This window comes from Rhodococcus oryzae (assembly GCF_005049235.1).
Taxonomy (GTDB): domain Bacteria; phylum Actinomycetota; class Actinomycetes; order Mycobacteriales; family Mycobacteriaceae; genus Rhodococcus_G; species Rhodococcus_G oryzae.
On record NZ_SUMD01000001.1, the window covers coordinates 397,032 to 454,158 of the forward strand.

A 57,127-nucleotide genomic window follows, 5' to 3' on the forward strand; every position below is an offset into this window, starting at 1 on the left:
CTCCCAGAGCTCGCCACCATCACCGACCCGGCCCACCTCGCACGCTGCGCACAACTGCGCGCCCACCACGCCGAACACCTCGCGATCCTGGGCGAACGTCTCCGATACCAACCCCCGCCGTTCTAGAACACGGCCGCGGTGATCAGCGCGAGCAGCGGGGTGATCCCCTGAACCACCGCAGGCCGCAGGTACTTTGCGCCCGTCGATGCGAGGACCACCGCGGCACCGATGATGCTCACGCAGCAGAAGACGACGATGGCATGCCCGGCGTCACCCCCGATGATCAGGCCGACCACGATGCCGATCGCGAGGAAGAGGTTGTAGAAACCCTGGTTGTACGCCAACGGACGGGCGACATCCGCGTCCCGCTGGCTGGTCAGGCCGAAGCGTTTCCAGACCTCCGGGCGCGTCCACCACACGCTCTCCATGGCAAAGATCACGACGTGTAGCGCAGCAGCGAGACCAGCGAATATCTGGGCGATGACCGGCATGACAGAACGATGCCACACCGGCACCGGCGTCGCGCGCTAACACAGCACGACTGCCCTGACAAGGCCCGCAGGGAGGAGCCGAATCGCCGGAACACCGGCCTACGGACGGGCGGCACGCGCTCCACCGCCCCGAAGACTCGAAGGCATGAACGTCGTCTCCAGGCGCGCCTTCCTGATGGGGCTCGCCGCCACCCCGATCGCCCTGTCCGCCGGATGCGCAGCCGGCCAGTCGAGCCCGGCGGGCACTTCCTCCCGGCCGCTGCCCATCCCGCCGCTCGCGACCGCCACCACCGACGCGGCGGGTACTCGGCATTTCACCCTCACCGCAGGGGCGGGCAGCTCGGAGATCCTGGCAGGCAAGTCGACCGCGACGTGGGGGTTCAACGGTTCGATGCTGGGTCCGACCATCCGCGCCCGCCGCGGCGAGTCGGTCGCGTTCACCATCGACAACGGCCTGCCCGAGGCCACCACGGTGCACTGGCACGGGATGCACGTGCCCGCCCGGTTCGACGGCGGACCGCACCAGACCATCGAGCCCGGCGCGCGCTGGGAGTCGGCCTGGACGGTGAACCAGCCGGGCGCGACCCTCTGGTATCACCCGCACCCGCACGGCTCCACCGAGAAGCACGTCTACCGCGGCCTGGCCGGGCTGTTCCTGGTCGACGACGAGGTCACCGACGCGGTCGATCTGCCCAAGACCTATGGGGTGGACGACATCCCGCTGATCATCCAGGACAAGCGCTTCACCGCCGACGGCACCCTCGACGAGTCCGACCCCACCGACATCGGGCTGCTGGGCGACACCATCGTCACCAACGGGATCGCCGGCGCCCACCTACCGGTCAGCACCGAGCGGGTTCGGCTGCGGATCCTCAACGGTTCCTCGGGCCGGATGTACAACCTCGGCTTCGCCGATGATCGCGAGTTCCATCTGGTCGCGAGCGACGGCGGGCTGCTGGCGGCGCCGGTACCGCTCACCCGGGTCCGGCTCAGCCCCGGTGAGCGGGCCGAGATCGTGGTGGCCGTGAGCGGTTCGAACGCGCTGCTGCGCGCGTTGCCCCACGAGGACCACGCCGGACTGGACCGCGGCGACGCGGCCGCGTTCGGGGTGCAGGACAGCTTCGACATCCTCGAGCTGCGACCCAGCGAGAACCCGACCGGCTCACCCGCACTGCCCGCATCGCTGGCGACCATCGCACCGCTCGACCCCACGGGCGCGGCCGTGGAGCGCAGCTTCGAGCTCCAGTGGTTCATGATCAATGGCGCCCAGATGGACATGAACCGCATCGACTTCTCCCCCACCGTCGACACCACCGAGGTGTGGACGGTGCGCAATGTCGACAACTGGCCGCACAACTTCCACGTGCACGACGTGCAGTTCCAGATCATCGACATCGACGGCAGCCCGCCGCCCCCGGCGCTGGCCGGCTGGAAGGACACCGTCTACACGCCGCCGGGCGTTCGGTTCCGGCTGGCGCTGCGCTTCACCGAGTACACCGACCCGACCTTTCCGTACATGTACCACTGCCATCTGCTGCTGCACGAGGATCAGGGCATGATGGGGCAGTTCCTCGTCCTCGAACCGGGTCAGAAGCCCGCTCCGATGGCGATGGACATGTCACACCAGGGGCACGGCGGCTAGCGGTTGGGAGGCCTGATGGAACCGGACGAGGTCGATTTCGCGCACACCGACGCGGCCGACCGGAAGCGGCGCGAGAAGGCCACCGAGCTGGCCCGGTTCGCATGGGACCGGGCCATCAGCGGGGCCGAGCTCCTCGAACTGCCCGACGACCGGCTGCGCAAGCTCGCGAGGGCGGCAGGCGCGAACCCGCCGAGCACCAGGGAGACCTGGACCGTAGTAGCCGATCTGCTCGACCAGAAGTCGGCCTGGGCCGCCGCGAACCCCGATCACCCGCAGGCCTCCCCGGCGCACGCCGACGAGAAGATCATGTGGGTCAAGCGGCCCATCCCGCCCTGGACCTAGCCCAGCGAGGAAAGGTCGGTGCACTCCCCTACCGGCCTCGCCCGCAGGATCTCGCGTGCACGTACCCGCGCGTGGTTGTACTCGAACAACCCTGTGTCGTCGCCGACGTCCATCCCGAGCAGCGCGCACGAGCGTGCGGGCTCGGGCAGCCGGTCGAGGGCGGGCACCGCATCGACGGACAGGCCGCGCAGGTACCCGACGTCGATGTTCCCGGTGTCGGCGTACCGCTGCACGTTCCGCTCCGCGATGTAGCCATCCGGGTTGAACACGGCGAACCCGAGCAGCCCCACTGCCACCGATGCCAGCACCGCCCGCGGCAGCCACCGCCCCGACATCCGCACCCCGGCCACCATCAGCAACACGAAGACCACACCGAGCCACAGCTCCGTCGCCATCACGCTCACGCGCAGCCGGGTGAAGCCGAACTCGTTCTCGTACAGCGACATCCGATGCACCGCCGACGCGACGATCACGAGGGTGAGGACGCAGAGCGCTCCGAGGAGCAGGCGGGCGCTCACCCGGTCCCCCTGGTCCTGCCTGTCCACCTTCCGGACGGCGACCGCTATGACGGCCAGGGTGAGGACGGTGACCGCGGTGAGCTGCCAGAAGCCCTGCCGCGCGTAATCGGCGTAGGTCAGATCGTCCGTGTCCTGTACGTGCTCGTCCCCGCCGAACAGCACCCGTACCTGCACCGCGACGAAGACCGCGAACAGCAGGTCCAGCAGCGCCAGCGGCACCGCCCACTCCCACCGCGCGACCGGGCGCCCGGGTCGGGGCGCCAGTGCATCTAAACGCGGGGTCCGCCGCCGCAGGTAGGCCCCTGCGAGTGCCGTGCCCATGACGAGGAAACCGAGAATCAGGCGACCTACCGGATTCGTCACCTGCACGTCGGGAACCACCGCGCCGAACAGCTCGGCGAACTCGGGGTCGGCGCTGACGAAGAGGGAACCGAACACCAGGATCAGCACGACGCTGATCGCCGTCACGGCGGCCACCCGGCCCGGTTTCACGCCCCGCCCGGTCCGGAACCTGGCACGGCCACGCCGCACCCAGCAGGTCACGCGCACGGGGGTGAGCCAGACCGCGGTCGACGCCAGCGCGAGGCCCGTCCACGTCCAGCCGCCGACAAGGGCGACCGATCCGACGACCCAGCTCGCCACCACGCACAGCGTGACCAGCCACTCGGCGCCGCGCACCGCCGCCACCGCGAGCAGGGCGAGGGCGCCGAGGGCCGCGCCGACCTGCAGCCTCGTCGGACGCGGACGAACGGTCGCGAACGCGGTGGCCGCCACGGCCGCTCCGGTCAGGAGGTAGGCGATGCTCACCACCGTCACCTGCAGTGTGAGGGTGGCGATGGCGCCGGCACCCAGCGCGGCGGCCAGGGTCGCGCGGGGGGCCATCGACGTGTGGTCGTGCCGCCACATCCCGCGTGGCCAGCGCCAAGGGCGGCCGCCCCGCACCATTTCGGGGCGCGCCGCCGTCATCGCTCGGTCCATCGTCTCTGCGCTCATCTGGTCCTCCTGATCCGCGCCCACCCGGCATGCGGGCAGGCGTCATCACGGGACCGGCCGGGAAGGCCGGACCCCAAGGGAATTCGCTTTTGTCTGTCGGGTCAGGTCTGCGGAATCGATACCCGGATGCAGCAGCCCGGACCGGTGTCGAGTACCTCGATCCGGCCGCTGTGCAGCTCGACCGCCCAGCGTGCGATCGCGAGCCCGAGGCCGGTCCCGCCGTCCGGCGCGCCGCCGCGGGTGAAGCGCTCGAACACCCGGGACCGGTCGGCCGCCGGGATGCCGGGGCCGTCGTCGTGCACGTCGAGGATCAGCTGGCCCGAGTCCTGGTCGACCCGGACGCGGACCCGCACGGGCGCATCAGGCGAACCGTGCCGCGCCGCGTTGTCGAGGAGGTTGGCGATCACCTGATGGAGTCGGGCCGTGTCCGCGACTGCGCGCAGCCCCGCCGGTGTCACCTCCACCCGGGCAGGCAACGGACCGCTTGGGCCTGCGGCCTGCCGGATCACCTCGTCCAGGAACGGCTCGATCTCGAAAGTGGTGCGCTGCAACGGCACCGCGCCGCCCTCCAGCCGGGACAGATCCAGCAGGTCCGCAACCAGGCTGCCCAGCCGTTCGGTCTGGGCGAGCGCCGACCGCATCGTCTGCTGATCGGGCGTCTCGACGCCGTCTACCACGTTCTCCAGCACCGCCTGCAGGGCCGCGATAGGGGTCCGCAGCTCGTGTGAGACGTTGCCGATCAGCTCACGGCGGTATCGGTCGTCGGCCTCGAGATCCTCCGCCATCTGGTTGAACGCCGTCGCCAGCTGACCGATCTCGTCCCGCGACGTCGAACGCACCCGGCGCGAATAGTCGCCGGTCGCCATCGCCCGCGCCGCGGCGGTCATCTCCCGCAGCGGCGACGTCATGCCGTGCGCGAGCACCTGGGTCACCGCGAGCGCGGCGAGGAGGGCGGCGAGCAACGCGAACCGGAACTGCCACTGCGCGGTGATCCAGAAGGTCAGCGACGCGAGGAACAGCGAGGCCACCACCAGCAGGCCGGTCTTGGCCTTGAACGAACGCAACGGGTCCAGCGGCCTCGGCCAGTTCACCTCGGCACCTCCAGTGCGTAACCGACCCCGTGCACGGTGCGGATCATGTCGCCGCCCAGCTTGCGGCGCAACGCCTTCACGTGGCTGTCGACGGTGCGGCTACTGGCCGACTCGCCCCAGCCCCAGACCTGCTCGAGCAGCGTTTCGCGGGCGATCGCCGCGCGCGGACGCAGGGCCAGGTGCGCCAGCAGGTCGAACTCGGTCCGGGTCAGGTGGACCTCCTCGGACCCGAGCCGGACCCGCCGAGCGGTGAGGTCGATCGTCACCTCGCCGACGGCGAGGGTCTCGGGCTGCTCCGGCACGGCACGCTCTGAACGGCGCAGCAGCGCGGCCACTCGAGCGACCAGGATCCGCATGCTGAACGGCTTGCTGAGGTAGTCGTCCGCGCCCACCCCGAGCCCGATCACCATGTCCGTCTCGTCGGCGCGGGCGGTCAGCATCAGCACCGGAACCGGCCGGGTGGCCTGGATGCGCCTGCACACCTCGAGCCCGTCGAAACCCGGCAGCATGACGTCAAGCACCACCGCGTCCGGGTCGAAGCTCGCGCACGCCGACACAGCGCCCGGCCCGTCCGCCGCCGTCTCGACCTCGTACCCCTCCGCGCGCAACCGCGCGGCAATCGACTCGGAGATCGTGCGTTCGTCGTCGACGACGAGCACTCTTCGCTGGGTCATGCATCGACTGTATGGGCCGTGTGTGGGGATGCCCGGCAGGAGTTGTGAAGGTTGTGTGCAGGTTTGCGGGCCGCGGCTCAGCCGCGTTTGTGCGAGTAGACCGCAAGCCGGACCCGGTTGTCGCATCCGGTCTTGTCCATCAGGTTGGCGATGTGCGTCTTCACGGTCGTCACCCCGAGGTGCAGCCGGTCGGCGATCTCCTGATTGCTCAGCCCCTCACCGACGAGTGCCAGCACCTCCTGCTCGCGCGCCGTCAGCGCGACGCCCACGTCCCCGGACGGTTGCGGGCCGGTGTCGAGCGCGCGGTCGACCAGCCGCCGCAGCAACGCGGGCGAGAACAGCATGTCGCCGTCGACGATGCCGTGGATCGCACTCAACAGATCAGTGGGCGCGGTGTCCTTGACCAGGAACCCCGCCGCCCCCGCCGCCAGCGCGGGATAGAGGTGGTCGTCATCGTCGAAGGTGGTGAGCACCAACACCTTCGCCTCCGGCCGCGACCCCAGGATCTGGCGGGTCGCCTCGATGCCGTCCAGCCCCGGCATCCGCAGGTCCATGAGTATCAGGTCCGGCGACAACTCTGCGGCCAGCCGGACCGCCTCGACCCCGTTCGCCGCCTCGCCGACCACCTCGAGGTCTTCGGTCGATTCGCACAGCATCCGCAGCCCGGCGCGGACCAGGCGCTGGTCGTCGACGATCAGCAATCGGATCACTTCTCCCCCTCCACGGCGGTGACGGCGACGCCGGGGAGCCAGGCATCGACCTCCCACCCTCGCTCCGTCGGGCCGACGTCGAGGGTGCCGCCGACGAGTTCGACGCGCTCGCCCATCCCGATGATCCCGTGCCCGGCCGGATTCGGGGCGCCCGCGTCGTGGCCGGAGTCGGTGACCCGGACAGCGATGCCCCCACTTCGGCGTGCCACCGTCACCGCGACCGCCCCGCCGGGGTCCACGTGCTTCATGACATTGGTCAGCGATTCCTGCACCACCCGCAGCAACGTGAGCCTGCCGATCGCATCCAGCCCGCCCAGGTCCGGGTCCACCTCCGAAGAGACCGTGTATCCCGCCGCCCGGGTGCGCTCGATCGCGGCATCGATCTCGGTGGGCACCGCGTCGGACTCGACCAGCGCGACCTCGCCCAGGGCCGGATCCCGCAACGCCACCAACAGCCTGCGGATGTCGGCGAGCGCATCGGAGGCCGTCGCGTGCACGTCGTCGAGCACCCCGTGGACCCGTGGATCCGCGTCCGCGAGTACGTGCCGCGCGACCCCGATCCGCAGCACGATCGATGCCATGTGGTGCGCGACGAGGTCGTGCAGTTCCCTCGCCAGTGCGCTGCGTTCGGCGGCCCTGGCGTGGAGTTCGGCTTCGGCCCTGCGTGATTCGGCGGCCACGGCCTGTGCCCGGTAGGTCACCGCGAGGTCCCGTTGCGCTCGCAGGTACAGCCCGAGCAGCAGGGGTAGGCCCACATACGCCACAGTCGAGACCGCGCTCGCGGGGCGCCAGAAGTCCGTATGGCTGTCGACCCAGATCCCGGCGAGCACCGCACCGGTCCAGCAAACGGTCGCGGTGACCACCTGCCAGGTCCGATGTGTGCGCATCGCGACCTCGGCCAGCGACACCGCCCCCAGATACGGGACCAGCTCGGACAGCCCCCACGCGTCCGCCGCGAACAGCGGAACCGCCAGCGCGGACAGCACGACAGAGACGGGTAGCGGCCACCGGTCGCCCACGACGAAGGCCGCGGCCGCGGCCACGGACAGCAGCCAGTAGGCGGCCGGCACCTGGTACTCGCCCGGGAAGTCGCTCGCGAGCAGCATCAGCGGCACCAGAACCAGGGGCGCACAGCGCACCAGCGGGCGCAGGTCGCGACGCGGTCGGATCTCGATCACGACTCAACGGTAGGTGAGCCGATGGTCGGAAACCTCCTACCTGGGGAGGAGTCCGTAGACGCGTCGCGCGTTCGTCTCGAACAGGGCGGACCGAGCGTCGGCATCGAATTGCGCCGCCGCCGCTCGGTATCCGTCGTACAGCCGGTCGAACTCGCCGTACATGCGGTCAACCGGGAAGTTGCTCGCGAACATCGCCCGCCGCGGACCGAAGACCTCCAGGCACCGAAGCACCCAGGGTCGCTGGACCGCCCCGTCCAGGGTGTGCAGCGCCATGCCGAGCCCCGAGATCTTGCACTGCACGTTCGCGCGCTCACCGAGCAGACCGAGCGCGGCCGACCAGTCATCGAAATCCGCTGCGGCAATGGGCCATCCGGCGTGCTCGAGCACCACGACCAGATCCTCGTGGCCGCGCAGCGCCTCGGACCAGCCCGGCATGGAGCGAGGATGGGCGACGAGGTCGAACACCAGCGAGTGCCGCCGCAGGTAGTCGAGCAGCGGCACGGTCACCTCGGAATCCGGGCGGAGCCCACGCAGCACCCGGATCCCACGGAAGAGCGGGTTGCGTCGTTGCGCGTCGAGCTCGGCCCGGATCGAGGGCCAGCCGGCGGCGGGGTCGACTGTGCCGATCGCCGCGGCGGGCCAACCGTCCGCGCGCGCGAGCTCCCCGATCCACTCCAGTTCGTCGAGATGTGTTCCGGTTCGGCTGACGGCCGAGACATGTACGATCGCGCGGATCTCATAGCCGGCGGAGTCGATGAGATAATCGGCCGCGGTGTAGTCGTGTGCCAATCGGCGCAGGTCACCGAGTGTCGAGGGCCTCGCGTCGCCCCGCTCCTGCATCAGCGGATACCACGGCCGTCTCGACGGCAGCCAGTGATGCACATGCGGGTCCACGATCGCGATGGCCTGGTTGTCCGCCATATCCCCAGCCTGGCCCGCGGGGGTGTCGACGATCAAGCGGGGTCACCGCGGACCGGGAGACCGGGCGGGTGACCGTGATCACTCTGATGAAATTCTCGACTTCCTATCTTACTCCGGAGTAAGATAACGGGTGTCCACGACCGAACACCGAGAAACTGGTGATCATGAGTAAGCAAGACAGCGTTGTGAGAGCAAACGGCGCCAAGCGTGAGCCCCGCGACACCTCCGCCGTAGGCCTGAACCCGGTGAAGCGGGACGCGATGGGAGCAGCCATGCGCGTGCTCACCAAGATCACCGGCTCGGAGCTCGCCGAGAAGTACAACCTCCGCCAGACCATCGACCGGGTCACCTACGAGGGCACCAAGACCGGCTTCAAGACGCTCGGAGCGGCGACCCGGACGTTCACGAAGGTCTCGGGCGGCGGCCAGCCGAAGCGCCTGCCCACGGCCGAGGCCAAGAACGCCGACTACTTCGACATCACCCCGAACGACGAGCAGAAGATGATCGTCGAGACGGTCCGCGATTTCGCGGGCGAGATCCTGCGCCCCGCCGCGCACGACGCGGACGCGGCCGCCGCCTCGCCCGCCGACCTGGTCGCGCGCGCCGCGGAGCTCGGCATCACCCTCATCAACGTGCCCGAGGAGCTCGACGGCGCGGCCAGCGAGCGCGGCGCGGTCACCAACTCCCTCGTCGCCGAGGCGCTCGCGCACGGCGACATGGGCCTGGCCTTGCCGATCCTCGCGCCCAGCGGCGTCGCGGTCGCCCTGACCCAGTGGGGCACCGACAGCCAGCAGCAGACCTACCTCCCGGCCTTCACCGGCGAGAAGGTGCCGAACGCGGCAGTTGTGGTCAACGAGCCCCGTGCGCTGTTCGACCCGTTCGCGTTGCAGACCAAGGCGGTTCGCTCGCCCAGCGGCTACAAGCTCAACGGCGTCAAGTCCTTCGTGCCCGCCGCCGCGGACTCCGAGCTGTTCCTCGTCGCGGCCGAGCTGGACGGAAAGCAGGCCTTCTTCATCGTCGAGTCCGACGCCAAGGGGCTAGTCGTGGAGGCGGACCCCAGCATGGGGCTGCGCGCCGCCGGCCTCGGCCGGCTGATCCTCACCGACGTCTCGGTGCCCGAGTCCGCGATCCTCGGCGACGGTGACGCCGCCCAGCGTGCCAACGACTACGCCAACGCCATCCGCCTGGCCCGCCTCGGCTGGGCCTCGATGGCGGTCGGCACCAGCCAGGCCGTTCTGGACTACGTGATCCCCTACGTCAACGAGCGCGAGGCGTTCGGCGAGCCGATCAGCCATCGCCAGGCGGTGGCCTTCATGGTCGCCAACATCGCCATCGAGCTCGACGGCCTGCGACTGGTCACCCTCCGCGGCGCCTCCCGCGCCGAGCAGGGTCTGTCCTTCGCGCGCGAGTCGGCGCTGGCCCGCAAGCTCGCCTCGGAGAAGGGCATGCAGATCGGCCTCGACGGTGTGCAGCTGCTCGGCGGCCACGGCTTCACCAAGGAGCACCCGGTCGAGCGCTGGTACCGCGACCTGCGAGCCATCGGCGTTGCCGAGGGCATCGTCCTCATCTGACGCCGCTGCTGCTGTCCACTAGGAGACTTTGATGATCAACCTCGAACTTCCCAAGAAGCTCAAAGCCTCTGCGAACCAGGCACACCAGGTCGCAGCGGAGATCTTCCGGCCCATTTCGCGCAAGTACGATCTGGCCGAGCACGAATACCCCGTTGAACTCGACACCATGGCGGCCATGATCGAGGGCCTCAACGACTCCGGCGGTGACGTCGGTGGCGCCGCCGGTGGCCGGTCGGAGGCCTCCACCGAGCTGCTCGGCAACTCCAACGGCGGCAACATGGCCGCGCTGCTGAACGCGCTCGAGACCTCGTGGGGCGATGTCGGCCTGATGCTCTCGATTCCCTACCAGGGACTCGGCAACGCGGCGATCGCCGCGGTGTCGACCGATGAGCAGCTCGAGCGCTTCGGCAAGGTCTGGGCCTCGATGGCCATCACCGAGCCCAGCTTCGGCTCCGACTCCGCAGCCGTCACCACCACCGCCATCCTCGACGGCGACGAATGGGTTCTCAACGGCGAGAAGATCTTCGTCACCGCGGGCGAGCGCTCCACCCACGTCGTGGTGTGGGCCTCGGTCGACAAGTCGAAGGGCCGCGCCGCGATCAAGTCGTTCGTGGTGCCGCGGGACGCCCCTGGCCTGTCCGTCGCGCGTCTCGAGCACAAGCTCGGCATCAAGGCGTCGGACACCGCCGTGCTGCTGCTGCAGGACTGCCGGATCCCCAAGGACAACATCCTCGGCAGCCCCGAGGTGAACGTGGAGCAGGGCTTCGCGGGCGTCATGCAGACCTTCGACAACACCCGCCCGCTGGTGGCCGCCATGGCCGTCGGCGTCGGCCGGGCCGCACTCGAGGAACTGCGCGGCATCCTGGCCGAGGCGGGTGTCGAGGTCTCGTACGACACCCCCGCCTACAACCAGCACGCAGCGGCCGCCGAGTTCCTCCGCCTCGAGGCGGACTGGGAGGCGTCCTACCTGCTGTCACTGCGGGCAGCGTGGATGGCCGACAACAAGAAGCCGAACTCGCTCGAGGCGTCGATGTCCAAGGCGAAGGCGGGACGCACCGGCACCGACGTGACGCTCAAGGCCGTCGAGCTGGCAGGCAGCCTGGGATACTCGCAGCACACGCTCCTGGAGAAGTGGGGCCGTGACTCGAAGATCCTCGACATCTTCGAGGGAACCCAGCAGATCCAGCAGCTGATCGTGGCGCGGCGCGTGCTCGGAAAGTCGTCCGCCGAGCTCAAGTAGTCTGCACTGCAAGCATTTTCACGCCCAATCCGCCCCCGTCGCATTCGTAGCGGCGGGGGCGGATTCGTCGTCCCGGGCCTCCGAGTCGCCACCGGTCGGGTTGATGTCATACCCCAGTCTGATGACAGGGCAAGTCCGCAACAGCAACCATGTCCGTCCAGACACGAATTACCCCACTCAGTGGGGCAGACGGGAGAGGGAAATCGCCATGTCGGACATCACCACGTTCGGATTTGTCGGGATCATCGCCTGCGCAGCCATTCTCGGTTACGCAGTGGCACAAGCCTTCGCGTCGAGATCGGGCCGCAGATACTGGGCCGTCAGCGGCGCAGTGATCGGACTTGGGATGCTCGCGTTGACGGCATTTGTCGCGAACCCCGGCGAGGTGAAGCCGGACGGCGTGCTTTACGAGCCATTCTTCGTGTTCGGGCCTCTCGGGTACCTGCTGATGCTCACTGGAGCCGGAGCGGTCGTGGTTCGGTTGGTTCGCCGGCTCACCCACCGCATGCCGGCCGCCGACTAGACCTCACATGCCGCGACCAAGGCCGGCGCTGGGGGGGCGGATTCGCTCCTGAACGAGTTCAATGTCGATCAAACAACGGACGCCCACTAGGCAATCTCGCACTGCCAAAGTGATTGATTAACAACCATTTCCGCGCGATTACCCCCGGGAATCCGGATAATCGAATAGGGCATGATTCGACTACGTGACGCGTTCATCGAATGGTGCCCGACTGGCGCTGGGGATCAACGTCCCCGGCGACTTCGACTCGCCACGCCCCGCAGAGCAATGCATCTGGGTGGAACGCGCGCTGTGCCGCACCGAGAACCCCGATCAGATGTTCGTTCGCGGCGCCGCCCAGCGTGAGGCGGCCGCGTTGTGCCGGCGGTGCCCCGTCATCGTTCAGTGCGGCATCGAGGCACTCGACAACGCCATCGAATACGGCGTGTGGGGCGGGATGACAGAGCGTCAGCGGCGGGCCTTGCTCAAGCGTCACCCCAACGTCGAGTCGTGGGCCGATCTGATGGAGATCGACTCCACCGGCCCTACGTGACGAGCGCGATGCCGACGCTCGGGCGGCCGGACCCAGAAGGTGTCCGGGGCGACCGCCCCCACCCCCACGAACTTCGTCGTGGAGCGAACTCGGCACGTTGATGTCGTGAGTCTGGGTCGTCAGCCCCTGCGGAGCGGCGATGTCACCGCAGCGGCACCGGCCGCGAAAGCCGTGACCGGTGCATCCCCTCAGTTGAAAACCAGAAACCTACCAATCTGTCGGTTTTGCACCCGGGTTCCGTCACAGCGCCGCCTTCACAGCTCCCTCGCGCCGTTCGAAACCAGTCACCGGGCGACCCGCCCCGCACTAGGCTGAGGACCATCCACTCACCGGATCGATTCTGGGCTCAGGGGGCAATTCCAATGCCGGGTGTTCTGACGAAGACGATCGATACGCTCGGGGCGGCGCGGGTGATGGTGCGCGCGGGTCTCGTCCCGTTCCCCCGGGTCGACCGGGGCATCGCGGCCATCCTCGCGGTCCGCAAGTACGGCCCCTTCGCCGGGCCGATCCACGCGCACGCCGAGGCTGGACTCGACGCGGTCGCGATCATCGACGAACGCGGGCAACTGACCTACGCCCAACTCGAGCAGCAGTCCAACGCCCTGGTGCGGGCATGGGAGGCGAACGGCATCGCTCCGGGGTCGGTCATGGGCGCCATGTGCCGCAACCATCGCGGCCTGGTCCTCACGATGCTCGCCGCCGCGAAGCTGGGCGCCAAGCTGGTCCTGATGAACACCGGCTTCGCTCCCCCGCAGCTGGTGGATGTCGCTGCCCGCGAACAGGTTCGGTCGTTCGTGTATGACGAGGAGTTCGCCGACGTCGCCGCGGCCCTACCCTCGGACGTGCGGCTCTTCCTGTCCTGGGGCGAGGACACCGGGCAAGGGGCCCGCACGCTCGACGATCTCATCTCCGGTCAGCCCACCAGCGCCGTCCCCCATCCGGCCACGCACGGCAGCTTCGTGCTGCTCACCAGCGGCACCACCGGAACCCCGAAGGGCGCACCGCGCGAGCGCACCTCGCCGCTGGCATCCGCCCAGTTCCTCGACCGGGTGCCGCTGCGTCCCGGCCAGACCATGGTGATGGCGGCGCCCGCCTTCCACGGCACCGGCATGTCCCAGTTCGCGATCGCGCTTGCGCTCGGCCAGACGGTCGTCATGCAGCGCAAGTTCGACCCCGAGGGCAGCGTCCGCCTCGTCGCCGAGCAACGGGCCGACGTCCTCGTCGTGGTCCCGACCATGCTGCAGCGGATCATCGACCTCGGCCCCGAGATCCTGTCGAAGTACGACACCACCAACCTCAAGATCATCTTCGCCGCGGGGTCCGCCATCTCCCCCGATCTGAGCAGGCGCACCACGGGAGCCTTCGGACACGTGCTGCACAACCTGTACGGCTCGACCGAAGTCGCGGTCGCGACGGTCGCCACGCCTGCCGACCTCGCCGTGGCACCCGGCACTGCGGGCAGAGCGCCGGTGACCTGTCACGTCGAGCTCTACGACGACGCGGGGGTGCGGATCACCGAACCCGAGTCGGTCGGCCGGATCTTCGTCTCCAGTGGACTGAGCTTCAGCGGATACACCGACGGCCGCGACAAGGAGCGGATCAACGGGCTGCTCGCCACCGGCGACGTCGGGCATTTCGACAAGGACGGGCTGCTCTTCGTCGACGGCCGCGACGACGACATGATCGTCTCGGGAGGCGAGAACGTCTACCCCCTCGAGGTCGAGAACCTGCTCTACGAGCGCCCCGATGTGCTGGAGGTGGCGGTGATCGGCGTCGACGATGCCGAGTTCGGCCACCGGCTCAAGGCATTCGTGGTGCCGACCCCGGACTCCACACCCGACGATCAGGTGCTCAAGGCCTACGTGAAGGAGCACCTCGCCCGCTACAAGGTGCCCCGCGAAGTGGTCTTCCTCGAGGAGCTGCCCCGCAATGCCACCGGAAAGTTGCTCCGGCGGGTCCTGATCGAGATGGAAACCCCGAAGGACTAGCCGAGGAAGGCGCCGATGACGGTGCGGCCGACGGCCTCGATCTCTGCCAGCTGATCCGCATCGGGCGCGGTGCCCGCAGGCATGTGTTCGCGCAGCACGGGCAGCTCGGCAGCCGTGAGCTCGACATGGAACTGCAGGCCGTAGGCGTTGTCCCCGACCCGGAAGGCCTGGTGCGGATAGGACGCGCTGCCCGCGAGCAGCACAGCTCCCTCCGGCAGGTCGAAGGTGTCGCCGTGCCAATGCACCACCGGCATCTCGCCGACGAGACCGCCAAAGACCTTGTCCGACTTGGCAGCACCTGTGAGGGTGACCGTCCCGGCACCGAATTCCCCTGTGGGGCCCTCGAATACGTTGGCACCAAGGGCTGCTGCGAGGAGCTGGGCACCGAGGCACACCCCGATCACCGGGACGCCGAGATCGAGGCAGTCACGGATCAGCGCACGTTCGGCCGCCAGGTGGGGGTGGCCGGCGTCGTCGAGCGCATTCATCGGACCACCCATGACCACCAGTCCGGCGCACTCGGACACCTCCGGGAGGCTGTCTCCGTCGAAGGGCTCGCAGACCGAGTAGCCGATCCCCCGTGCGCTGAGCACGGTCCCGATCAGGGCCGGCCCCTCGAAGGCGACATGCTTGATGATCCACCAGGTTTGAGTCACCGGCCAAGACTGGCACAACAGTGACATCACCGAGAAACGACGAAAGCCCGGTCCGAAGACCGGGCTTTCGTTCATTGGTAGCGGGGACAGGATTTGAACCTGCGACCTCTGGGTTATGAGCCCAGCGAGCTACCGAGCTGCTCCACCCCGCGCTGCACTGATAACTCTACACGAGAATTGGGGCACTCCCGACCACAGCCGAATCCAACGGATCGGCGGCCCGATCCAGCGACTCCCAGGTCGACTCGTAGCGCCTGCGCGTCACCTCGTCCGCGTCCTGCAAGAGGGCATCCAGGAGCAACTTGGGTTCGCGTCGCCACGCCTCCACGACTCCCGCCACCTCCTTGTCGGAGAACACACCCGAGCGGGCTACTGCGGTGATCCACTCCTCGAACACACCACATCGGATCCGCTCGACAGCACCCCGATCGAAGCCGCCCTCGACGAAATCGTGAGAGAACATCGCGGCGACGTAGTCACCATGAACCAACTGTTCGGTCTTCATGGGGTGAGCACCTTCCCTGGTGTGGCTGGCGAGACGTTTCACAGCCTGCCGCCTACCGGCCCCGATGACGACGGGAGTACTACCCAGGTACATACCTGTTTTCGCATCGGGAACCCCGGAAACGACGAAAGCCCGGTCCGAGGACCGGGCTTTCGTTCTTTGGTAGCGGGGACAGGATTTGAACCTGCGACCTCTGGGTTATGAGCCCAGCGAGCTACCGAGCTGCTCCACCCCGCGATGCATTTACGAAGTTACACGAGCGGCGGAACAGAACACAAATCGCGTGCGGCGGGGCCGGAAACCACCCCCCAGCGAGCACGGAAACAGGTGACCCAAGGCACAAATGGGCCGTGATCCCAGCCACATAACGGGCGCGTAACGAACGCGCATCCTGTTGACAACGGCGCGTACTCACCTGCGGAAATGCTCGATCCGGCACGGATTTTCGGGTGCAGGCGACGTCCGGACGGTGGGATGACCGTGTCGAAAATGTTGCGTACGGTCGCCACCGGCCCGAAACAACCGGGCTTAAGCCGACCCGCCGCTGCTCACTCTGCCCCGCGGGATCGGAACCCCGAAACCTTCGAGGGGCAGGGACGCGGCGCCAGTGTTTGTGTGCCGGGCGAGAGGAACTCACTCCGCCCCAGGCCGGCCCGTTCGCAAGCGCGGAGAGGATTCACCCCGCATGACGACTCGCAAGATGACCACGCGTGCCCTCGGATGGGTTGCCGCCACCGGCGCACTCGTCGCAGTTCCCTTCGGCCTCGCCACCGGCACCGCCAGCGCCGCCTCCCACAACTGGGACGGCGTCGCACAGTGCGAGAGCGGCGGCAACTGGGGCACCAACACCGGCAACGGCTACTACGGCGGCCTGCAGTTCTCTCAGAGCACCTGGACCGCCAACGGCGGCAGCGGCTCGCCGCACGGCGCCTCCAAGTCCGAGCAGATCCGCGTCGCGGAGAACACCCTCGCCAGCCAGGGCCCCGGCGCCTGGCCGGTGTGCGGTCAGTACCTGACCACCGGGACCGAGGACGTTGCCCCGGAGCCGGCCCCCGCGCCCGCCCCCGCGCCCGCTCCGGTCGAGATCCCGGCCGTCCCCGCGGTCATCGCCCCGGCCCTGCCTGCCCTGGAGACCATCCCGGCGCCCGCCGCCGACCAGGTCAAGAAGGCGTCCGACGCCGCCGTCGCCCTGGCGAACCAGCACGGCTTCGGAGATCAGATCCAGCAGCTGATCGCCAACAACGGTGTGGCCCTCGCGAGCCTGACCCGCTGATCCAGCTCCACAGCAAAGGGGCCCTGCCATCCGGTCGGATGGCAGGGCCCCTTTGCTGTCGTGCGCTGTTACTTGGGTAGCCCCTGGTAGGCGTCGACCGCCTTCTGCAGCCGGTCGAGCGCCGCACCGTACGCCGCGAAGTCGCCGCTCTGCTGCGCCGTCTTGACCGCCCCGAGCGCTGCGTCGACTTCGGTCAGCGCGGCGTCGACGTTACCGCTCGGTGCCGGCGGCGGGACCGCGGTCGGCCCGCCCGGCGGCTGCGCCTGCTGCTCCCCATCCGTCGCAGGCGGCGCCCCACCCGGCGCAGTCGCCACAGAGGCCGCCCCCGAACCGAACACCTGATCCAGTGCCTCCGCCAGTGTCGGCGCATAGCCGACGCGGATGCCCTTCGTGTCGGTGAAGCTCACCAGCACCGCGGTGAGCTGCGGGAAGGCATTCGTCGAATTCCGTTGGGTGTACAAGGGTTCGACGTACAGGATGCCGCCCTCGGCGATCGGCAGCGTCAACAGATTGCCGTACTGGATCTTGTTCGACTGCTTGATCAGCGACAGCGCGCTGGCCACCGTCTGATTCGACGTCATCGCGGTCTGTGCCTGCTGCGGGCCCTGCGTCTGTGTCTCCGTCGGCAACTGCAGCACGGTGAACTTGCCGTAGTCCTTTGGATCCGACGCGACCGAGATATACGCGGCCAGCAACTCCCGGTTGTAGCCCTCCATCGGGCTCGTCAGCTTGAACTCGGGCTTTGCCGTCTCCTCGTTGCCGAGCAACACGTAATACGGCGGCTGGTTCTTGTCCGTCTCCACCGTGGGGTCGCTGGGCACCGACCAGAAGTTGTTGTTCGTGAAGAACTCGCTCGGGTCGTCCACGTGGTACTTGGCGAGCATCTCCCGCTGCACCTTGAACAGGTCCTCGGGGTACCGGAAATGCGCCCGCAGGTCGTCGGTGACCGCGCTGTTGGGCTGGACGGTGCCAGGGAACACACCCATCCAGGCCTTGAGAACGGGGTCCTGCTCGTCCACCTGGTACAAGGTCACCGTTCCGTCGTAGGCGTCGACGGTGGCCTTGACCGAGTTCCGGATGTACGAGACCTCCTTCTTCGGCAGCAGCCGTCCGGTGGCCTGGTCCACGCTGTCCTCGACCAGTCCGTCGAGCGAGGAGCGCTGCGCGTACGGGTAGTTGTCGAGCGTGGTGTAGGCGTCGACGATCCACTGCATCCGACCCTCGACCACCGCGGGGTAGATGGTGCCGTCGGTGGTCAGCCAGGGCGCGACCTGGTTCACCCGGTCACGAGGGTCGCGGTTGTAGATGATCTTCGAATCGTCGCCGATCGCACCGGAGAAGAGGATGTTGCGCTCGGTGTACTTGGCCGCGAATGCCAGCCGGTTCACCCAGTTACCGATCCCGACACCACCGGCGCCGGTGTAGGTGTACTTCGAGTCGTCCGTGTCGTACTCGCGAGGCTCGCCGCCCGCGGCACCGACGATGGCGTAGTCGGCGTCCGACTTGGCGATCACCTCGCCGTAGTAGATCCGCGGATTGTCCACCCGCAGAGCCGGATCCGACGGCTGCGTCTTGAGGTCGCTGACGCTGTAGATCGGGTAGCCGCCGGTGTTGTTCTGGCTGTCCCCCGAAACCTTGGTCACCTGGTTGGCAGGCGCGGCGACGAAACCGTTGCCGTGCGTGTACACGGTGTGCTTGTTGATCCAGTCGGTCTGGTTGCCGCTCAGGCTGGCGGGTGAGAGCTCGCGGGCCGCCACCACGAAGTCGCGCAGCTGACCGTTCATCTCGTACCGGTCGATGTTGAGCGCCTTCGGGAAGGCATAGAAGTTCTTCAACTGTTGCTGCGCGGTGAAGGTCGGCGACAGGATGTTCGGGTCGAGCAGCCGGGTGTTCGCGATGGTCGTCACGTCCGCGGGCACGTCCTGCGGCTGCTTCGTCGCGACGCCGGTGTAGTCGACGTATTCGACGGTGTCGTCGGTGATCCCGTACGCCTGCCTGGTCGCCTGGATGTTGCGCTCGATATACGGACTCTCCTTCTGCGCGGCGTTCGGCTTCACCGAGAACTGCTCGACCACCAACGGGTAGACGGCGCCGATCAGGATCGACGAGAGCACCAGCAGCGCGGCGGCCATCGCGGGGATCCGGATGTCACGCAGGAAGATCGCGGCGAAAAAGGCGAGCGCACAGACGATCGCGATCGCCATCAGGATCAGCTTGGCGGGCATCACCGCGTTGGTGTCGGTGAAACCGGCGCCGGTGAAGGTGGGCTCCTTGCGGCTGCTCGAGAGCAGCGAGTACCGGTCCAGCCAGTAGGCGACTGCCTTGAGCAGCACGAAAGTGCCCGCCAGCAACGCGAGCTGGACGGTCGCCGCCTTGGTCAGCGCGCCATCCCGGCCGCTCAGCCGCAGCCCGCCGAAGATGTAGTGCGTCACCAGGTTCGCGAAGAAGGCGATGATGACCGCGACGAACAGCCAGTTCAGCACGAGCCGGTAGAACGGCAGATCGAAGGAGTAGAAGCCGATGTCGAGGCCGAACTGGGGGTCCTTGATACCGAACGACTCACCGTTGAGGAACAGCTGAACCGTCACCCAGTTCGACTGCGCGACCAGGCCGGCGAGCAGTCCCATCGCGACCGGGATGCCGATGCCGAAGGGCTTCAGCCGTCCCATCACCGTGGTCCGATACCGGGCGATCGGGTCGTTGGGCCCGGCGACCGGCACGAACACCGGACGCGAGCGGTAGGCCAGCAGCAACGCGAGGAACACCGCCCCACCGACCAGCAACGCGACCGCCAGGAACAGCAGGAGCCTGGTGACGAGCACCGTGGTGAAGACGGTCCGGAATCCGACCTCGCCGAACCACAACCAATTGGTATAGGTGTCGATCAGCCGGGGACCGATCAACAACAGTGCCGCGGCTACGAGCGCCAGTACCAGCAGCACTCGACTTCGACGGGACAACGACGGTAAGCCGGTGGGGGGCCGCATGCCCACGGTCCACTCTCCAGTGATTCGGGCGGCGCACAGGCGCCGCGGTGGTTGTGACCACTCTACGTGTGGGTGGGAGGATGGGACCGTGAGCGATAGCAATGGCGTGTACTACGGCCACCCGGCCGACTTCTCCGTCGACGCACTCCCCCGGTGCATCCGCGAGGTGTCGGACTTCGTCGACGCGGGCGGATGGGGTCAACCGCCGGTGATGTTCGCCCTCGTCCCCACCGCGGTCCTGGCCGCCGCGGAGCCCGACCTCATCGATCAGCTCGAGGACGGCGCCGAGCTGACGCCGGTCGAGCAGGAGCCGTTCCCGGAGGACATCGGTGGCGGCACCCCCGCGCTCGACGAGTTCCTGTCCACCACCAGCTGGCCCGCGGAGGTCGTCGGGTGCGCCCTGGTACAGGAGATCGTGGTGTTGCCGCCGACGGCCGAGTCCGATCTCGACAGCGCGGTGGCGCCGGTGGTGACCGACGAGCACGCCGCCGACGAGATCGCCCGCGCCACCGCGAACGCCCACCCCGAACGCCGCGAGGCACGGCTCATCGCCGCGGTGCTGCGGGACGGCCCGTCCGTCTGCGTGCTCCAGCTCAAGCCGGAGGACGACGACCTCGACGCGGAACCCGAGCTGCTCACCTACGAGGACCTCGCGCCGAACCTGGTGAACGCGCTGTACGCGACGTTCGACGCGCCCGACGACTAGCAGGCGGGCGCGTCGCCGCCGGAGTTCAGCGATTCGAGCGCGGACACCGCGCCGTCGAGGTTGTCAACCTTCACCAGCCGCAGACCCTCGGGTACCCGCTGACGGGCCTCGTCGCAGTTCTTCGACGGCACCAGGAAGGTGGTCGCCCCGGCCTCGCGGGCGGCGAGCAGCTTGTACGGGATGCCGCCGATCGGGCCGACCTCTCCGTCGGAGTCGATGGTGCCGGTGCCCGCTACGAACCCGCCGCCACTCAGTTCACCGGGCGAGAGCTTGTCGATCACCGCGAGGGTGAACATCAGTCCCGCCGACGGCCCGCCCACCTCGGCCAGGTTGAAGTCGACCGTGAACGGGACCTCGGGCTTCTCCTGCGGGGTGATCCCCAGGTAGCCGTGGTCCGTGGCTCCCGGCCGCGCGCCGAGCGTCACCGGCACGGTCATCTCCTGGCCGTCGCGACGCAGCAGCACGCTGACCTCGCTGCCGGGTTCGAGCTCGGCGACCGCCCGCTGTACCTCACCGACGGTCTGGACCTGCGTGCCGTTGATGGCGAGCAACTGGTCGCCCGGCCGCAGCGCGTCCTTGGCCGGTCCGTCCTCGGCGACGTCGACCACCTCGAGCGCGACGGGCAGGTCCAGGTAGTGCAGCGCGGCGAGCTCCGCGGAATCCTCCGACTGCGCGAAGTCCGCCTCGTTCTCCTGCTTGACCTCGTCCTTGCTCTTGTCCGGCGGGTACACCTCGGAGCGCGGTACCAGGCCGTAGCGCCCGCTGATCCAGTTCCCGAAGGCCTCGAAGATGTTGAGTCCGTCACGGACCGAGACGGTGGTCATGTTCAGGTTGCCCGTCGTCGGATCGATCTCGGTCCCCTCGATCTCGACCACGGGCTTGCCCTCGGCCTCGCCGAGGGTGTTGAAGGTGGGTCCGGGTCCGAGGGCCACGAACGGCACGGTCACCGCGGTCCCGAGAGTGAAGAGCGCCACCACCGGCACCAGCGCAGCGGCAAGGGTCACCATCCGTCGATTCACCCGGCCCAGCGTAGAGGGCGGCCCGGCTTGTTCGCGCTGAGCGTCATCTCCGCCGCCACCAACCCCCACGATGCCTTGTACCGTTGAGCCATGAGCAATCCGCCGTTTGGTTTCTCGAATTCCGACGACGATCCCGACCGTGACAAGAGTCGGGACGGCGAGGGTTCGCCCGGTCCGGGCGGGACCCCGTTCGGCTTCACCCCCGAGGGCTTCGACCCCACTCAGCTCGGCCAGATGCTCACGCAGTTCGGGCAGATGCTCAGCGGCATGGGTGGCGCGATGGGCACCGGCGGTAGCGGCCCCGTCAACTACGACCTCGCCAAGAAGCTCGCCCTCCAGCAGCTCGGCTCCGTTGCCCCGATCTCGAGCGGCACCGGCACCGCGGTCGCCGACGCCGCCCACCTCGCGGAGGTGTGGCTGGACGGCGCCACCACCCTGCCCGCAGGCGCGACCAAGGCGGTCGCCTGGACGGCAGCCGACTGGCTCGAAAACACCCTCGACACCTGGAAGCGCCTGTGCGACCCGGTGGCCGAACAGATCTCGGGCATGTGGGCGACCGGTCTCCCCGAGGAGGCCAAGCAGATGGCGGGCCCGATGATGGGCATGCTCGGACAGATGGGCGGGTTGGCGTTCGGCTCTCAGCTGGGCCAGGCGCTCGGCCAGCTCTCCTCCGAGGTGCTGACCTCCACCGACGTCGGGCTCCCACTCGGCCCCAGTGGGGTCGCGGCGCTGCTCCCGACGGCGATCGAGAAGTTCAGCGAGGGACTGGAGCAGCCCGATCGCGAGATCCTGGTGTTCCTCGCCGCACGCGAGGCGGCGCACCACCGCCTGTACGTCCACGTGCCGTGGCTCCGGCAGCGGCTGCTGGCCACCGTCGAGGAATACGCGCGCGGCATCCGGATGGACTTCTCCGCGATCGAGGAGGCCGCCCAGGGCATCGACCCGAGCGCGCTGACCGATCCGTCGAAGATCGAGGAGATCCTCCAGCAGGGCGCCTTCGAACCGCAGACGACGCCCGAGCAGAAGCAGGCCCTCGAACGCCTCGAGACGATGCTCGCCCTCATCGAGGGCTGGGTGGAGACCGTCGTGTCCGAGGCGCTCGGTGACCGGCTGCCCGGGGTGGCCGCGCTGTCCGAGACGCTCCGCCGTCGCCGCGCCACCGGCGGTCCCGCGGAGCAGACGTTCGCCACCCTCGTCGGTCTGGAACTACGGCCCCGCAAGGTCCGCGAGGCGTCACGCCTGTGGCACCTGCTCACCGAGAGCGCCGGGATCGAGGGCCGGGACGGGGTGTGGGCGCACCCCGATCTGCTGCCGGACTCCTCCGATCTGGACAGCCCCGCCGGATTCGTCGACCGTGTGGTCGGCGGCGGCACCAGCGCCTTCGACGACCCGATCGCGCAGCTCGAGGCGACCGAGGCCCGCGAGCGCGAGCAGGGCGGGGACACCGACCGCCCGACGGAGTAGCCGGCCGGACGAAAACCCAGGCCATCGGCGCCGCGCCCCTGTGGATAACCGGGTGCGCGGCGCTCGTCTGCGGCGCCGCACCTGCAAGGGTCGGGACATGACACCGGCCTCGGCACTGAGCGCGGGCCCGCGGCTCGACCCGCGGATCCCGATCCTGGTTCGGCCCAGCGGCACCGTCCAATTGGGCTGGGACCCCGAGCGCGCCCTGCTGCTCACCGTGCCGACCGGGGTCGCCCCGCCTACGGTGGCCGCGCTGCTGCGGCTGCTCGACGGCCAGCACAGTCGCGACGAGATCCTCAGGCGGGCACGGGAGATCGGGCTGACCGCCGCCGACATCGAGACCCTGCTGGCCGAGTTGGCCGGGGCCGCGCTGTTGATGCCCGCGACGCCTGCACCCCGCTGCGTCACTGCCGTGCACGTGCACGGCCGGGGGCCGCTCTCCGACGGCATCGCGGGCTCTCTCGCCGATGGCAGGGTGCGGCTGACCAGATCGGTACCGTTCGGCGGCACCGGGGCCCCGCGCATCGACCGGGCGGCCCTCGTGGTCCTGGCCGACGAACTGGTTCCCGATCCGGGGTTCGTGGCCGGGCTCGTCGAGGCGCGGATGCCACACCTGCAGGTCCGGCTCCGCGACGGGGCCGGCATCGTGGGACCACTGGTGCTGCCCGGCCGCACCAGCTGCCTGCGCTGCGCCGACCTCACCAGGACCTCGCGCGACCACGAGTGGCCGCACCTGGCCGCGCAGCTGCTCGGCGCGGTCGGGCACGCGGACCCGGCGGCGATCCTGGCCACCACCGCGCTCGCGCTCGCGGAGCTGAACGTGCTGATCGCCGCGCAACCCGCGCGCTCACCCGCCTGCCTCGACACCACCCTGGAACTGAACCTGACGACGTATCGACTGGTCAGGAGGACGTGGCCGCGACATCCGGACTGCGGATGCCGCCGCCGTGCCGGACATGTGGGCGAACCGGCGAATCGTCAGCCATGATGGTGAGCGTGTCAGACATCCCCCGCAGCAGTTCCGCCCGCACCGCCAAACTGGCGAGCATTCCGCTCGGGATCGCGGGGCGCGCTGCGGTCGGGTTCGGCCGCAAGCTGGTCGGCGGCGACCGCGAGGAGATCGACGCCAAGCTGACCCAGCAGGCCGCCGAACAGTTGTTCACCGTGCTCGGCGAGCTCAAGGGCGGCGCGATGAAGCTCGGGCAGGCGCTGAGCGTGATGGAGGCCGCCGTCCCGGAGGAGTTCGCGGAGCCATACCGGGAGGCGCTGACGAAGTTGCAGGCGGAGGCGCCACCGTTGCCCGCCAAGAAGGTGCACCGGGTGCTCGGCGAGCAGCTCGGCAGCAAGTGGCGCGACCGGTTCGCATCCTTCGACGACGTTCCGACGGCCTCGGCGAGCATCGGGCAGGTGCACCGCGCCGTGTGGTCCGACGGCCGCGACGTCGCGGTGAAGGTGCAGTACCCGGGTGCGGACGAGGCCCTACGTGCCGACCTGCGCACGCTGTCCCGCTTCGCCGGGATGTTCAGCTCGGTGATCCCGGGTGCGGACGTCAAGCCTGTTCTCGAGGAGCTCACCGCCCGCACCGAGGACGAGCTGGACTACCGCATCGAGGCGAACAACCAACGAGCCTTCGCCTCCGAGTTCGCCGGCGACCCCAAGTTCGCGATCCCGAAGGTGGTCGCGAGTTCGCCGAAGGTGGTGATCACCGAATGGATGTCGGCGACACCGCTGTCGACGATCATCGCAGGCGGCACCGCCGAGCAGCGCAACAGCGCGGGCGCCCTGCTCGCCGAGTTCCACTTCGCCTCGCCCGCCCGGGTGGGACTGCTGCACAGCGATCCTCACCCCGGCAATTTCATGATGCTCGAGGACGGCAGGCTCGGCATCATCGACTACGGCGCCTGCGCGCCGATGCCAGGCGGGCTGCCCCCTGTGCTCGGCAGGATGGTGCGGCTCGCGCTCGAGGAACGGTTCGACGAACTGACGGAACTACTGCGCGCCAACGGATTCGTGCTGCCCGGCCGCAAGGTCACCGATCAGGAGATCGCCGACTATCTCCGTCCGTTCACCGACCCCATCCACACCGAGTCCTTCCACTTCACCAGGGCCTGGCTGCAGAAGGCGGCCGGGACCGCGACGGACTTCTCGTCCGCACAGTTCCGGACCGCACGGGCACTGAACATGCCCGCCGAGTACGTGATGATCTTCCGGGTGCTGCTCGGCTCGGTCGGCATCTGCGCGCAGCTCGACGCCTACGCGCCGTACATGGAGATCCTCACGAAATGGCTGCCCGGCTTCACCGAGGACGTGCTGGAAACGGAGTAGCCGCCCGACGGCCGGTCGCTGTCACCCTGCACCGGCCCGCGTCCGCATCCGATCCACCGCTGGCGCGACCCACGTGCGCAGGTAGCTCCGCAATTCGGCACCGCTGCGGGGCGGCCGGCCGGGGTCGATGACGAACGACTGCGCGATGCGGAGCATGTGCTCGACCAGTTCGTCGAGATCGGCGCCGTTCAGACCTGCCTCCGCCCAGTCGACGGCGAACCGGTCGAGGATCGACCGGCCGAACGTCAGCGCTGCGTCGGATGTGACTCCCGCCGACAGGGCGCTGGCTCGCCCGGGCGCGAGCACCATGTTCAGGTACTTCTCCTCCGGTATCTGTTCCAGCGTGTAGGCAATGCTCTCGACGACGGCATCCGCGGGGTCACGGATCCCGCCGAGGTGTGCGGCGAGGAAGTCCAGGAAAGGACCGGCCTGGGCGATCGCGGTGGCGCCGAGCAGTGCCTCGGCAGTCGGGAAGTACCGGTAGACAGTCTGTCGGGTGACCCCGAGTTCGCGGGCGACTTCGGTGATGCTGACGTCGCCGCCGGACCGGTCGAGTGCCTTGCGGGCGGCAGCGAGAATGCGGGCGATCGCCTCGTCGTCGTCGGCCGGTGCCGCGCCCGACCAGCCGTGTGTCCGCATCGGCCCTTCTTCCTCCCGCTCGCGATTGTCGGTCGAACCCTACCCGCGCGCGGGCGCCAGGAGCCGGCCCGAGCACCCGCACACCAATCCGAAGCAAAATTAGACCGTACAAGTGGACGTCATTGTATGGTCAAGACGCGGCCGACCCGACTGGAGGCCGTCCTCGACCCGGAAAAGGACCAGACGATGACCATGCAGCCCGAAACCCGTCGACCGGGACTCACGGCCGACCTCACCCGCCGCGCACTGCGGCACGTCCTCGACGGCACGACCGATATGGCCGTGTCACCACTGCGCGTACCGATGCACTACTACCGAGACCCGAAGACCACCGAGTTCGAAGAGGCACAGCTCCTGCGACGCACCCCGCTCGCGATCGTGCCCAGCGCCCAGGTGGGACGGCCCAACGACTACGTAGTGCGGAGCGTCCTCGGCGACTCACTCCTGGTCACCCGTGACAGCGGCGGAACCGCGCACGTGTTCCTCAACTACTGCCGACACCGCGGCGCGATGCCGGCCTGCGGCTCCGGCAATGCCGCTCGCTTCACCTGCCCCTATCACGCGTGGACGTACAAGAACACCGGAAATCTGGTCGGCATGCCCGGCAAGGAGGGCTTTACCGGCATGGACCGTGCCGACTACGGACTGGTGGAACTGCCGAACCAGGAGCGCCACGGATTCATCTGGGCGGTATTGACGGCAGACGAATCCATCGACGTGGACGCACATCTCGGCGACTTGGGCCCGGAACTGGCACAGTTCGACTACGCCTCCTACGGCTACCACGACGAGCGGGAGTTCGAGTCGGACGTGAGCTGGAAGGGTGCGCTCGAGGCCTTCGCCGAGAGCTACCACTTCCCGTTCGTCCACTCCGAGAGCGTGATCGGCCAGAACACAGTCGCGAACACCTCGATCCACGATGCGTTCGGCCGCCACCATCGAATGGGCTTCCCGTTCAACTGGATCCGCGACCTGGACACCAACCCGCAGGGAATGTGGGACCCGGCAATGAACTTGGGCGTGGTCTATTGGATCTATCCCAACCTGATTCTCGCGAACAGCCCGGTCGGTGTCGAGGTACTCGAGATGCTCCCGGCCGGGTCCCCGACACGATGCGCAGTCCGCCACAGCTGGATGGCGCGCATCCCCGCCACCACCGATGAACAGCGAGACCTGTACGACACCGTCTTCGCGCAGGTTCACGGCGCCGTCCGCGACGAGGACTTCGCAATGCTGCCACAGTGCGGCGAGGGGGTGCGCCGGAGCCAGCACGACCACATGATCATCGGTCGCAACGAGATCGGCGTCCAGCACATGATCAAGACCTTCGCCGCCGAACTCGGCGTGGCGATCGACTGAGACGACCCACTGTTGGACGACACAGGCCCGTCCCGACGCTCCTGCTCGAGCATCAGGGCCGCAAGTCCGGCACCGTTTGCCGCACCCCGTTGCTCTACATCGGGAACGGGCCGGACATCGTTGTTGTCGCGTCGCAGGGTGGGTTGCCGAAACATCGGGTCTCCCGGGCGACGGCGTGGACCGACTGCCTACACTGGGCGCTCGTGCGGATCGCGACCTTCAACGTCAACGGCATCCGGGCCGCGCAGCGGCGGGGATTCGAGCAGTGGCTGCGCGAGCGCGACCCCGATGTGGTGGCCGTGCAGGAGATGCGGTCCCGCGCGGCCACCATCCCGTCCGGGGTGTTCGGCCCCTATCACCTCGCCTACGACGAGGGCGTGCTGGCAGGCCGCAACGGCGTCGCGGTCCTGACCCGGCACGTACCCGCAGCGGTGCGGACGTGGAGCGGCACCGCAATGCTGCGCGCGCCCGGCGAAACCCACACCCACACAGTTGAACTCGACCCGGTCCCGCTGGCGCGCGGCCTGCGCGAGTTCGCCGACCAGGGGCGGTACATCGAGGTCGACCTCGCCGACGCTCCGATCACCGTCGCGTCGCTGTACCTGCCGAAGGGCGGCCTCCCCGCCCATCTGCAGAAGCCCGGACGAATGCGGGAGGCCCCGGACGGCGGCGCCCGTTACGAGCGCAAGATGCGCTTCCTGGACGGGTTCGCGCGACAGCTGACGCGCTCGCGCCGCGACGCCAGGGCACGCGGACGAGAACTGCTGCTCATGGGCGATCTCAACATCGCGCACACCCGACACGATGTGCGGAACTGGCGGCGCAGCAACCAGGTCGAGGGCTACCTCCCCGAGGAACGCGAGTGGTTCGGTTCGATCCTGTCCCCCCGCACCCTCGTCGACGTCGTCCGAGATCGGTGCCCGGACACCGACGGGCCGTACTCGTGGTGGTCGTGGCTGGGGCAGTCGTTCGCCGACGACACCGGTTGGCGCATCGACTACCACCTCGCGACCCCCCGGCTCGCCCGGGCGGCCGTCGCGGCGGGCACCGACCGTGAACCCGCCGCGGACCTCCGGATGAGCGATCACGCCCCGGTCGTCGTCGACTACGAACTCTGAGTCCGCCGCCCTGCCGCCCGTCAGGCGCAGACGGCCACCTTCCTCGGGCGACCGCGGGGACGCTTGCGCGCGATGACGACACCCTGATCGAGGATCTCGCCACCCCACACGCCCCACGGTTCGGCGCGGTCCAGAGCCGCGCTGAGGCAGCGGGCACGGACCGGGCACTGTGCGCACAGTGTCTTCGCCTGCTCGAGCTCGGCGGGGGTCTCACCGAACCAGAGATCGGGATTGTCGGCTCGGCACGGCAGTTCGCGTCGCGCGGGTGCGATCACGGTCGGCTCGCTGATGGCGGTCACGGTCCGGAAATCGTCTCGGCATGTCGCGGTAGACACGTCGTTCTCCTTAAAGCTCTGCGATGGATTCAGGTCGTGGTGCGAACCGAAAGCCGGGCTTTGGAGCAACGAGCTCAAAAACAAAGGCCACGGTCCGCTGGTGCGTCCGTGGCCAAGAGGAAGGAGTTCCTACCGAATGGTGATTCGGCTTCTACTCCGGGGCACGGACGAAAGCGCTGCTGCGTGTGCGCGATGGCGGACGACGCGCTTCGGCGCCACCGCCCACGTAGCTGCGGGCAGGTGAACGGCGCCTGCGACACGAGTGGTCGCCGCGTACGCGTTCGCGCTGCGGTTCCAATCGATCATCTGCCGTTCACCTCCCTTTTCGTTCGTGCCGTCCCGCCGGTACCGGGGCACCTGCGGGCTTGTCGCGACGGCAAGCCGGAGCTCACTGCGTCGGAGACCAGGGTATGCGGTCACCTCGGAACCGCACAACCTATTTTTGACCTGGGGTTATCCCGATTCATCTGCGCTCACGGGCACTTCACCCCGCACCACCGCGAGCACGTCGGCACCGAAGCGCTCGAGCTTCTTCGCGCCGATGCCCGGGATCGACACCAGTCCGCGGTCGTCCTGCGGCTGTTGTTCCGCAATCGCGGTCAGCGTGTTGTCGCTGAACACCACGTAGGCGGGCACCTTGAGCTCCTTCGACTTCGCGGAACGCCACGCCTTGAGCGCGTCGAAAAGCGCGAGGTCCAGATTCGACGGGCAGTCCTCGCACCGGCCGAGCATCGTCGCGTTGGTCCCGAGGAGTTGCTTGCCGCACACCCGGCACCGCGGGCGCTTCTTCTGGGGCGCGGGCTCCGCGATCCGGGACGCGGGCGAGTCCTCGGGAATGAGACCGTGCAGGAACCGAGACCGACGCCTGGACTTTCGGCCGCCCGCGTTGCGGGCCAGGGCCCAGGACAGCTGCAGGTGCTCGCGCGCCCGCGTGACCCCGACGTAGAGCAGCCGGCGTTCCTCCTCGACGGCCGCCTCGTCGTCGGGTGACTTGCTGTCACCGAGCGCGTGGGCGATCGGCAGGGTGCCGTCCGCGAGCCCGACCAGGAACACCGCGTCCCATTCGAGCCCCTTCGCCGCGTGCAGCGAGGCGAGCGTGACGCCCTGCACCGTCGGTGGGTGCCGGGCCTCCGCACGGGCGGCCAGATCCTTGAGCAGGCCGTCGAGGTCGAGTTCCGGCTCGTGCACCAGAAGGTCCTCGGTGAGCGCGACGAGCGCACCGAGCGAGGCCCAGCGCTCTCGGGCCTGGGCGCCGACGGGTTCGGAGTCCGTCAGCCCCAGCGGTACCAGGATCGCGCGGACCAACGTGATCAGTTCCTTGCCGCTGCCCGCCTCCGGCGGCAGGTCGTCGCGGCCGGCGGCCTGCCGGAGCGCGGACACGGCCTGGCGCACCTCTGGCCTGGTGAAGAAGCCCTCGCCCCCGCGCACCTGGAACGGTATGTCCAGCTCGGTCAGCGCCTGCTCGTGTGCCTCGGACTGCGCGTTGATGCGGTAGAGCACCGCGATCTCCGCGGCCGGGGTTCCGCCCGCGATGAGCTTCTGGATCGCCTTCGCGACTCCCGCGGCCTCGGCGGGCTCGTCGTCGAACTCGACGAACTCCGGCGCCGGACCCGGGGGGCGCTGCCCGATCAGCTTGAGCCGGGTGCCCGCGATCCGGCCGCGCGCGGCGCCGATGACCTGATTAGCCAGCGACACGACTTCCGGCGTCGAGCGGTAGTCACGCTCGAGGCGGACCACCGCAGCGTCGGGGAAGCGCCGGGAGAAGTCCAGCAGGTACCGCGGCGTGGCACCGGTGAACGAGTAGATGGTCTGGTTCGCATCCCCGACGACGGTGAGGTCGTCGCGCTCGCCCAGCCAGGCGTCGAGCACCCGCTGCTGCAGCGGCGTCACGTCCTGGTACTCGTCCACCACGAAGCAGCGATACCGGTCGCGGAACTCCTCGGCGACCGTGGAGTGCTCCTCCAGCGCGGCGGCGGTGTGCAGGAGGAGGTCGTCGAAGTCGAGGAGCATCGCGCCGTCGCGGACCTTGAGCGCCTCGTAGGCCGCGTAGACGTCGGACACCTTCGCCGCGTCCGCGGGCGGTTCCCGTCGCGTCCGCGCGGCCGCCGCCGGATAGTCCTCCGGCGCGATCAGCGATGCCTTCGACCACTCGATCTCGCCCGCCAGGTCGCGGACGGATTCGGTGCTGGTGGACAGGCCGACCCGGTTGGCCGCCTGCGCGACGATCGCGAACTTGCGGTCGAGCAGGTCCCACTGGGTGTCGCCGACGACCTGAGGCCAGAAGTAGCGGAGCTGACGCAACGCAGCGGCGTGGAAGGTGCGGGCCTGCACCTGGTTGGCGCCGTCGCCGATGCCAAGGGTGCGCAGCCGCGCCCGCATCTCGCCCGCGGCCCGCGCCGTGAACGTCACCGCGAGTACCTGTCCGGCGGAGACGTGCCCACCCGCGACTAGGTGCGCGATCCGGCGGGTGATCGTCCTGGTCTTGCCCGTACCCGCGCCTGCCAGCACGCATACCGGCCCTCGTGGCGCGAGCACCGCGGCCGACTGCTGGGGGTCCAGGCCCGTATCGTCCGCTGACATGGCGTCCATCATGGCAGGGCGCACCGACAGCGCCGCATCGAGTCGTCCGGATCACAACCGGCGTGGAACAGAGCCGACGGCCGTGGTGTTATATCCGCCGTGACCGCTACAGAGACCGCCACCGACCTGACCATCTACTCCACCACCTGGTGCGGGTACTGCCGACGCCTCAAGAAGCAGCTCGACGAGTCCGGCATCACCTATGTCGAGATCGACATCGAGGACGATCCGGCGTCCGCCGACTTCGTCGGCAGCGTCAACGGCGGCAACCACGTGGTCCCGACCGTGAAGTACGCCGACGGCAGCACGGCAACCAATCCGACGCTGGTTCAGGTCAAGCAGACGCTCGGCCGCTAGCTAGGCCTTGGCCCACGCCTCGAGCATCCCGCGGGCGATCGACACGGACCCCGGCACCAGGAGCCGGGCGTCCGTGTCCGCGGACCAGTCCCCCACCTCCAGGGCGGCCAGGACCTCGTCCCGGCCGAACCAGTGCGCCTCGGCGATCTCGCCGTCGGCGAACGTGATCGGGGCGTCGGGATCGCCCACTGCGGAGAACCCGATCATCACCGACCTCGGGAACGGCCACGGCTGACTGCCCAGGTACCGGACGTCGCTGACCACCAGCCCGACCTCTTCGGCGATCTCCCTCATCACGCAGGCCTCCAGCGACTCGCCCGCCTCGACGAACCCGGCGAGGACCGAGAAGCGCCGCTCGGGCCAGTTCCCGTTCCGCGCCAGCAACACCCGGTCGGCGCCGTCGTGGACCAGGCAGATCACCGCGGGATCTGTGCGCGGGAACTCCTCGTGACCGGTACTGGTGCTGTGCCGCGACCAGCCGGAGATCGTCGGCGTCGTCGCGGCCCCGTCGACGGGGCTGAACCCGGCGCTGTCGTGCCAGTTCAGGATGGCGATGGCCGTCGTCAGCAGACCGGCGCTGGTATCTGCCAACCGGTCCCCGACGAACCTGAGGTCACCCAGCTCGCCGGTCAGCGCGGCCACCCGGATCGCCCACAGGTGCCTGCCGTCGCGGCGGCCGAGAAAGACCGCGCCGGAGACCGGTTCGGGCCCGAGTTCGGTCGAGGGGTCGAGGACCAGCTCGGAGCCGTCCAGCCGGACCTGACCGCGGTGGTTGACCCGGAGCACCAACGAGTCGGCCCAACCGGCGCGCAAAGCCTCACTGTCCGAGCGCAATTCCTCGGCTCGGTCCAGCGCCGACCGCGACAGCATCGGCACGTCGGTCATTTCGAAGTTGGCCACGACCCCAACCCTAGGTGTCGCGGCTAATTGCTCACGCGGCGGATATAGAGCAGGCGGTCGTTCTCCTCGACGGCGTCGACCTCGGGGCTGCCGACCCGGACCAGGCGGCCCTCGCGCACCACCCCGAGCACGATGTCGGACAGGTGCCGCGGCGAGCCGCCGATCTCGTCGCGTTCGACCTCGCGCTCGGCAATCGCGAACCCGGCCTCGGGGGTGAGCAGGTCCTCGACCATCTCGACGACGGTCGGGGTGGTCCTGGCGATGCCGAGCAGTCGTCCGGCGGTCTCCGAGGAGACGACCACCGAGTCCGCGCCGGACTGACGCAGCAGGTGCGCGTTGTCCGTCTCCCGGATGGAGGCGACGATCTTCGCCTTCGGGGCGAGTTCTCGGGCGGTGAGGGTGACAAGGACCGCGGTGTCGTCGCGATTGGTCGCGACGATGATCGCCGCCGCGTGCTGGGCGCCGGCCAGCCGCAGCACATCCGACTTCGTGGCCGACCCGTGTACGGTCACCAACCCGAGGCTGGCGGCGGACTCCAGCACCGCGGCGTCGGTGTCGACGACCACGATGTCGGAGGCCGAGACGCCGTCCCCGAGCATCGCTTCGACCGCGGTGCGGCCCTTGGTGCCGTATCCGACGACGACGGTGTGATTGCGCACGGCATGCCTCCAACGCTGGATCTTGAATGCCTGGCGGGAACGCTCCGTGAGTACCGAGAGCGTGGTGCCGACCAGGATGATGAGGAAGAGCACCCGCAGCGGCGTGATGACCACGACGTTCACGAATCGAGCGCTCGGGGTGATCGGGGTGATGTCACCGTAGCCGGTGGTCGAGAGCGAAACCGTCGCGTAGTAGAGGCAGTCCAGGAAGGACAGCTCGTTCTCCTGGGCGTCCCGATACCCGTCACGATCGAGGTAGATGACAATGACGGCGGCCATCAACACCACAACGGCCATCAGGACCCGCCGGTAGATCGCGCTCGCGGGACTGCGCATCACCTCGGGGATCCGCAGCACCCCCACCAACGCGAAGTCCGGCCGATCGGTCAGTGCCGCCTCCTGGTTGCGTAGCCGTGCACGCAATTTACCGGCCATGACGTGTTCTCCAGTTCGCTGACATCGGCTGGCAGCCTAACCCCCTATCCGGCACCTGAGCCGGACAACCACGCGCGGCGCGTCTGGCGCGCCCGGTTCCGGTGGGGCAGGCTGGCGGCATGAAGATCTCGCCTGCCACCGGACTCGCCGCCATCCTGCTGGGAACGGGCACGCTGCATTTCGTCAGCCCCGAGCCGTTCGACAGCATCGTCCCGCGCGCGTTGCCGGGCAGTGCCCGCACCTACACCCACCTCTCCGGTGCGGCGGAGCTCGCGATCGGGGCGGCCATCGCGGTGCCGCGGACGAGGCGGCTCGGCGGCGGGCTGGCCGCGGCGCTGTTTGTCGCGGTCTTCCCCGCGAACGTGCAGATGGCCGCGGACTGGCTCGGGCGTAGCTCGACGCCGCTGCCGCTCAAGGCGATTGCGGTCGCTCGCCTGCCACTGCAGATTCCGCTGATCCTCGCGGCCATGAAGGTCCGCAAGGGGGACGTCGGCGCCTAACTGGGCTCTGCGCTCGCCCCCGCCGAGTCGATCAGGCGGGCGAGCGCGTCGCCGTCGGGCAGCTCGGTCGGCGCGATGGTCCGTCCGCTGCGCACATAGTGGAACGCCGCGCGGACCTTGCCCAACGGCACGGGCGGACCTCCCCTGGCGGCAGACCGTGCCGACATCAGCTCCGACCACGCCAGCCGGTAGGCCGCGAGCTGCATCACCACCGCCCGCTCGTTGGCAGCCGACGGCTCGGCACCCGTCTTCCAGTCGATCACGGTCCAACCGCCGTCCTGGTCGGCGAAGACCGCGTCGATGCGACCCCTGATCACCGTGCCCGCGATCGACGTCTCGAACGGGACCTCCACCTCGACCGGGCTGCGGTTCGCCCACTCCGAGCGCAGGAAGGCGTCCTGCAGCCCTTCCAGGTCGGTGTCGCCGACAGCCCCGGTGTCCGCGGCGCCCGGCAGCTCGTCCAGATCCAGCAGCCGGGTGGCGCCGAACCTGCGCTCGATCCAGGCGTGAAATGCGGTTCCCCTGCGCGCCAGCGGATTCGGTGGATACGGCAGCGGACGACGCAGCCGGGCCGCGAGCGCATCGGGCGCGGCGGCCAGTTCCACCAACTGGCTCACCGACAGTTGCGCGGGGAGCGCGACCTCGGCGCGCGTCAACGCCCGCTGCGTGCGCTCGGCCAGCAGCACGTCCACGTCGGCGGCCCAGCCCTCCGGGTCCGCCTCCTCGTCGTCCTCGTTGTCGTCTTCGTCTTCGGGGCCGAGCGCGATGAGTTCGGCCAGCACCAGCTCCGCGCCACGTTCCACCGGATCACGCCTGCTCCCCAGCGGATCGCTCGGCCACTGCGCGGTCACCGGCTCCGCGGTGAGCGGATTCTCCGCGTCCTCGTCCGGGGCCTGCGCCCACAGCTCCACCGTCCCGATCGGTTCGGTCGGGTCGGCACTGTCGACGAGTTCGCGCATCTCCAGCAGGAACTCCGAAGGACCCCTCGGCGCGCTGCCCGTCTCCGACCAGTGATGGCCGGACAGATACAGCGCCCGCTCGGTACGGGTCAGCGCCACGTAGAACAGACGCCTGTCCTCGTCGAGCCTGCGCCGACCCAGTGCGGCCTTGTGGTCGGCGAGGGCGTCCTCGAGGTCCTTGCGGTTGAACAGCTGCTCGAGATCGAGCACCGGGACACCGTCCGCGCCATCGCCGTCCCGGGCCCGGTCGCCGCGGAGCGCGGGTGGCAGCTCACCGACGGCTCCCAGCCAGCTGCCCGAGGCGGTCTTCGACGGGAAGACACCCTCCACCAGGTGGGGCACCGCGACGACCTGCCACTCGAGCCCCTTCGCCGAGTGCACCGTCAGGACCTGCACCCGATCCGGCGCGACCTCGACCTCGCCGGGAGCCAGGCCCTTCTCGATCGTTTCGGCGGCCGCCAAGAAGGCCAGCAGACCGGTCAACGTCGCCGTGGAATTGCGGGAGTACCCGGCGACCGCGTCCGCGAAGGCGTCCAGATGCTCGCGGCCCGCACCACCGTCGCCGGTGAAGCGCAGCCGGGCCTGCGCCTCGATGCCGATCCCCAGCACCCGCTCCACCTCGGCCACCAGCTCCGTGAGCGGCTGACCGATGCGTTCGCGCAGCGAGACCAGCTCGGCCGCCAACGCCCCGATCCGGGCGTAACCGAGGGGTGAATAGCGCTGCGGCCCACCGGGGTCCGAGATCGCGTCGGCCAGACCGGCGAGCTCGGCGTGCTCGCCGGGGAGCGCGGCCTCGAGCGCCTGGTCGAGGCTGACCGCATCGGTCACCGCTCCCCCGGTGCCGTGTGTCGACCCGATCGCCAGCTCGCGCGCGCGGCGCCACAGCGCGGCCAGGTCCGCGGCCCCGATCTGCCACCGGGCCCCGGTCAGGATCCGCATCGCCGCGCTGCCCGCCAACGGGTCGGCGACCATCCGCAGCATGGCGATGACGTCCGCCACCTCGGGTGTGTGCAGCAATCCGCCGAGCCCGACCACCTCCACCGGCAGACCGTGGCGGCGCAGCGCGGCGGCGATCGGCGCGGCGTCGGCGTTGCGGCGGATCAGGACGGCCGCGGTGGGCGGGGCCTGGCCGGCGGCGGCCGCGGCGGCGTACTCCTCGGCGATCCGGGCCGCGAGCCAGTCCCGCTCGCGCTCGACGTCCTCGGTGACCGCGAGCCGGATGTCACCCGCGACCGCACCGGGCCGCGGTCGCAGCTGCTGCACGGGAACCCCACGCTCGCGCAACGATTCCGAGGCCGCGTTCGCGAGGGTCAGCGCCTCGGGCGGGTTCCGCCAGCTGGTGAGGAGCTCGAGGCGCGGCGCGGGATCGCCGCCCGGCAGCGGGAAGTCGGTGGCGAACCTGGGCAGGTTGGCCGCCGACGCGCCCCGCCAGCCGTAGATGGACTGCATCGGGTCGCCGACGGCGGTCAGCGCGAGGTCGCCGTCCTCGCCGCCGCCGAACAGCGAGGACAGCAGCACCCGCTGGGCGTGCCCGGTGTCCTGGTATTCGTCGAGCAGCACCACCCGGAAGCGCCGCCGCTCAGAGCTGCCCACCTCGGGATGCTCGGAGGCGACCCGGGCGGCCAGCGACATCTGGCTGCCGAAATCGAGAGCGCCCTCCCGCCTGAGCGTCTCGGAGACCCGCTGCACCAGCGGCAGTAGCGCGACCCGCTCGTGCTGGGTCTCGAGGATGTCGAGCAGTTCCTTCTTCGGCCCGCCGCGCTGCTTAGGGCCTGCTGGCAGCGTGTGGATCAGCTTGTCCAGCTCGGTGTGCGCCTCGCGCAGGTCTTCCGGCTCCACCAGATGCTCGGCCAGCTGCCCGGACAGCGCCAGCACCGCCTCGGTGAGCGAGGTGGGCGTGCGGTCGGTCTCCAGGTCGCCGTCCCATGAGCTGACCACCCGGTGCGCGAGCTGCCACAGCTCGGTCTCCGACAGCAGTTCGGCGGACGGCTCGATGGGCAGCAGCAGCCCGTGCTCGGACAGCAACCGACCGGCGTAGGAGTGGTACGTGCTCACCTCCGGCTCCCCACCGAGGATCCGCCCGCGCAGATCCCCGCTCGGATCGAGCTTGCGCAACAGGGCCGAACCGGCAAGGCGAGCAAGGCGTTGCCGGATCCGGGTGGTGAGCTGCTGGGCGGCCTTGCGGGTGAAGGTGAGCCCGAGGACCTGCTCGGGGTCGACGAGGCCGTTGGCCACCAGCCAGACCACCCTGGCCGCCATCGTCTCGGTCTTGCCCGCGCCCGCGCCCGCGACCACCAGAGTCGGCCCGAGCGGCGCCGCGATCACGGCTGCCTGCTCGGCGGTCGGCGGATGCTGGCCGAGCGCTACCGCCAGATCGGCCGGGCTCACCCGGGCCCCGCTCCTCCATGTCTCGGTGTCCCGCATCATCCCTCGGTCACCTGCCGTCCGGTTTCCTGCGCCGGGCAGCTCGACCGGGCGGGGCAGTGCCTGCACCCGTCGTTCGGTTGCGCCCGGAACCCGGGGCCCTTGGTGGCCGCGGCCGCGTCGTGCACCACGGTGAGCCACTCCTGTTCGCCGCCCTCGCCGAGCGGGGACTGCAGTCGCTGGGTGGCGCCCTCCTTCTTGTTGGGTTTCGCCACGAACACCAGGCGCGCCCCACCCGGCTCCGAGGGTGGCTCGCCCTCGATCGCGCCTGCCAGCGCCGCCACCTGATAGGTCGCCAGCTGCGCATGCTGCTGCGCGGCCTCCTTGCTGACCGGGCTGCGCGCGGTCTTCACGTCCACGATCACCGGCCTGCCCTCGGTGTCGCGTTCGAGGCGGTCGATCCGGCCGCGCAGCCGGATCTCGGGTCCGCCCTCCTCCCGCGGCTCGAGAACGCCGTCGACGGCGACCTCCACGCCGACCTCGGTGAGTTCGCCGCGCGAGAGCCGCAGCCACTCGGAGAAGCTGTCGAGCATCTGACCGGTGCGGTCCATCTCCCGTCTCGAGTACCACTGCGAGCCGAGGTCGACAGCGTCCCAGGCGGTGGCGAGCGCCTTACGCACCTGGTCGGGCGGCAGCTTGCCCGCCACGGCCTGGACCAGGGTGTGCACCAGGGTCCCGGTCACCGCATGGGTGTTCTCGCCGTCGGTGCCGCCGTTGCGTTCGAGTGCCCACCGCAACGGGCATGTGCTCAGCTGCTCGATCGTCGAGGGTGACAGCGGGACCGGCCCGTCGTCCGGCTCCCACAGCGGGGCGTCGGTGCTCATCCCGCCCACACCCCACCAGTTCTGCGGATGCGCGCCGCGCACCCCGTCCCTTGCCAGCCGGGCGAGTTGCCGAGCCGCCCTGGCCTGACGCTGCGGATCGCTGCGGGCGAGGTCCGGATCGCACACGGCCCGACGGAGTTCCGCGACCAGCGACGGCAACGACAGCACCCGTCCAGCGGGCACCGACTGTTCCACCACCGCCTCCCCGGCCCCGTCATCGCTCTCGACGCGACCGATGAGCTCGTCCACGAACCGCGAGGGCACCAGGTCCGCATCCCCGGTCGCCGACTCGACGGCGGTGATCAGCAGGGACCGGCGGGCCCGACTGCAGGCGAGCAGGAACAGTCGCCGCTCCTCGGCCAGCAGCGGGGCGGTCCGCGAGAGCTGCGACTCGCTGGTCGGGGAGGCGTCGCCGACGCCCGCGGTGAGGTCGACAAGCACCTCGGTCCCCAGCAGGGTGCCGCGGGCGCGCAGGCCCGGCCACAGCCCCTCCTGGACCCCGGCGACGGCCACCACATCCCATTCCCGGCCCGCCGCGGAGTGCGCGCTGAGCACCGTCACCGCTTCTCCGGGGATCGCGACCGTCCTCGAGTCGCTCGAGATCTGTTGTTCAGAAAGGTATTCCACGAACCCTGCGAGGGTGGCCCTCGGCAACCGGTCGACATAGCTCGCGGCCGCGTCGAAGAGCGCGACCACCGCGTCGAGGTCCCGATCCGCCTGCGCGCCGATCGGCCCGCCGCGCAGGGAGGCCGCCGCCCACCGCTTCTCCAGGCCGGTCGCCTGCCAGCTCGCCCAGAGCACTCCCTCGACGCCGCGCGCCTTCCGATGGGCGGCCCTGGCCTGACCTAGGATCGACAAGATCCGGCGCAGGGCGGCGGACTCACCGTCGCTGAGCTTGGCGATCAGCCCCCGGTGCTCGTCCTCGCCGTCCACGATCAACGACCGCAAGAGGTCCGCGGAGTCACGCTGACCACCGGCGGCGAGTTCCACCCTGCGCAGGCCGCGGCGCAACCGCCGCAGCGTCACCGGATCGGATCCGCCGATCGGTCCGGACACCAGTGCCAGCGCGTCCTCGCCGGTGAACTCGACCCCTGCGACCGCGCGCAGCACCAGCAACAAGCCGCCGACCGAATGCTGTCGGGCGAGTGGGAGTTCCGAGGCCGACGTGGTGACGGGGACACCCGCGGCCAGCAGAGCGCGGCGCAGCGGGGGCAGCACCCGCGGCACCGACCTGACCACGACCGCCATCCGCGACCAGGGCACGCCGTCGTGCAGGTGTGCGCGGCGCAGGGTGTCGGCGATCAGCGCGGCTTCCTTGCCCTGGGTGCCGAGCACCTGCACCTGGGCCCGGCCCGGTTCCTCCGTCGCGGCAGCCGCACCCCGATGTGGCGGCCGGCCGGGCAGGCGGCCGGCAATCGCGGCGGTGACCGCCGAGATCCGTTCCGCGCAACGATGATCGGTGTCGAGGACCAGCCGGTTCTCCGAGCCGTTGTCGGCGAGGTCCATCAGGAACCGCGGGTCGGCCCCCCGGAATCCGAACACGGCCTGGTCCGGATCGCCCGCCACGACGGAAAGGTCGGTGCCCGCACCGATCAACCGGACCAGCTCGGCCGCCTGCGGGTCCAGGTGCTGGGCGTCGTCGACGAGCAGGTACCGGATCCGTGAGCGCTCCTGATGCAGCAGCTCCGGGTCGGTGGCGAACGCGGTCAGCGCCGCGCCGACGAGTTCGGCAGCGTCGAGCGCGGGTGCCGTGGCCTCGGGGGCCTCCACCCCGACGGCGCCGCGCAAGAGCATCACGTGTTCGTAGTGGGCGGCGAAGCGTCCGGCCGCCACCCACTCCGGCCGCGAGTGCGTCCTGCCGAGGGCGATGAGGTCCTCGGGGCCGAGGCCGCGCTCGCCTGCCCGCAGCATCAGATCACGCAGCTCGACCGCGAAGCCGGTCAACGACAGCGCGGGTCGCAGCCGCTCGGGCCAGTGCTGGGCGCCGTCCGCGACATCACCGCGCAGCATCTCGCGCAGCACCGCGTCCTGCTCGGCACCGGTGATCAGCCGCGGCGGCGGGTTGGAATGCGCGGCGGCCTGCAGGCGGAGCACCGCGAACGCGTACGAGTGCACGGTCCTGACCAGCGGCTCCCGGGTGGCCCGCAGCGAGTCGGGACCGGCGGACCCGAGCAGGCCCGCGGTGATCGCCTCCCGGACCACGGTTGCGGCGCGGCGTGAATGGGTCAGCACGAGAATCGATTCCGGGTCGCACCCGCCGTCCGCTATCCGCGAGACCGCGAGGTCGACCAGCAGCGAGGTCTTGCCCGTGCCCGGTCCGCCGAGCACCTGCCAGGGCCGTCGACCCCGGCCTCCCCGCGGCACATCGATCAGCTGCTGCGCTTCCGGTCCCCACACCCGGCGCGGCCCTGCCTCCGTCGACCGGCGGACCAACGTGGCGGTGGCCCGCCGCGACTGTTCCCGATCGACCGACATGGGTGGCATTCCATCACGGGGGGCCGACAACCACCGCCGCGCGTCCGCCGCGTCCGCCGTGATCTGTGCGATCCGGCAAGATGTCCGACATGGGCGAGATCCACATCCACCGCTTCGGGCCCCCTGCGGGCCGGCAGGTCCTGGCGCTGCACGGCCTCACCGGCCACGGTCAGCGCTGGCAGCACCTCGCGGAGGGGTACCTGCCCGAGGCCAGGGTGATCGCGCCGGACCTGCGGGGTCACGGCCGCTCGACGTGGTCGCCACCCTGGGGCATCGCCGACCACGTCGACGACCTCGTCGGGGTCCTGGAGTCCGAGAGCACCGAGCCGGTCGTGCTGGTGGGCCACTCGTACGGCGGCGCCATCGCCGTCCACCTGGCCCGCCGGGTGCCGGAGCGGGTGCGCGCCCTGGTGCTCCTCGACCCCGCGATCGGAATGGATCCGGCGTTCATGGCGGAGATCGCCGAGCTGACCGTCCGGTTCCCGGACTACACCGACGCCGCGGAGGCGCGCTCGGAGAAGGTGCACGGGGCGTGGGCGGACGTGGCGGACGACGTGCTCGATGCCGAGCTCGCCGAGCACCTGATCGACCGCGAGGGCGGCCGGGTCGGCTGGCGGATGTCGATCCCGGCGATCGTGGCGTCCTGGGGCGAACTGGCTCGGCCGTTCGTGCTGCCGCCCGCGGACCTGCCCACGATCCTGGTGCAGGCGATGCGAGTGCAGCCGCCGTATGTCACCGCGGCCTTCCGGACTGCGCTCGCGGCGCACCTCGGCGACCGCCTCACCGTGGTCGAGATGGACGTCGATCACATGGTCGGGCAGGCCAGGCCAGGAGACGTCGCGGAACTGATCGGGAAGCTGCTGTAGGTGGCCGCCACCACGGAGGCGCAGATCGAGCGGGTCCGCGAGCTGGTCGCGGCGATCCCGCCCGGCAAGGTGGCAACCTACGGCGACATCGCGGCGGCCGCGGGGCTGTCGAGCCCCAGGACCGTCGGCTGGATCATGCGCACCGACTCGGCGGACCTGCCGTGGCACCGGGTGCTCGGCGCGAGCGGCAAGCCGGCCGCCCATCTCGCGCACCGGCAGATCTCGAAGCTGGCGCTCGAAGGCGTACCGATCCGCGACGGACGAGTCGACCTCGCTGCGGCGCGGCACCAGTTCTGAGATCGTCGAGCGATGAGCGGCGAACGCGATCTCGGGTTACTGATCTCATCGATGAGCCCGGTCCGACGACCGGACACCTTCGTGTTCGTCTCGGTGCCCGCGGCGACCGCCGCCGGGATCCCGGCTGCGGCGACGATCACCGAGGACGAGGGCGTCACCCTGGTGGTCACCAAGGCGGAGGCCGACGCCCGCGGCTGGGGCTATGACTTCGAGTCGGCCTGGCTCACCCTGCGGGTGCACTCCGCGCTGGACGCGGTCGGCCTGACCGCGGCGGTGAGCTCGCGGCTGGCCGAGGTCGGCATCAGCTGCAACGTCATCGCCGGATACCACCACGACCACCTGCTGGTGCCGGTCGACGATGCGTCACGCGCAATCGACGAGCTGAACGCACTCGCCTGGCAAGCGCGGAGCCGACAGGGCTAACCGATCGGCGCAGCCCGGTCCGTTTCAGCGCCCGGCCGCCAGCTCGACGCGGATCGCCTCGACCCCGGCGACCACCTCGGCGAAGCTGGTGCTCAGCGGGCTCAGCCCCAACCGAAGTCCCTCGGGCGCCCGGAAGTCGGGGATCACCCCGCGCTCCCACAGCGCCGGGGTCGCGGCCCGGAAGTGCGGGTGGTCGATGGTGACATGGCCGCCGCGCAGACTCGGGTCGACCGGCGACGCGATCGTCACCCCCAGCGGAACCAGCGACTCGGCTACGAGCTCGAGCGCGAACTCGGTGAGCCGCACCGATTTCGCCCTGATCGCACCGATCCCCGCCCCGTCGATGAGCGCGACGGTGTCGCGCATCGCGATCATCCCCAGTATCGCGGGCGTGCCGCTGAGGATCCGCCGGATGCCGCGCGCGGGCCGGTAGCCCGCCGCCATCTCGAAGCAGTCCTCGCGGCCCATCCACCCCCAGATCGGCTGCACGAACTCCTCCAGCAACTCGGCGCGCACATAGGCGAAGGCGGGCGAACCGGGCCCGCCGTTGAGGTATTTGTAGGTGCAGCCGACGGCGAGATCGACCCCCCAGTCGTCGAGTTCGATCGGGACCGAGCCGACCGAGTGGCACAGGTCCCACAGCATGAGCGCGCCCGCGGCGTGCGCGACCCGCGTGACCGAGGCGGCGTCGGCCAGGTAGCCCGATCGATAGGCGACGTGGCTGAGCACCACCAGCGCGGTCCGGTCCCCGACCACGGCGGCGACCTCGTCCGCATGCACCCCGCTGCGCGGATCCGACTCGATCCACCTCAGTGTCATCCCGAGCTCGGACGCGACCGCCTCGAGCACGTAGCGGTCGGTGGGGAAATTGTCTGTGTCCAAAACGATCTCGTCGCGGCCGGGCCGCAGCGCGACTGCGCCCCTGGCCAGCTTGTAGAGCAGCACGCTGGTGGAGTCGCCCACCGCGGTCTGGCCCGCGGCAGCCCCGAGCACCACCCGGCCGAGATCATCACCGATTGTCAGGGGCAGGTCGAACCACTCCTCGTCCCAGCCACGAATGAGCCTGCCTCCCCACGACTCGGTGACGAAGCGGGCCACCCGATCGGCACCCGCCTTGGTCGGCCGCCCCAGCGAGTTCCCGTCCAGGTAGGACACGACGGACGGGGCATCGACGAACAGGTCCCGGTACGAGCCCAGCGGATCCGCATCGTCGAGTTCCACGGCGCGCACCGAGAATCGTTGTGGGACAGGACTGAAGGCGCTCATGCGAACTGCTCCCTGATCTGAGCCGGCTGGAGGTTGCGGGTCGAGGCGAGCCAGGAGACCCAGAGCCTCGCATCGGTGGGCGGTCCGCCGGGAGCCCACGCGAGCCGGGTCGAGGTGCCAGGCGGCCACGGGACGGTGATCGACTCCAGCACCGCCACCCGATCGAGACCGGCGTCGAGCAGGGCGTCGAATTCACGGGGGTTGAGTCCGACCGTCTGCGGACCGTTGCCCTGGTCGGTTCCGTACATCACGACACCGCCACACGCTCGGAACCGGCGAAGGTTGTCGGTAGCGACATCGAATTCGCTTCCGCGGCCATGGATGTCGAGCGTGCTGATCCACCGCATCGACGACGCCATCGCCGCGAGCAGCTCGTCGGGCACGCGCTCGGTCCACGGGGTGTGCGCGAGTCGTTCCACCCCGGCCTCGAAGGCGCGCGCGGCCTGGCCCCGTCCCTCCGCGTGCGCGACGACGGGAATTCCGTCCGCATGCGCGGCTCCGACCAGCGCGCCGAGCGTCGCGTCGTCGAACACCGGCCCCGCCGCGCTGTTCAGCATGATCTTGACGAAGGATGCGCCCGCCCTGACCTGGGTGTCGACGGCGCTCGCCGCCGCCTGCGGTCCGTCGACCACGCGCACCGACTCGGCCGCCGCCCAGGGCCGGTCGGTGGGGTACCCGCCGGGGGCGGTGAGGAACTGACCGGCAAAGCTCACCTCGGGTAGTCCGGCGCGCACCGCCGGGTCTGCGAACGGCGCGAGAACCGACGGCGGCGAGCCGAGGTCGTGCACCACCGCCAGCCCACCCGCGAAGAGGGCGCCGGCGTCGACCAGCCCGAGGTGCACGTGGGCATCGCGCAGGCCCGCGAACACCACGCCGGGAATCTCGAGGTCGGCGCTCCCGTCCATGGCGTTTCGCCGCCGAGCCGAGACCAGCAGATCCCCGCACACCGTCAGTCGGCAGCGCCCCAACCACGCCCCGCTCCACAGGTTCGCGACGTCGACGTCCATGTCGCGGCCCGTCAGTTGCCCAGCTCGGTGCGCACCGCGAACAGCTCGGGAAAGAAGCTGAGTTCGAGCGCGCGCTGCAGGTACCCCGCGCCGCCGGAGGACCCACCGGTGCCGGTCTTCATCCCGATTACCCGCAGCACGGTCCGTAGGTGCCGAAACCGCCAGAGCTGGAAGCTCTCCTCCAGGTCGACGAGCTCCTCGAAGGACTCGTACGCGGGCCAGCAGTCCCCCGGATGCTCGTAGACGTGCTTGACCAGCGGCATCAGCTCGGGGTTCAGCGCGTAGGCCCCGGTGACCTCGCGGTCGAGCGCGGAGCCGGGCACGTCGTAGCCTGCGCGGGCGAGGCAGCGCCAGAACTCGTCGTACAGGGTCGGCTCGCCCAGGAGATCGTCGAGGACCGCACGGGACGGCGGATCCGCCTCGAACACCTCGAGCAGGTCCGCGTTCTTGTTCCCGAGGATGAACTCGACGGCCCGGTACTGGTACGACTGGAATCCGGATGCGCTGCCGAGGAAGCCCCGGAACTCGGCGTACTCGGTCGGCGTCAGCGTCGCCAGGATCGACCACTGCTCGGTCATCGACTTCTGGATGTGTTTGACGCGGGCGATGCACTTGAGCGCCACCCCGATGGCGTCCTCGGCGAACGCGGCGCGGGCCGCGCGGATCTCGTGCAGGACGAGTTTGAGCCAGAGTTCGGTGGTCTGGTGCGCGATGATGAAGAGCATCTCGTCGTGGTGCTGCGGCTGACTGACCGGGTTCTGCGCGCTGAGCAGCGTGCCGAGGTCGAGGTAGGAGCCGTAGCTCATCCTGGCGCTGAAGTCCGTGACGATGCCGGGCTCGAGCTCCCTGAAGTTCGGTTCACCGCCCAGCGTCATGCGTGTGATTGTCCGCCGACCTGCGGATATCGTTCGCGGCCGTGGCCGAATCGTTGTGTTGAATAGGATGACCAGGTGGATGAGACCCTGCCCCCGTGCCCCAAGTGCTCCTGCGAGTACACCTACGAGATGGGATCGCTCCTGGTCTGCCCGGAGTGCGCACACGAGTGGGCGGCGGGCGCGGGCGATGACGAGGGGACCGACGTGATCCGGGACGCCGTCGGCAACGTGCTCGCCGACGGCGACACCGTCACGGTGATCAAGACGCTCAAGGTCAAGGGCAGCCCGACCGGCATCAAGTCGGGCACCAAGGTGCGCAACATCCGTCTGGTCAAGGGCGTCGGCGACCACGACATCGACTGCAAGGTCGACGGCATCGGTCCGATGCAGCTCAAGTCGAGCGTGGTCAAGAAGGCCTGATCCGGGTCACGTCGACGGTTGCACGAGCGGGGCGCCTGCGACGTACTCCATCGCGGCCACGAATTCCGGCTGCTGCGAGCGGATCTCGAGTTCTTCTGGCGTCAGATCCACCACGCGGGTCTGAATCCACCACAGGTTGCCAAGCGGATCCCGGACGCGACCGACACGGTCCCCGAAGAAGAGTTCGGTCACCTCCGTGACCGGTGCGGCCCCCGCCTCGAGTGCCTGCCGGAAGGTGGCATCGGCGTCCTCGACGTACAGCCTCAGGAAGCCGGGCGTGTCCGGCCAGTCCGGGCGACCGTCGAACATCATCACCACCGAGTCCCCGATCCGCACTTCGGCGTGGCCGATCGCGCCCCCGTACTCGACGCGGGCCAGTTCCTCGGCGTCGAAGGCGTCCCGCACGAAGTCGAGCAGCCGCGCGGTGTCCCGGGAGATGACCCAGGGCGTGACGGTGGCGTAGCCCTCGGGGACGGGCCGGGCGGGGCTGGACTTCGTCGTCTTTTCCATGCCGACGAGGCTAGGGAGTATCGAGGACAGCCGGCGTCCTCAATTCGATTCACCCGCAGATCAATGGGATCATCTACCGATGATCACCGGCACTCCCTCGGCATTCGACGCAGTGATTCTCGCCGGCGGATCCGCCTCCCGGATGGGTGGCGTCGACAAGCCCGCGATCGTCATCGCCGGTCGTTCCATGCTGCGCGCCGCGCTCGACGCCGTCGCCGTGGCGGAGCGGGTGGTCGTGGTCGGACCGCGCCGCGACGACCTCGCCGCCCCGATCGCTCAGACCCAGGAATCACCCGCCGGCGGTGGCCCGGTCCTCGCGATGAACGCGGGCCTGCTCGAGTTGGGCGAAGGCACCGCCCCCGTGGTGGTGCTCGCCGCCGACCTGCCGTTCCTGTCCGCGGCCTCGATCGAGAGCCTGGTCGCGGCGCTCGACCGCGAACCCAGTGCACCCGCGGCCTTCGCGCTCGACGAATCCGGCCGGGTGCAGTTCCTCCTCGGCGTGTGGCGCAGGGATGCGCTGTCCGCAGGGCTCGACGAACTCGGGCGCACCGACCTGGCCAACAGGCCGATGAAGACACTGATCCCGGCCGGATACGTCACCGTTCCCATGACCGGGATCTCCGACTGCGACACCGAGGCCGACGTCGCCGCCGCCCGAGCGCGCGGCGCCTCCCCCGCCGTCGACCTCGATGAGGCCAGGCGTGCCGTCCGCGATGCCGTCGCCATGCTGCCCTCTCGCTCGGCCGCCCCGCTCGCCGCCATCGGAGGGGTGCTGGCGCGACCGATGCTCGCCGCCGACGCGCTGCCCCGGATCGACATCTCTGCGATGGACGGCTACGCCGTATCCGGCAACGGACCCTGGCAACTCGACACTGCCATCCGCTTCGCAGGCTCCGAGGACGAGGTCGAACTCGAACCCGGGCGCGCGGTGCGCATCGCCACGGGTGCCCATGTGCCCTCCGGGGCCACCTCCGTGGTGCGCGACGAGCACGTCGAACTCGCGGACACCACGCTGAGCAGGCGCCCGGACGCGCCGGTCCGCGACGACACCCGCAGGCGCGGTGAGAACTGGCAGCCGGGCGCACCGCTCGCGGAGGCGGGCGAACCGGTCACCCCCGCGGTCGTCTCGGTGGCGCTCAGCGGCGAGGTCCCCGAACTGCTGGTCCGCGGGCCCGTCACGGCCCACATCGTGGTGACCGGGGACGAGATCCGCCGGGACGGCCCGTTGCGCACCGGCCAGACCCGCGACAGCCTCGGGCCCGTTATGCCGCACTTCCTGTCCTGGTGCGGGATCCGCACGGCCGCCGAATCGCATCTGCGCGATACCATCGGGGGCTTCGATGAGCTGCTGTCGCAGCCGGTTTCCGACACGGAGGCGCGACCCGACCTGATCGTGATCGTCGGCGCGACCGGGGGCGGGGCCGCCGATCACCTGCGGATGGCGCTCACCCGCTGCGGCGCCCGCCTGGTGGTCGGGCGGGTGCGGTGCCGGCCGGGCGGTTCACAGGTGGTCGCGGTGCTGCCGGACGGCCGCATCGTGCTGGGGTTGCCCGGCAACCCCTTTGCGGCGGTCGCCACGCTTCTCATGACAGCGCCTGCCGTGGTCGCCGCGCTCACCGGCTCCCCGGCCCCGACCCCACGTCGCGCGCCGATCGAGAACGCCGCGGAACTCGCCTCCGATGCCCCTCGGGTCGTCACGGCCACCCGCCGGTCAGACGGTCGCTGGTACGCGACAGCGCCGGTGGGGACGGCTCACCTCGCCGCGCTGATCGGGGCCGATGCCCTCGCGATCATCGAACCGGCAACACCTGACGGCGGCTCCGCGGAACTGCTGCCGTTGCCTCGCTGACGGACGCGATGTCCGCGCAGCCGGCTCGATAGCGGTCGGCCAGCAGCCGAACCAGAGCCGGGTGCACGCCGAGCGGCTCGGCCACCCCGTCCGATCCGGCATCGACCAGCCTCCGGTGGAACAGGCCGTGCGCCAACAGATACGAGGCGATGAACACCCGGCGGTGACCCGCCGACCGCAGCCCCTCGACCACCTCGGGCACCCGCGGCTCCGCAGTCGCGACGTAGCCGATGTAAACCGTGCTCCGAACCAGTTCCGCGAGCATCATGGAAGCGCGCCGCACGTCGGCCAGCGCGCGCGGATCCGAGGAACCGGCCGCCGCGAGCACCACCGCGTCGCCCGGCCGCCAGCCCGCCTCGCGCAGGCGCTCGAACAGCACCGTGGCCAACACCGGGTCCGGCCCGAGTGCCCTGGTCACGGTCACATCGGGGTGCCCGGAATCGGCGACCTCGCGCGGGACGTCGGTGTGCACGTGATACCCCGAAGCGAGAAAGGCGGGCACCACGACGGCGGGTCCGCCGAGATCGCGGAGCACCTCCGAGGGCGACGGACCGAGGACGTCCACGAAGGCGACGCGGGTGGTGCCCACCTCGTCCGCCACCGCATCGGCGAGCGCGGCGACCATGTCGACGCCGCGCGGGCTCCTGGTGCCGTGCGCGACGAGCACCAGCGCAGGCCCGCCCACTAGTCGTCCCCGCAATCGACCGGGTCGAGCGCGAGGCGGTAGCCACGCTTGACCACCGTCTGCACGATCTTCGGTGCGCCGAGACAGGTCCGCAGCCGGGCGATGGCGGTCTCCACCGCGTGGGTGTCCTCGCCGCCGCCGGGGAGCACGGACAGCAACTCTTCCCGCGACACGACGCGTCCGGGCCGGTGCGCCAGTGTTCGCATCAAAGCCATTGCGGCAGGAGCGAGTTGACGAACCTCGCCGTCCACGACGACACATCCGCCGCGCACGCTCACGTCGTGACCCGCCGCACGCAGGCGCATCGAGCGCCGCGGCAACTCCTCGGCGATGTGCCGGGCCAGCGACCCGAGCCGCGCCCGCCCCGGCATGGTGCTCGGGACACCGAGCGCCTCGAGCGGCGCCGCGGTCACCGGGCCGACGCACACCGCGAGCACGCGGGTGCGCAACGAGTTCAGCAACGGATCGATGAGGCCGATCTCCTTGGCGCGGATCAGCATCGACGCCACCGCGGGCGCGCTGGTGAAGCTCAGCGCGTCCAGTCCCCCTCCGACGGTCAGCTCGATGAGACGATCCATCGCGGTCGGATCGTCGGGCTGGGTCCATCGGTAGACCGGCACCGGGACGACCTCGGCCCCGGCCACCCGGAGCACCTCGCAGAAGTCGGGCAGCGGCTCCCACTCGGTGGTGGCGCCGTGCAACTGCACGGCGATTCGCTTGCCCTCGACACCTTCGGCCAGCAGGTGATCGATCACCTCGGCCGATGACTCGGAGACGGGCGACCACTCCTCGCGGAGGTCGGCCGCGCGGATCGCCCCCTTGGCCTTCGGACCGCGGGCCAGCAGCCGGGCGGTCGACAGCGCGGCGCCCAACTGCTCGGCGAGGCCCCACCCGTCGGCGGCCTCCATCCAGCCGCGGAACCCGATTCCGGTGGTCGCGACCGCGATCTCGGGCGGGTTGTCGATCAGTTCCCTGGTCACCCGTTCCAGCTCGGCATCGTCGACGAGCGGGATGATCCGGATCGCCGCCGCGTGCACGACGGTGGCACCGCGACGGGTCAGCAGGGTGGTGAACTCCTCCGACCGCCTTGCGGCGGTCACCCCCACGGTGAAACCGGACAGCGGCTCACCGACCTGCGGCACCGCCCTGCCCTCGCTCATGCGCTGTCCGCCACGGCAGACGAGGTGCTGTGGACCTGGACCATGCCCGCCCAGACCCGCACGTCGTACACCGGCAGCCGAACGGACTCGTCGTCGAGGCAGCGCCCGTCGACGAGCGAGAACACCTGCTTGAGCAGGGGCGAGACCACGATGGGCTCCCCGGCCCTGTCCCCGACCAGGCCGCGTGACATCACCGCCGCGCGCCCGAAGGGGTCGATGTTCCCCACTGCGTAGAGCGAGCCGTCCTCCATGAGGAACAGGGCTGCCTGCTCGCCCCCCCGAATCAACACCGCGACACCGAGCCCCGGGATGAGGTGGCTGAGCGGGCAGGCCGAGGTCCATTCGAGTCGTCCGTCGTTGACGCTCTCGCGTCCGGGTCCGGTCACGTTGTGCGCCTTCATCTCGATAACGGTCATCATCGTGGTCCTCCTGTAATGCAGGCTTACTTTCTACTTTTCCGGTGTTACCTGGGCGTTAAGCCACGATTCCCTCGGGGTAAGCAGATTCTGAGCGGTCCTCACCCGCTACTGGGAGATCGTGGCGGGCATCGGCGGAATCCCCATCAGGACCGGGATCTTGCGATCGCCGGACTCGTCGAACACCACGGTCGGGTCGGCCTCCTCCGGTGCGTTGACGAAGGACACGAAGCGCGAGAGCTTCTCCGGATCGTCGAGCACGCCTGCCCACTCGTCCTGGTAGCCCTCGACGTGCTTGGCCATGGCCGCCTCGAGCTCCTCGGCGATACCCAGGCTGTCCTCGCAGACCACGGCCTTGAGGTGATCGAGGCCGCCCTCCATCGCCTCCACCCACGGCGCGGTGCGCTGCAACCGGTCGGCGGTGCGGACGTAGAACATCAGGTACCGGTCGATGTAGCGGATCAGCGTCTCGTCGTCGAGACCACCGGCCAGCAGCTGCGCATGCTTGGGCGACTGACCGCCGTTGCCGCCGACGTAGAGGTTCCAGCCGTTCTCGGTGGCGATGACGCCGACGTCCTTGCCGCGGGCCTCCGCGCACTCACGCGCGCACCCGGAGACACCGAACTTGATCTTGTGAGGGGAACGCAAACCGCGGTAACGGTTCTCGAGTCCGACTGCCATGCCCACGGAGTCCTGGACGCCGTACCGGCACCAGGTGGATCCGACACAGCTCTTCACCGTGCGCAGCGACTTGCCGTAGGCCTGACCGGACTCCATGCCGGCGTCGACCAGTCGCTTCCAGATCGCGGGCAGCTGCTCGACGCGGGCACCGAACAGGTCGATGCGCTGGCCACCGGTGACCTTGGTGTACAGACCGAAATCCCGTGCCACCTCACCGATCACGATCAGCTGCTCGGGCGTGCACTCGCCACCGGGCATCCGCGGCACCACCGAGTAGGTGCCGTTCTTCTGGATGTTGGCCAGGAAGTGGTCGTTGGTGTCCTGCAGCGAGGCCTGGTTCCGGTGCAGGATGTGATCCGAATCGGTCGAGGCCAGGATCGAGGCCACCACCGGCTTGCAGATGTCGCATCCGCTTCCGGTGCCGAACTTGGTGATCAACGCGGAGAAGGTGCGGGTGCCCGTCGCCATCACGATCTCGAACAGCTCCGCGCGCGACTGCTCGAAGTGCTCGCAGAGCGCCTTCGACATCACCACGCCGGACGAGGCCAGCAGCTGCTTGATCGTGGGCAGGCATCCGCCGCAGGTGGTTCCCGCGTTGGTGCAGCTCTTCACGGACGCGATGTCGCAGGCACCCTCGGCGATCGCACCGCAGATGGCGCCCTTCGTGACGCCGTTGCAGGAGCACACCTCGGCATCGTCGGGCAGCGATCCGGCGCCGGGCTTCTCACCCGCGGGCGAGATCAGCGACGCCGGGTCGCCGGGGAGCTCGCGTCCCACCAGGGGCCGCAGCGACGCGTACGCGGACGCGTCGCCGACCAGGATGCCGCCGAGCAGGATCTTGGCGTCGTCGGACACCACGAGCTTGGCGTAGGTGCCCTTGGCCGCGTCGCTGAGGACCACCTCGAGGGCACCGGGCGTCTGCGCGTGCGCGTCCCCGAAACTGGCGACGTCCACCCCCATCAGCTTGAGCTTGGTGGACAGGTCCGCGCCAGGGAACTCGGCCGCGCCGCCGAGCAGCCGATCGGCCACGATCTCGGCGGTGGTGTAGCCGGGCGCCACCAGGCCGTACGCGACGCCCTCGACGGCCGCGCACTCGCCGACGGCGTAGACGGCCTCGTCGGAGGTCCGGCAGCCGAGGTCGGTGAGAATGCCGCCGCGTTCGCCGACCTCGAGTCCGGCCGCACGGGCCAGCTGATCCTGCGGCCGGATGCCCGCGGAGAACACCAGCAGCGCCGCCTCGATCACCGATCCGTCCGAGAGCTCGACGCTCACGCCGTCGGGGCCCTCGGTGATGGCGGCGGTGCCGACGCCCGCGTGCACGGTCACGCCGAGGTCGGTGACCAGCCGCGCCAGCAGCGCCCCGCCGCCCTCGTCGACCTGCAGCGGCATCAGCCGCGGGGCGAACTCGACCACGTGCGGGGTCATTCCCATCAGTCGGAGCGCGTTGGCGGCCTCCAGGCCGAGCAGGCCGCCACCGACGACGACGCCGACCGCCCCCGGGCCCGCCTTATCCGCGGTGGCGCGGATTCCGTCGAGGTCGTCGAGGGTGCGGTACACGAAGCACTCGGGTCGGTCGTGGCCGGGAATCGGCGGCACGAACGGGTACGAGCCGGTGGCCATGACGAGGGCGTCGTAGCCGAGGGTGTCGCCGGCGCTGGTGGTGACGGTGCGCGCGGTGCGGTCGATCACGTCCGCCCGCTCCCCGGTCCGCAGCTCGACCAGCGGGTCGCCGGCGTAGTCGTTGCCTGCGAGCGCCAGTTCCTTTGCGTCCCAGGACCCGACGTAAGAGGACAGGCCGACCCGGTCGTAGGCGGGCAGCGTCTCCTCACACAGGACGGTCACTCGCCACTGGGCGTCCTCGTCCCGCGTGCGCAGCGCCTCGACGAATCGATGGCCGACCATTCCGTGCCCGATCACCACTACCGACTTGTTGTTCATGCTGCGCCCTCTTCTTCGATCGATGGTGTTTCGTGTGCTGGTTGGTCACTTGGTTCCGGATCCGAGTTGCGTAGCCATTCGCAGATGCCCTGTACGACGGAGCTGCACCCGCCGCAGCCGGTGGTCGCCCTGGTCTCGGTGGCCATGGCCGCCACGCTGCGCGAGCCCGCCTTCCACGCCGTGGTCAGCTGCGACTTGGTCACCGAGTTACACCGGCAGACCACCGCAGACCCCGGCATGGTGGCCGGGCTCGCCACCTCGACGCCCGCGCCCGATCCGCGGCCGATGAGCAGCGACATCCGATCCACCGGGACCGGCAGCTGCGCGTCGAAGAGCTGGGTCAGGGTGCCGACCACGTCGGGGTTTCCCAGCAGCACCGCTCCGACCACCCGGTCCTCGCGCACCACGACCTTGGCGTAGCGCCCCCTGGTCGGGTCGGCGAGGGTCAGCACCTCGCTGTGGCTGCAGTGCATCTCGGCGCTGATGTCGCCCATCGAGGCGAGGTCGATGTCGTGGGCCTTGAGCCGCGTCACGTTCGCGGTCCCGTGGTAGGTGGCGAATCGGTTCTCGCCCGCGAGCCGCTCGGCGACCACCGCGGCCTGCTCCCAACCCGGCTGCACCAGTCCGTAGACCTCGCCGCGGTGCTGCGCGCACTCCCCGATGGCAGAGACGCGCGGGGCGCTCGTCCGCAGCAGGTCGTCGACCACGATGGCCTGATCGATCGCGATGCCCGCGGATTCGGCCAACGACACCTCCGGCCGGATACCCGCGGACAGCACCAGCAGATCGGCCGGCAACTCGGTCCCGTCGTCGAGCACCACGGTCCGGTTCTCGGCGTCGCGGGCGACCGCCCTGCGACCGAGCACCATCCGCATGCCGAGTTCGGTGAGCACCCGGGTCAGCACCGCGCCGCCCGCGGGATCGAGCTGGCGCTCCATCGGAAAGTCCTTGGGGTGCACCACCGTGACGTCCATGCCGCGCATCAGCAGTCCGCGGGCCGCCTCCAGTCCGAGCAGGCCGCCGCCCAGCACGACGGCACTGGAACCGCCCGTGGCCGCGGCGATGATCTGGTCGCAGTCGCCGATCGTGCGGAACGCGGCGACGCCGTCGACCAGCGTGCCCGACTCGTCCACCGCGCCCGCGATCGGCGGGATGAACGATCGGCTACCGGTCGCCAGCACCAGCTCGTCGTAGCCGATCTCGTCGTGACCGGCCCCGGTGCCGTCGTCGCAGCGCACGGTCCGTGCGGCCGTGTCGATGCCGGTCACCCGGACACCGGACCGGACGTCGATGCCCTGACGCTCCCACCAGCCGTCCGGCTTGAGCCGGGTGTCGCGGCCGGTGATGCTGCCCGCCAACACGTTCGAGAGCAGGATGCGGTTGTACGCGGGATGCGCCTCGGCGCCGATCACCACGATGTCGAGGCGCGCTCCGTCCGGGTCGCGTCGCCGCAATTCCTCCGCCAGTCGCGAGCCGGCCATGCCGTTGCCCACCACCACGATTCGGGTCCTGTTCATGCCACCTCCGTGTCTGATGTCGACTGACGTATCGTCTCCAGCCTCACCGCACATGCCTTGAACTCCGGCATCCGGCTCGTCGGGTCGAGAGCCGGGTTGGTCAACAGGTTCGCCCGGCCTGACCCACCGAAGTGGAACGGCAGGAACACGGTGTCGAGCCGCATGCTGTCGTCGCAGCGCACGGTCGCCTCGGTCCGGCCCCGCCTGCTCACCACGGCGGCCTGCTGACCCTCGACGAGGCCAACCCGGTGCGCGGTGTCGGGGTGCACCTGCACGAACATCCCGCCTGCCGCGCGGACCAGTTCGTCGATCCGGCGGGTCTGCGCCCCGGACTGGTAGTGCGCGAGGACCCGTCCCGTCGTGGCCACCAACGGGAACTCGGCGTCCGTCCCCTCGCTCGGCCCACGGTGCTCCACCGCGACGAAACGCGCCCGGCCGTTCGGTGTCTCGAATCGATCCAAAAACAAGCGCGGTGTCCCGGGGTGCTCGGGTTCACCCGCGGGGGTGGCCGGGCACGGCCAGTGCAGCGCGGCGCCCTCGTCCAGCCGGGCGTAGCTGATCCCCGAGTAGTCCGCGACCCCGCCCGCGGAGGCCAACCGGAGTTCCTCGAAGACGGCCTCGGGATCTGTTCCGAACCGACCCGCGGGCTGGCCGAGCCTGCGCGCGAGCCCGGCGAGTACCTCGAGCTCGGAACGTGGTCCCTCGGGGGCGGGCACGGCGGCCTTGCGACGGAGCACCCTGCCCTCGAGGCTCGTCATCGTGCCCTCCTCCTCGGCCCACTGCAGGACCGGAAGGACGACGTCCGCCATGGCGGCGGTCTCCGAGAGCAGGAAGTCGTTGACGACCAACAGGTCCAGCGCGGACAACCGGTCCACGACATGGCCTGCGTGGGGAGCGGACACCGCGAGGTTCGCCCCGTGCACCATCAGCGCGCTCGGCCCACCGGGCGTGCCGAGCGACTCGAGCAGCTCGTACGCGCTCTTTCCCGGGCCGGGCAGCTCGGCGGGATCGATGCCCCACACCTGTGCGATGTGTACCCGTGCGGCGGGATCGGTGATCTTGCGGTAGCCGGGCAGCTGATCTGCCTTCTGCCCGTGCTCGCGACCGCCCTGCCCGTTGCCCTGCCCGGTGATGGCGCCGTAACCGCTGCCCCGGCGGCCGGGCAGGCCGAGGGCAAGGGCCAGGTTGATCACGGCCGAGACGGTGTCGGTCCCGGTCGCGTGCTGCTCGGCCCCCCTGGCCGTCAGGATGTAGGCACCAGCGTCGGACTGCTGTGCGCGCCACAGGATCTCCACCGTGCGGCGCAGCGCGCTCACCGGTACCCCGGTAACCCGCTCGGTGCGCTCGGGCCACCACTGCGCCGCGGCCAGCCAGGCATCGTCGAATCCCTCGGTGCGGGCGCCGACGAAGTTGTGGTCGATCCGGCCGTCGAGCACGGCCAGGTGCAGCAGGCCAAGGGCCAGCGGCAGGTCGGTGCCCGGGCTCAGCTGCAGGTGCACCCCGCCGCCTGCGAGCGCGCGTTCCACGGTCGCCGTGCGCCGGGGGTCCGCGACGATGAGTCCGCCCGCGTCCGCCGCGGTCGCGAGGTGACCGACGAAGGGCGGCATGGTCTCGGCAACATTGCCGCCGAGGATCAGGATCGCCCGCGCCGCACCGAGATCGGCCACCGGGAAGGGCAGACCGCGGTCGAGCCCGAAGGCCTTGCCACCCGCCGCCGCAGCCGAGGACATGCAGAACCGGCCGTTGTAATCGATGTTCGAGGTGCGCAGCGCCACCCGGGCGAACTTGCCCAGCTGGTACGCCTTCTCGTTGGTGAGCCCGCCGCCGCCGAAGATGGCGACGGCGTCGCGTCCGCCCTTGGCCTGCGCCGCCGCGAAGCCGTCGGCCACGATGTCGAGCGCGGTATCCCAGCTCGCTGGGCGCAGTTCCCCGTCCCGGCGCACCAGCGGCGCGGTGAGCCGGTTCGGGTTCCGCAGCAGTTCCGCACTGGTCCAGCCCTTCTGGCACAGCCCGCCCCGGTTGGTGGGGAAGCTCCGACCCGTGACCGTCGCGGTCAGGGCCTGATCCGTTGCCGAGGAGTCCCGCGCGATGTTCATCGCGCACTGGAGTCCGCAGTACGGGCAGTGGGTGGGGGTGGAGACCAGGGACGGAACTGCGATGGTCATACCAGCACCGACTCCTCGGTCTCGGTGACGTCCCGGGCCGCCGGGCGGCGCAGGAACACCACATAGGTGACGACGATGCAGGCCAGGTAGAAGCCGAAGAAGACCCAGAACGCCATGGTCGCGGACTTGGCCGGGCTCA

At 69.9% G+C, this 57,127-nt stretch carries 51 protein-coding genes, 2 tRNA genes and 1 pseudogene (2 of these 54 only partly in view); 23 read left to right on the forward strand and 31 right to left on the reverse strand.

Annotated elements, in window-relative coordinates; genetic code table 11:
- Positions 1-126, forward strand: the 3' end of a protein-coding gene (locus FCG67_RS01835) for a DUF222 domain-containing protein (protein ID WP_169310419.1). Its footprint begins 1,812 nt before the window's first position; only the last 126 of its 1,938 coding nucleotides appear in the window; the start codon falls outside the window, past its left edge; it ends in the stop codon at positions 124-126.
- Here the strand turns inward: FCG67_RS01835 and FCG67_RS01840 are convergent.
- On the reverse strand, positions 123-491 hold the full coding sequence (locus FCG67_RS01840) for a DUF1304 domain-containing protein (protein WP_136906588.1): 369 nt from the start codon (positions 489-491) through the stop codon (positions 123-125). The two genes, FCG67_RS01835 and FCG67_RS01840, sit on opposite strands and share 4 nt — an antisense overlap.
- Positions 492-636: 145 nt before the next feature.
- Between FCG67_RS01840 and FCG67_RS01845 the strand changes: the two genes are divergently transcribed.
- Together FCG67_RS01845 and FCG67_RS01850 are read left to right on the forward strand one after the other, a co-directional pair.
- The gene (locus FCG67_RS01845) at positions 637-2,133 is read left to right on the forward strand and encodes a multicopper oxidase family protein (protein WP_136906590.1); all 1,497 of its coding nucleotides are present in this window, start codon (positions 637-639) and stop codon (positions 2,131-2,133) included.
- 15 nt (positions 2,134-2,148) lie between these two features.
- The gene (locus FCG67_RS01850) at positions 2,149-2,475 is read left to right on the forward strand and encodes a hypothetical protein (RefSeq protein ID WP_136906592.1); all 327 of its coding nucleotides are present in this window, start codon (positions 2,149-2,151) and stop codon (positions 2,473-2,475) included.
- Here the strand turns inward: FCG67_RS01850 and FCG67_RS01855 are convergent.
- From FCG67_RS01855 to FCG67_RS01880, 6 genes are all read right to left on the reverse strand, one after another.
- Complete coding sequence (locus tag FCG67_RS01855) at positions 2,472-3,986, reverse strand: DUF4153 domain-containing protein (RefSeq protein WP_342775438.1); 1,515 nt, start codon at positions 3,984-3,986, stop codon at positions 2,472-2,474. The genes FCG67_RS01850 and FCG67_RS01855 overlap by 4 nt on opposite strands.
- 101 nt (positions 3,987-4,087) lie before the next feature.
- The gene (locus FCG67_RS01860) at positions 4,088-5,077 is read right to left on the reverse strand and encodes a HAMP domain-containing sensor histidine kinase (protein WP_136906594.1); all 990 of its coding nucleotides are present in this window, start codon (positions 5,075-5,077) and stop codon (positions 4,088-4,090) included.
- Positions 5,074-5,751, reverse strand: a complete 678-nt coding sequence (locus FCG67_RS01865) for a response regulator transcription factor (RefSeq protein ID WP_136906596.1) — start codon at positions 5,749-5,751, stop codon at positions 5,074-5,076. Before FCG67_RS01865 ends, FCG67_RS01860 begins: the two co-directional genes overlap by 4 nt.
- A 77-nt stretch (positions 5,752-5,828) precedes the next feature.
- Positions 5,829-6,461 carry a response regulator gene (locus FCG67_RS01870; protein WP_136906598.1) on the reverse strand — a complete coding sequence of 211 codons (633 nt, stop codon included), beginning with the start codon at positions 6,459-6,461 and terminating at the stop codon, positions 5,829-5,831.
- The gene (locus FCG67_RS01875) at positions 6,458-7,639 is read right to left on the reverse strand and encodes a sensor histidine kinase (RefSeq protein WP_342775439.1); all 1,182 of its coding nucleotides are present in this window, start codon (positions 7,637-7,639) and stop codon (positions 6,458-6,460) included. The genes FCG67_RS01870 and FCG67_RS01875 overlap by 4 nt, the downstream gene beginning before the upstream one ends.
- A 36-nt stretch (positions 7,640-7,675) precedes the next feature.
- A complete protein-coding gene (locus FCG67_RS01880) occupies positions 7,676-8,560 on the reverse strand; it encodes an amidohydrolase family protein (protein ID WP_136906600.1) in 885 nt (294 codons plus the stop codon).
- 158 nt (positions 8,561-8,718) lie between these two features.
- On the opposite strand from FCG67_RS01880, the gene FCG67_RS01885 reads away from it, so the two are divergent.
- The 5 genes from FCG67_RS01885 (at position 8,719) to FCG67_RS01905 (ending at position 14,414) form a co-directional block, all read left to right on the forward strand.
- Positions 8,719-10,131, forward strand: a complete 1,413-nt coding sequence (locus FCG67_RS01885; RefSeq protein ID WP_136906602.1) for an acyl-CoA dehydrogenase family protein — start codon at positions 8,719-8,721, stop codon at positions 10,129-10,131.
- A 31-nt stretch (positions 10,132-10,162) separates the two neighbouring features.
- A complete protein-coding gene (locus FCG67_RS01890; RefSeq protein WP_136906604.1) occupies positions 10,163-11,371 on the forward strand; it encodes an acyl-CoA dehydrogenase family protein in 1,209 nt (402 codons plus the stop codon).
- A gap of 208 nt (positions 11,372-11,579) precedes the next feature.
- Positions 11,580-11,894, forward strand: a complete 315-nt coding sequence (locus FCG67_RS01895; protein WP_169310420.1) for a DUF3955 domain-containing protein — start codon at positions 11,580-11,582, stop codon at positions 11,892-11,894.
- Between the two features lie 223 nt (positions 11,895-12,117).
- Positions 12,118-12,426: a WhiB family transcriptional regulator gene (locus FCG67_RS01900; RefSeq protein ID WP_246044789.1), complete on the forward strand. Its 309-nt coding sequence runs from the start codon at positions 12,118-12,120 to the stop codon at positions 12,424-12,426.
- A gap of 362 nt (positions 12,427-12,788) precedes the next feature.
- A complete protein-coding gene (locus FCG67_RS01905) occupies positions 12,789-14,414 on the forward strand; it encodes an acyl-CoA synthetase (protein ID WP_136906608.1) in 1,626 nt (541 codons plus the stop codon).
- Here the strand turns inward: FCG67_RS01905 and FCG67_RS01910 are convergent.
- The 4 genes from FCG67_RS01910 to FCG67_RS01925 form a co-directional block, all read right to left on the reverse strand.
- A complete protein-coding gene (locus tag FCG67_RS01910; protein ID WP_136906610.1) occupies positions 14,411-15,070 on the reverse strand; it encodes a type 1 glutamine amidotransferase in 660 nt (219 codons plus the stop codon). The two genes, FCG67_RS01905 and FCG67_RS01910, sit on opposite strands and share 4 nt — an antisense overlap.
- Before the next feature lie 75 nt (positions 15,071-15,145).
- Positions 15,146-15,222: transfer RNA gene (locus FCG67_RS01915), tRNA-Met, on the reverse strand.
- A 14-nt stretch (positions 15,223-15,236) separates the two neighbouring features.
- Entirely contained in the window at positions 15,237-15,575 is a 339-nt protein-coding gene (locus FCG67_RS01920) for a hypothetical protein (RefSeq protein WP_136906612.1), read from the reverse strand.
- A gap of 160 nt (positions 15,576-15,735) precedes the next feature.
- Positions 15,736-15,812 (reverse strand) — tRNA-Met (locus FCG67_RS01925).
- Between the two features lie 448 nt (positions 15,813-16,260).
- Between FCG67_RS01925 and FCG67_RS01930 the strand changes: the two genes are divergently transcribed.
- Entirely contained in the window at positions 16,261-16,848 is a 588-nt protein-coding gene (locus FCG67_RS01930; RefSeq protein ID WP_136906614.1) for a transglycosylase family protein, read from the forward strand.
- 68 nt (positions 16,849-16,916) lie between these two features.
- On the opposite strand, the gene FCG67_RS01935 is transcribed toward FCG67_RS01930, so the two are convergent.
- The gene (locus FCG67_RS01935) at positions 16,917-19,841 is read right to left on the reverse strand and encodes a UPF0182 family protein (RefSeq protein ID WP_136906616.1); all 2,925 of its coding nucleotides are present in this window, start codon (positions 19,839-19,841) and stop codon (positions 16,917-16,919) included.
- Between the two features lie 82 nt (positions 19,842-19,923).
- On the opposite strand from FCG67_RS01935, the gene FCG67_RS01940 reads away from it, so the two are divergent.
- Positions 19,924-20,541 carry a PPA1309 family protein gene (locus tag FCG67_RS01940; RefSeq protein WP_246044746.1) on the forward strand — a complete coding sequence of 206 codons (618 nt, stop codon included), beginning with the start codon at positions 19,924-19,926 and terminating at the stop codon, positions 20,539-20,541.
- Here the strand turns inward: FCG67_RS01940 and FCG67_RS01945 are convergent.
- On the reverse strand, positions 20,538-21,560 hold the full coding sequence (locus FCG67_RS01945; RefSeq protein ID WP_169310421.1) for a YlbL family protein: 1,023 nt from the start codon (positions 21,558-21,560) through the stop codon (positions 20,538-20,540). The two genes, FCG67_RS01940 and FCG67_RS01945, sit on opposite strands and share 4 nt — an antisense overlap.
- Before the next feature lie 90 nt (positions 21,561-21,650).
- On the opposite strand from FCG67_RS01945, the gene FCG67_RS01950 reads away from it, so the two are divergent.
- The 3 genes from FCG67_RS01950 to FCG67_RS01960 all read left to right on the forward strand — a co-directional run bounded on the left by FCG67_RS01950 (position 21,651) and on the right by FCG67_RS01960 (position 25,349).
- The gene (locus FCG67_RS01950; protein WP_136906618.1) at positions 21,651-23,024 is read left to right on the forward strand and encodes a zinc-dependent metalloprotease; all 1,374 of its coding nucleotides are present in this window, start codon (positions 21,651-21,653) and stop codon (positions 23,022-23,024) included.
- 97 nt (positions 23,025-23,121) lie between these two features.
- Positions 23,122-24,012, forward strand: a complete 891-nt coding sequence (locus FCG67_RS01955; protein ID WP_136906620.1) for a hypothetical protein — start codon at positions 23,122-23,124, stop codon at positions 24,010-24,012.
- Positions 24,009-25,349: an ABC1 kinase family protein gene (locus tag FCG67_RS01960; RefSeq protein ID WP_136906622.1), complete on the forward strand. Its 1,341-nt coding sequence runs from the start codon at positions 24,009-24,011 to the stop codon at positions 25,347-25,349. The genes FCG67_RS01955 and FCG67_RS01960 overlap by 4 nt, the downstream gene beginning before the upstream one ends.
- Positions 25,350-25,370: 21 nt before the next feature.
- On the opposite strand, the gene FCG67_RS01965 is transcribed toward FCG67_RS01960, so the two are convergent.
- Positions 25,371-25,988: a TetR/AcrR family transcriptional regulator gene (locus FCG67_RS01965; protein ID WP_136906624.1), complete on the reverse strand. Its 618-nt coding sequence runs from the start codon at positions 25,986-25,988 to the stop codon at positions 25,371-25,373.
- Between the two features lie 186 nt (positions 25,989-26,174).
- Between FCG67_RS01965 and FCG67_RS01970 the strand changes: the two genes are divergently transcribed.
- The 3 genes and pseudogenes from FCG67_RS01970 (at position 26,175) to FCG67_RS01975 (ending at position 28,465) form a co-directional block, all read left to right on the forward strand.
- Positions 26,175-27,347: an aromatic ring-hydroxylating oxygenase subunit alpha gene (locus FCG67_RS01970; RefSeq protein ID WP_425467789.1), complete on the forward strand. Its 1,173-nt coding sequence runs from the start codon at positions 26,175-26,177 to the stop codon at positions 27,345-27,347.
- A pseudogene (locus FCG67_RS25675) lies at positions 27,344-27,442 on the forward strand (nitroreductase family deazaflavin-dependent oxidoreductase); the annotation flags it as partial. The gene FCG67_RS01970 and the pseudogene FCG67_RS25675, both read left to right, overlap by 4 nt.
- Positions 27,443-27,550: 108 nt before the next feature.
- A complete protein-coding gene (locus tag FCG67_RS01975) occupies positions 27,551-28,465 on the forward strand; it encodes an exodeoxyribonuclease III (RefSeq protein WP_169310435.1) in 915 nt (304 codons plus the stop codon).
- A gap of 20 nt (positions 28,466-28,485) precedes the next feature.
- Here FCG67_RS01975 and FCG67_RS01980 read toward each other — a convergent pair whose 3' ends face one another.
- Positions 28,486-28,764, reverse strand: a complete 279-nt coding sequence (locus FCG67_RS01980) for a WhiB family transcriptional regulator (RefSeq protein WP_077041064.1) — start codon at positions 28,762-28,764, stop codon at positions 28,486-28,488.
- Positions 28,765-29,253: 489 nt separating this feature from the next.
- Complete coding sequence (locus FCG67_RS01985; RefSeq protein WP_136907158.1) at positions 29,254-31,392, reverse strand: ATP-dependent DNA helicase UvrD2; 2,139 nt, start codon at positions 31,390-31,392, stop codon at positions 29,254-29,256.
- Between the two features lie 87 nt (positions 31,393-31,479).
- Between FCG67_RS01985 and FCG67_RS01990 the strand changes: the two genes are divergently transcribed.
- Positions 31,480-31,737, forward strand: coding sequence for a mycoredoxin (locus FCG67_RS01990; RefSeq protein WP_136906628.1), 258 nt, complete (start codon positions 31,480-31,482; stop codon positions 31,735-31,737).
- Here FCG67_RS01990 and nudC read toward each other — a convergent pair whose 3' ends face one another.
- Positions 31,738-32,622: an NAD(+) diphosphatase gene (nudC, locus tag FCG67_RS01995; RefSeq protein ID WP_425467790.1), complete on the reverse strand. Its 885-nt coding sequence runs from the start codon at positions 32,620-32,622 to the stop codon at positions 31,738-31,740.
- Between the two features lie 38 nt (positions 32,623-32,660).
- Entirely contained in the window at positions 32,661-33,731 is a 1,071-nt protein-coding gene (locus FCG67_RS02000; protein ID WP_136906632.1) for a potassium channel family protein, read from the reverse strand.
- Between the two features lie 119 nt (positions 33,732-33,850).
- On the opposite strand from FCG67_RS02000, the gene FCG67_RS02005 reads away from it, so the two are divergent.
- Positions 33,851-34,231 carry a DoxX family protein gene (locus FCG67_RS02005; RefSeq protein WP_136906634.1) on the forward strand — a complete coding sequence of 127 codons (381 nt, stop codon included), beginning with the start codon at positions 33,851-33,853 and terminating at the stop codon, positions 34,229-34,231.
- Here FCG67_RS02005 and FCG67_RS02010 read toward each other — a convergent pair.
- Positions 34,228-37,617 carry an ATP-dependent helicase gene (locus FCG67_RS02010; protein WP_425467778.1) on the reverse strand — a complete coding sequence of 1,130 codons (3,390 nt, stop codon included), beginning with the start codon at positions 37,615-37,617 and terminating at the stop codon, positions 34,228-34,230. The two genes, FCG67_RS02005 and FCG67_RS02010, sit on opposite strands and share 4 nt — an antisense overlap.
- Positions 37,614-40,913: an ATP-dependent helicase gene (locus tag FCG67_RS02015; RefSeq protein ID WP_136906636.1), complete on the reverse strand. Its 3,300-nt coding sequence runs from the start codon at positions 40,911-40,913 to the stop codon at positions 37,614-37,616. Before FCG67_RS02015 ends, FCG67_RS02010 begins: the two co-directional genes overlap by 4 nt.
- An 80-nt stretch (positions 40,914-40,993) precedes the next feature.
- Between FCG67_RS02015 and FCG67_RS02020 the strand changes: the two genes are divergently transcribed.
- From FCG67_RS02020 to FCG67_RS02030, 3 genes are read left to right on the forward strand one after another with little or no spacing between them, the layout of a single operon-like run.
- Positions 40,994-41,779, forward strand: coding sequence for an alpha/beta fold hydrolase (locus FCG67_RS02020; protein ID WP_425467779.1), 786 nt, complete (start codon positions 40,994-40,996; stop codon positions 41,777-41,779).
- Positions 41,780-42,076: an MGMT family protein gene (locus tag FCG67_RS02025; RefSeq protein WP_136906640.1), complete on the forward strand. Its 297-nt coding sequence runs from the start codon at positions 41,780-41,782 to the stop codon at positions 42,074-42,076. It abuts the gene before it with no gap.
- 12 nt (positions 42,077-42,088) lie between these two features.
- Positions 42,089-42,499: an ACT domain-containing protein gene (locus FCG67_RS02030; protein WP_136906642.1), complete on the forward strand. Its 411-nt coding sequence runs from the start codon at positions 42,089-42,091 to the stop codon at positions 42,497-42,499.
- A 24-nt stretch (positions 42,500-42,523) separates the two neighbouring features.
- Here FCG67_RS02030 and FCG67_RS02035 read toward each other — a convergent pair whose 3' ends face one another.
- The 3 genes from FCG67_RS02035 to FCG67_RS02045 are packed head-to-tail and all read right to left on the reverse strand — an operon-like array spanning position 42,524 to position 45,647.
- Complete coding sequence (locus tag FCG67_RS02035; RefSeq protein WP_136906644.1) at positions 42,524-43,765, reverse strand: kynureninase; 1,242 nt, start codon at positions 43,763-43,765, stop codon at positions 42,524-42,526.
- Entirely contained in the window at positions 43,762-44,772 is a 1,011-nt protein-coding gene (locus FCG67_RS02040) for an amidohydrolase family protein (RefSeq protein ID WP_136906646.1), read from the reverse strand. Before FCG67_RS02040 ends, FCG67_RS02035 begins: the two co-directional genes overlap by 4 nt.
- 11 nt (positions 44,773-44,783) lie before the next feature.
- Complete coding sequence (locus FCG67_RS02045) at positions 44,784-45,647, reverse strand: tryptophan 2,3-dioxygenase (protein WP_246044747.1); 864 nt, start codon at positions 45,645-45,647, stop codon at positions 44,784-44,786.
- 75 nt (positions 45,648-45,722) lie between these two features.
- Between FCG67_RS02045 and FCG67_RS02050 the strand changes: the two genes are divergently transcribed.
- Positions 45,723-46,067 carry a zinc ribbon domain-containing protein YjdM gene (locus FCG67_RS02050; RefSeq protein WP_136906648.1) on the forward strand — a complete coding sequence of 115 codons (345 nt, stop codon included), beginning with the start codon at positions 45,723-45,725 and terminating at the stop codon, positions 46,065-46,067.
- 6 nt (positions 46,068-46,073) lie between these two features.
- Here FCG67_RS02050 and FCG67_RS02055 read toward each other — a convergent pair whose 3' ends face one another.
- Positions 46,074-46,577, reverse strand: a complete 504-nt coding sequence (locus FCG67_RS02055; protein WP_136906650.1) for a VOC family protein — start codon at positions 46,575-46,577, stop codon at positions 46,074-46,076.
- A 79-nt stretch (positions 46,578-46,656) separates the two neighbouring features.
- On the opposite strand from FCG67_RS02055, the gene FCG67_RS02060 reads away from it, so the two are divergent.
- Complete coding sequence (locus FCG67_RS02060) at positions 46,657-48,426, forward strand: NTP transferase domain-containing protein (protein WP_136906652.1); 1,770 nt, start codon at positions 46,657-46,659, stop codon at positions 48,424-48,426.
- Here FCG67_RS02060 and FCG67_RS02065 read toward each other — a convergent pair.
- The 7 genes from FCG67_RS02065 to FCG67_RS02095 all read right to left on the reverse strand — a co-directional run.
- A complete protein-coding gene (locus FCG67_RS02065) occupies positions 48,368-49,111 on the reverse strand; it encodes a sirohydrochlorin chelatase (protein WP_136906654.1) in 744 nt (247 codons plus the stop codon). The two genes, FCG67_RS02060 and FCG67_RS02065, sit on opposite strands and share 59 nt — an antisense overlap.
- Positions 49,111-50,271 carry a uroporphyrinogen-III synthase gene (locus FCG67_RS02070; protein ID WP_136906656.1) on the reverse strand — a complete coding sequence of 387 codons (1,161 nt, stop codon included), beginning with the start codon at positions 50,269-50,271 and terminating at the stop codon, positions 49,111-49,113. The genes FCG67_RS02065 and FCG67_RS02070 overlap by 1 nt, the downstream gene beginning before the upstream one ends.
- Positions 50,268-50,687 (reverse strand): nitrite reductase small subunit NirD, encoded by a 420-nt coding sequence (gene nirD, locus FCG67_RS02075; RefSeq protein WP_097210594.1) that lies wholly within the window; start codon positions 50,685-50,687, stop codon positions 50,268-50,270. The genes FCG67_RS02070 and nirD overlap by 4 nt, the downstream gene beginning before the upstream one ends.
- 108 nt (positions 50,688-50,795) lie before the next feature.
- On the reverse strand, positions 50,796-53,306 hold the full coding sequence (nirB, locus tag FCG67_RS02080; RefSeq protein WP_136906658.1) for a nitrite reductase large subunit NirB: 2,511 nt from the start codon (positions 53,304-53,306) through the stop codon (positions 50,796-50,798).
- Positions 53,303-54,823 (reverse strand): FAD-dependent oxidoreductase, encoded by a 1,521-nt coding sequence (locus tag FCG67_RS02085; protein ID WP_136906660.1) that lies wholly within the window; start codon positions 54,821-54,823, stop codon positions 53,303-53,305. Before FCG67_RS02085 ends, nirB begins: the two co-directional genes overlap by 4 nt.
- Positions 54,820-56,988, reverse strand: a complete 2,169-nt coding sequence (locus tag FCG67_RS02090) for a molybdopterin oxidoreductase family protein (RefSeq protein WP_136906662.1) — start codon at positions 56,986-56,988, stop codon at positions 54,820-54,822. Before FCG67_RS02090 ends, FCG67_RS02085 begins: the two co-directional genes overlap by 4 nt.
- On the reverse strand, positions 56,985-57,127 hold the end of the coding sequence (locus FCG67_RS02095; RefSeq protein ID WP_246044790.1) for an MFS transporter. Its footprint extends 1,237 nt past the window's final position; only the last 143 of its 1,380 coding nucleotides appear in the window; its start codon lies off the right edge, out of view; it ends in the stop codon at positions 56,985-56,987. The genes FCG67_RS02090 and FCG67_RS02095 overlap by 4 nt, the downstream gene beginning before the upstream one ends.

Bases quoted from the DNA above. Each gene is read 5' to 3' on its own strand.
- FCG67_RS02085 (WP_136906660.1), bottom strand. From the start codon at position 54,823: ATGAACAGGACCCGAATCGTGGTGGTGGGCAACGGCATGGCCGGCTCG.
- FCG67_RS01955 (WP_136906620.1), top strand. From the start codon at position 23,122: ATGACACCGGCCTCGGCACTGAGCGCGGGCCCGCGGCTCGACCCGCGG.
- FCG67_RS01845 (WP_136906590.1), top strand. From the start codon at position 637: ATGAACGTCGTCTCCAGGCGCGCCTTCCTGATGGGGCTCGCCGCCACC.
- FCG67_RS01905 (WP_136906608.1), top strand. From the start codon at position 12,789: ATGCCGGGTGTTCTGACGAAGACGATCGATACGCTCGGGGCGGCGCGG.
- nudC (WP_425467790.1), bottom strand. From the start codon at position 32,622: ATGACCGACGTGCCGATGCTGTCGCGGTCGGCGCTGGACCGAGCCGAG.
- FCG67_RS02015 (WP_136906636.1), bottom strand. From the start codon at position 40,913: ATGTCGGTCGATCGGGAACAGTCGCGGCGGGCCACCGCCACGTTGGTC.
- FCG67_RS02090 (WP_136906662.1), bottom strand. From the start codon at position 56,988: ATGACCATCGCAGTTCCGTCCCTGGTCTCCACCCCCACCCACTGCCCG.
- nirD (WP_097210594.1), bottom strand. From the start codon at position 50,687: ATGACCGTTATCGAGATGAAGGCGCACAACGTGACCGGACCCGGACGC.
- FCG67_RS02000 (WP_136906632.1), bottom strand. From the start codon at position 33,731: ATGGCCGGTAAATTGCGTGCACGGCTACGCAACCAGGAGGCGGCACTG.
- FCG67_RS01840 (WP_136906588.1), bottom strand. From the start codon at position 491: ATGCCGGTCATCGCCCAGATATTCGCTGGTCTCGCTGCTGCGCTACAC.
- FCG67_RS01960 (WP_136906622.1), top strand. From the start codon at position 24,009: ATGATGGTGAGCGTGTCAGACATCCCCCGCAGCAGTTCCGCCCGCACC.
- FCG67_RS01890 (WP_136906604.1), top strand. From the start codon at position 10,163: ATGATCAACCTCGAACTTCCCAAGAAGCTCAAAGCCTCTGCGAACCAG.
- nirB (WP_136906658.1), bottom strand. From the start codon at position 53,306: ATGAACAACAAGTCGGTAGTGGTGATCGGGCACGGAATGGTCGGCCAT.
- FCG67_RS01895 (WP_169310420.1), top strand. From the start codon at position 11,580: ATGTCGGACATCACCACGTTCGGATTTGTCGGGATCATCGCCTGCGCA.
- FCG67_RS02040 (WP_136906646.1), bottom strand. From the start codon at position 44,772: ATGGACGTCGACGTCGCGAACCTGTGGAGCGGGGCGTGGTTGGGGCGC.
- FCG67_RS01985 (WP_136907158.1), bottom strand. From the start codon at position 31,392: ATGATGGACGCCATGTCAGCGGACGATACGGGCCTGGACCCCCAGCAG.
- FCG67_RS02070 (WP_136906656.1), bottom strand. From the start codon at position 50,271: ATGAGCGAGGGCAGGGCGGTGCCGCAGGTCGGTGAGCCGCTGTCCGGT.
- FCG67_RS02010 (WP_425467778.1), bottom strand. From the start codon at position 37,617: ATGATGCGGGACACCGAGACATGGAGGAGCGGGGCCCGGGTGAGCCCG.
- FCG67_RS01855 (WP_342775438.1), bottom strand. From the start codon at position 3,986: ATGAGCGCAGAGACGATGGACCGAGCGATGACGGCGGCGCGCCCCGAA.
- FCG67_RS02020 (WP_425467779.1), top strand. From the start codon at position 40,994: ATGTCCGACATGGGCGAGATCCACATCCACCGCTTCGGGCCCCCTGCG.
- FCG67_RS02045 (WP_246044747.1), bottom strand. From the start codon at position 45,647: ATGACGCTGGGCGGTGAACCGAACTTCAGGGAGCTCGAGCCCGGCATC.
- FCG67_RS01880 (WP_136906600.1), bottom strand. From the start codon at position 8,560: ATGGCGGACAACCAGGCCATCGCGATCGTGGACCCGCATGTGCATCAC.
- FCG67_RS01850 (WP_136906592.1), top strand. From the start codon at position 2,149: ATGGAACCGGACGAGGTCGATTTCGCGCACACCGACGCGGCCGACCGG.
- FCG67_RS01865 (WP_136906596.1), bottom strand. From the start codon at position 5,751: ATGACCCAGCGAAGAGTGCTCGTCGTCGACGACGAACGCACGATCTCC.
- FCG67_RS02055 (WP_136906650.1), bottom strand. From the start codon at position 46,577: ATGGAAAAGACGACGAAGTCCAGCCCCGCCCGGCCCGTCCCCGAGGGC.
- FCG67_RS01950 (WP_136906618.1), top strand. From the start codon at position 21,651: ATGAGCAATCCGCCGTTTGGTTTCTCGAATTCCGACGACGATCCCGAC.
- FCG67_RS02060 (WP_136906652.1), top strand. From the start codon at position 46,657: ATGATCACCGGCACTCCCTCGGCATTCGACGCAGTGATTCTCGCCGGC.
- FCG67_RS02030 (WP_136906642.1), top strand. From the start codon at position 42,089: ATGAGCGGCGAACGCGATCTCGGGTTACTGATCTCATCGATGAGCCCG.
- FCG67_RS01930 (WP_136906614.1), top strand. From the start codon at position 16,261: ATGACGACTCGCAAGATGACCACGCGTGCCCTCGGATGGGTTGCCGCC.
- FCG67_RS01965 (WP_136906624.1), bottom strand. From the start codon at position 25,988: ATGCGGACACACGGCTGGTCGGGCGCGGCACCGGCCGACGACGACGAG.
- FCG67_RS01920 (WP_136906612.1), bottom strand. From the start codon at position 15,575: ATGAAGACCGAACAGTTGGTTCATGGTGACTACGTCGCCGCGATGTTC.
- FCG67_RS02035 (WP_136906644.1), bottom strand. From the start codon at position 43,765: ATGAGCGCCTTCAGTCCTGTCCCACAACGATTCTCGGTGCGCGCCGTG.
- FCG67_RS01970 (WP_425467789.1), top strand. From the start codon at position 26,175: ATGACCATGCAGCCCGAAACCCGTCGACCGGGACTCACGGCCGACCTC.
- FCG67_RS02005 (WP_136906634.1), top strand. From the start codon at position 33,851: ATGAAGATCTCGCCTGCCACCGGACTCGCCGCCATCCTGCTGGGAACG.